Source organism: Xanthomonas bromi, from assembly GCF_900092025.1.
Taxonomy (GTDB): Bacteria; Pseudomonadota; Gammaproteobacteria; order Xanthomonadales; family Xanthomonadaceae; genus Xanthomonas; species Xanthomonas bromi.
In genome coordinates this window covers 1-57,671 of the sequence record NZ_FLTX01000027.1, presented here as the reverse complement: position 1 = coordinate 57,671, position 57,671 = coordinate 1, and the positions used below count along the sequence as shown (strand labels likewise).

Here is a 57,671-nt window from a genome sequence, read left to right as displayed (position 1 = left end):
CGGCGGCACCGAGAAGATGTCCAAGTCCAAGAACAACGGTGTGGATCCGCAGTCGATGGTGGCCAAGTACGGCGCCGACACCGTGCGGCTGTTCTCGATGTTCGCCGCACCGCCTGAGCAATCGCTGGAATGGAACGAGGCCGGCGTGGACGGCATGGCGCGTTTCATGCGCCGGTTGTGGGTGCAGGTGCACAAGCATGTGGGCGAAGGCAGCGCAGTGGTGCTGGATGCCGCCCACCTGAGCGCCGAGCAGAAGGCGATCCGCCGCAAGACCCACGAAACCATCGGCAAGGTCAACGACGACTACGGCCGCCGCCATAGCTTCAACACCGCCATTGCGGCAGTGATGGAACTGTCCAACGCGCTGGCCAAGTTCGACGACGCCAGCGACCAGGGCAGGGCAGTGCGGCAGGAAGCGCTGGAAGCGATGGTGCTGCTGCTGAACCCGATCACCCCGCATGCCAGTCACGCGTTGTGGCAGGTGCTGGGCCGTGGCGAAACGCTGCTCGAAGACGTCGCGTTTCCGCAGGTCGATGCCAGCGCCCTGGTGCGCGATGCCTTGACGCTGGCGGTGCAGATCAACGGCAAGCTGCGCGGTACCATCGAGGTGGCGGCGGACGCGGCGCGCGAGCAGATCGAAGCGCTGGCGCAGGCCGAGCCGAACGCCGCCAAGTTTCTCGAAGGCCTGAGCGTGCGCAAGATCATCATCGTGCCGGGCAAGATCGTGAATATCGTCGCGGGGTAAGCGTTGCTGGTGCGTCGGCGTGTCTTCTCCGGTCCGGGCAGTGCGTCGGATCGGCGCCGGGAGTTGCGAGCGGGTGACTACGGCGTTTCTCCGCAATTGCTTGCGCCAGCGCGCAGCCACGCATCAGCGACGTTGCCGCTGCGGCTGGCGGCACATTGCGGCGGTTCGGTTTGTCGGTTCACCGGCGCGTGGCGAGGCGTGGGTGGAGTTTGCGCAATGGTTCCCGGTCGTTCGTTTCACTGGCGCGTGGCCACGCGTTTGTCATTCCTGGGGCGCCGCAGTTTTTTGCGGCGCCCTCTCAAGCCCCGTTCACGCGGTGTCGGGCAGGCTAGCCGCCTGTTGCCGCCGCCGGGGCGCTCATCCAGACTGTGCCCATGATTCGATTTCCTACTGCCTTCGCTGCGTCCCTCGTGCTCGTCTCGAGCCTCACCGCCTGCGGGTTCCATCTGCGCAATTCGCTGGCGTTGCCGCCCGACACACCGGCAGTGAAGGTGCAGTCTGCCGTGCAGTACAGCGAACTTGCCAAGCTGTTGCGGCGTGGTCTCAAAGCGTCCGGCGCCACGCTGGCCGATGAAGACGCCAAGACCGGCTTCGCGCAGGTGCAGGTATTGTCCGAGCGCTGGGGCGATCTGCCGATCGCCATCGACAGCCAGGGCCGCGCGCAGGAATACAGCCTGCGCTACGCCGCCATCTTTACGGTCACGACCGCCAACGGCGCGGTGCTGGTGCCGCAGCAGGTGATCGAGCTGTCGCGCGATTACGTGTCGCCGCCGGTGGACGCCACCGGTACTGCGACCGAGCGCGAGATCCTGGCCGACGAACTGCGCAAGGACATGTCGGCCTCGATCCTGCGCCGTATCGACAGTGTGGTGCGTGCGCGCATAAAGCGCGGCGAGAGCCTGGAAAGCACGCCGACCGCGCCCTTGCCGCCGGCCACGACGCCGCCGGCGCAGCCCGCTACGACGCCAGACTCCAGCGTGCCGGCTTCGTTGCCGCCGGCGCCGACCTCGGGCAAGTAAGCCGCACCCGCTTTTTCGATCATGGAACTTCGCCCCGAGCAGCTGGCCGGCCAGTCCAACCAGCCGTTGCAGCCGGCCTATCTGATTGCCGGCCCCGAGACCTTGCGTGTGCTTGAGGCCGCCGATGCGGTGCGCGCGCGCGCGCGCGCCGAAGGGATCGGTGAGCGCGAAGTGTTCGATGCCGATGGCCGCGATTTCGACTGGGATCAGCTCGACGCCAGCTTCAATGCGCCCAGCCTGTTCAGCCCGCGCCGCCTGGTCGAAGTCCGCCTGCCCAGCGGCAAGCCCGGCAAGGACGGCGCCGAGGTCATCACCCGCTTTTGCGCCAACCCGCCGCCGGACGTGGTGCTGCTGATCACCGCCAACGACTGGAGCAAGGCGCATCAGGGCAAGTGGGCCGAGGCCGTCGGTCGCATCGGCACCATTGCCGTGGCCTGGGCGATCAAGCCACATGAACTGTCCGACTGGATCGAGCGCCGCCTGCGCGCCCAGGGCCTGCGCGCCGACGCGGCCGCGGTGCAGCGCCTGGCCGAGCGGGTGGAAGGCAACCTGCTGGCCGCCGCGCAGGAGATCGACAAGCTCGTCCTGCTGGCCGACGGCAAGACGCTGGATCTGGAGACGATGGAATCGCTGGTGGCCGACGCCGCGCGCTACGACGTGTTCCGGCTGGCCGAAACCACCTTCTCCGGGCAGCCGGCCGCGGTGATCCGCATGCTCGCCGGCCTGCGCGCCGAAGGCGAGGCGGTCGCCGCGCTGATGCCGATCCTGATCAAGGAACTGCTGCGCACTGCGTCATTGGCAAAGGTGCAGGCCAACGGCGGCAATCTGGCTGCCGAAATGAAGGCGCAGGGGCTGTGGGAATCGCGCCAGGCGCCGTTCAAGCGTGCGCTGCAACGTCACCCCGAACCGCGCCGCTGGGAACGCTTCGTCGCCGAAGCCGGGCTGGTCGATCGCATGGCCAAGGGCCGCGCCGACGGCGATGCCTGGGTTGGTCTGGAACGCCTGCTGGTGGCGGTGGCCGAAGCCCGTGCGGTGAGATTGCTGGCGTGACCGCGCGGGATGCCGGAACCACACAGCAGGGCGCCGGCACCGGAGAGCGGGAGCCGAAGCCCCGAGCCGGCACCACGGCAGACCCAAGCGCACAGCCGGCAGGTCCCATCAGCTCCTCTACGACGTCACCGGCCAGGCCCGCCCAGCCCGTCGCGTCACGCCCGCTTCTTTCCGAATCCCGAATTCCGAATTCCGAATCCCGAATCCATCCCGATTCCCGATTCCCGATTCCCGATTCCAGGCTCCATCTCTACTACGGCGGCACCTTCGACCCGATTCATCTAGGTCATCTGGCCATCGCCTGCGCGGCGTGCGATGAACTCGGTGCGCGCGTGCACCTGGTGCCAGCCGCCGACCCGCCGCATCGTCCGGCGCCCGGTGCCACAGCTGCGCAGCGGGCGCAGATGCTGCAGCTGGCGCTTGCCGACGATCCAGGGCTGCAACTGGATACCCGCGAACTGCAGCGCGCCGCGCATAGCGATGCGCCGTCCTACACCGTCGATACCTTGCGCGAGCTGCGTGCCGAGCTTGGACCCGCCAAGCCGATCGCTTGGTTGCTCGGCGCCGACGCCTTCGTCGGGCTAGACCATTGGCATGCGTGGGAGGCGTTGTTCGGGCTAGCGCACTTCGTGGTGGCCGCGCGACCGGGCACCCCATTGGAACTGGCCGACGCACCGCAGCTGGCCGCGGCCGCGCAGGGCCGCTGGGTTTCCAGCGCGGACGACCTGCTTGCCGCGCCGGCGGGCCGACTGTATCTGCTGCATCAGCCACTGCGCGGCGAATCGGCCAGTGCGGTGCGTTCGCGTATCGCCAGCGATGCTGCGTGGCAGGCACTTGTGCCGCCGCCGGTGGCCGAATTGATCCAGCGCGAAGGCTTGTACCGCAGTGCCCGCCCGGCTAGCTGAACACGCGTCCGCCCGGACCGGCCTATAATTCACGCCAATTCCATCGAGTTGCCGCTTTGACCAGCCAAGCCCAAGTCATCAAGACCTCCCTTCCGAACCCGCCGCCGTCCGTGCCGGCCCTGCTGGCCACCGTGCGCGAGGCTGTCGAAGAACTGAAAGCCAAGGACGTGGTCGAGATCGATGTGCGCGGCAAGTCCAGCGTGTGCGACTACATGGTGGTGGTGTCGGGTACCTCGACCCGCCACGTCAAATCGATCGCCGACGAAGTGGTCAAGTTCGCCAAGCGTCTGGACGTGATGCCGCTGGGCGTGGAAGGCGAGCGGGAAGCCGAGTGGGTGCTGGTCGACCTGGGCGATGTGGTGGTGCATGTGATGCTGCCGCGCGTGCGTGAGTTCTATGCACTGGAGCGCTTGTGGACGGTGGGCGACCAACGCCCTGACGAAGACCTCTCTGCCGACGCCGAGTAGTGCACCGCAATGCCCAGAAAGCCCGCTGTTTCTGTTTCCGAAGCGCCGGCTTCACAGGTGCTTCGACAACTGAGCCGGCAACCGGGTAACGCCGATACGCTGTCGCCTGCGCGCAAGCGCTTCGACCGCCTGTTGCGCGATCTGCAGCAACATCGCGCGCAGCTGCATGCCTGGCGCGATGCCGTCGAGCGCTGGCATGCTCGCTATCACGCCGAGGTGCTGCCGCTGTTCGAGCAGCAGCGCGCGCTGGAGATCGAGCAGATCCACGCGCTGGACCGCGTCTATGCCTCGGTGAAGTTGAGCAAGGCCGATCGTCACCGCTTGTCGGATGAGATCTGCGAGCTGGCTGGTCCGTTGATCGAAGCCGGTCATGTCGAACTCAAGCCCCTCTACGAGCGGCACAGCGAAATCGGCTACGACGAAGAGATCGCCGAATCCGATGAAATGATGAAACACGTCATCGGCGAGTTGTATGGATTGGATTCCGACGAGGTGGCTGGTGTGGATTCGCCCGAAGAACTCTTCGAGCGGGTCAACGCGCGTCTGGAGCAGGCACAGGCACAGACCGAACACGCCCGCGCCCAGGCCGAGCAGCAACATAGCGCCACGCGTCGTCGCTCGGCCAAGAAAGCCGCGACGGTGTCGACCGAACCGCCTCCGCTGCGCGAGCTGTATCGCAAACTTGCCAGCGGCCTGCACCCGGATCGGGCGGCCGACGCGGACGATCACAGCACCCGCACCGCGCTCATGCAGCGCCTCAATGCGGCCTACAAGTCCAACGATCTGCTTGGCCTGCTCGAACTGCAGGCCGAGATCGGTCTGCTGGATGCAAAGGGCGTGGATGCGATCAACCCGGTGCGCCTGCAGGAATACAACCGCGAGCTCGACCGGCAGTGCAAGGAACTCAAAGACCAGCTCGCTCAGCACGCGATGGAGTTCTGCTACACCTACGATCTGGATCTGCCGACCCAGCCCAAGCCTGAGCGGCTGGATGCATTACTGACCCGCTACAAACGCGATGTCGCCCGGGATCTCGACGAGGTGCGGCATGAGCGACGGATGGTGGATGCACTACGCGATGCGCCAGCGGTCAAGCGCTGGCTCAAATTGCAGGCCACCATGGCGGGCATGCCCGGCGCGCCCTGGTTCTGACCCACGCGCATTCGCCAACCGGCGCAAGTAAGCCGATGCTGCCGATCACTTGATCGATGCCGGACGCAACATCTGGTTTGTCCGGCATCGCTGTTTTTCTACACGCCCATAAAGACAGGCGCACAACGGCCATCTCAGCGGCGCCGGCCAGCGACCAGGCCGAAAACGACTGCCGGCCAACGACCGGCAAATCGTGGCCGGACACTCACGACCGGCCACGACCACGCATCTCCAGCGCACCGCTTACAGCGGCCCGCGTTCCCACGGTCCGGTGATGGCCAGGGTAATGCCCGGCGTCTGGATGTTGACGAACAAGGTACGTGCCAACGGGTCCCAACAGGCGCCGCAGAACTCCGTGTCGCGGTAATCGCCCTCGGCAATGGTTTTGCCTGCATCGGCAATCTGCTGCGAGGTCAGCTGCACGTTGTTCTTGGCCAGGTAGAACGATTCGCCGTTGCGGGTCAGCCTGAGCAGACGCGCGCCGAGGCCGTACTCGTCCGGGCTTTCGCCGCCGTCTTCGCACAACACCACACCGCCGCGCGCATTCACCGTCACGTTGTCCGGGTTGTGCGCGGCCAGCTGATTGCCGCTGACGAACAGCGCGCTCAGCCGCTGGGTGAACAGGTCCAGCACCCACACCGCGCCATTGCCGTAACCGCGCCGTCCCTGCGCATCCACGCCGATGCTGGTGTCGACGATGAACATCTTGCCGTAGCTGTACCAGATTGCCTTCGCCGCGGCTCATGCGCAGCGCGCCATCGGCCCAGGCCTGCGCGAATGGGCCACTCAAGGTGTCGTTGGCGCCGATATCGGCAAAGCCTGCCGGCGCGGTGATGCTATCCAGATCGGGCTCGGCGATATCCACCCATTCCAGCTGGAACTGCTGACCAATGCTGGCCACGGTGAGGTCGGCATTGCGACGCCCACGCACGCGCGCGGCCTGCAACCGCCCGCTGTTTTCCAGCGAGCCGTTGCGGCCACGGCGGTCGTTGGGAATGAAGCGGTACAGCCCGGCCTTGTTGCGGTCGTCCTCGGTGAGGTAGACGATGCCGGTGCGCGGGTCGATCGCCACCGCTTCTCGTGGCTGAAACGCCCCAGACCCACCAGCGGGCGACCGGTGGCGCCGTGGCTGTCCGGGTCCACTTCGAACACGTAACCGTGCTTGCGGCCGGTGCTGGAGACCGCGTTGGTCTTGATCTCTTCGCAGCTCAGCCAGGTGCCTCACGGGGTCGGACCGCCTGCGCAGTTGACCAGCGTGCCGCCCAGGCTCGGCTCCAGGCTGCCCCAGCCGCGGCGGCCGTAGCTCAGCGTGGTGGTGCCGCCGCCGGCGGACTGGGTGCCGCTGACGATGCCGGTGTCGTACATCGCCGGCGCGCGGAACGGGCTGCCGGCGCCGCGCTCGTGGTTGCGGATCAACACGTATTCCAGGCCGCGCAGCGGGTCGCTGCCGGGGCGCCAGTCGGGTCGGCGCAGGCCGACCACAGCCATGCCGTCGTGACGGTCGGGGCAGGGCTGGCCATCGTCCATGCGGTCGCCGCTCCAGCCGAACGAGCGATAGCTGAAACCCTGTGGCAGCTGCAGCTGCAGCAGCGGCAGACCGGTGCTCTGGTCGGCAACCGGGGCGAGCGGGCCGTAACGGCTGGGCACCGGCGCCAGCTGCGTGGACGGCGAGGCGGCGGCGTGAGCCTGGCGCGACTGCAACGCACTCAAGCTGCCAAGGGCGCCAGCGGCCATGACGGCAGCACTGCCCTTGAGAACCTGGCGGCGGGCGGGATCGAAAATCGGCATCGAACGACTCCTGCGTGGCTGGGTGGTCGGGCGACGCTAATTGCCGGCTGTAACCACGCGATGACACGCAGCGGCAAATCGACATGGACGGCCCTGGCTGTGACGCGGATATCATGTACCAATGAAATGCCGATTGATCGCCACTGGCGAACGTGCGCCCTCGTGGGTTGCGCAAGGGTTTGCCGAATACCAGAAACGTCTCTCGCACTGGATGCCGCTGGAGCTTGTCGAGATCGAACCAGGCTTGCGCGGCAAAGGCCGCGACGCACAACGTGCGACCGACGACGAAGGGCGCCGCGTGCTCGCCGCGCTTCCGAAAAACGCCTACGTGGTGGCGCTCGATGTGCCGGGGCGCCCGCTCAGTTCCGAACAGCTCGCCCAGCGCATGGAACATTGGCGCGGACAGGGGCGCGACTTGGCGTTTTTGATCGGCGGGCCCGAAGGCCATTCGGCAGAGGTGCTGAAAAGCGCCAGCGAAAGCTGGTCGATCGGCCCGCTGACCTTGCCGCACATGCTGGTGCGCCTGATCGTCGCCGAGCAGCTCTATCGCGCCGCGGCGATGCTGGCCAACCATCCGTATCATCGCGCATAGCAACGCGCGTCCGTCGTCCACATTCAGCGGCAAGCGACGGTCGTCGCTTCACGTCACCAACGACCAGACCGAGCGGCCTATAAAGCGTCACGAGCAGTCGCCAGCTAGGTATGGACGGAGCGGAAGAACCACAGTGTTCGAGTAGCGCATGCCGATTCCGAACACTGGCCGTATCTGTCTAACAGCTGCGTGATCGTTTTATTAGCCGATCCAAGTTGCAAGCGCGGTGCTGCGTGGCCAGCGCTGTGTAACGCGGTGGGCCGTTACCGGCGATCGACAGCGGATGCCTGATGCAAATGCACGCGATGTTGAGTTTGGTTTGCTGACCAGAGCGCATGCATGCGTGGTGGCTCGGTGGGCAGTAGCCGTTCGTCTGAGCGCAGTCGTATCGATGCGACGGCTGCAATTGCAAGCCGCCGCATCGGGTCACGACTCAATTCAACGAGAAACTCACCGGCACCAGACCATAGGCCTGCACGGGCTGACCGTTCTGCATCGCCGGCTGAAAGCGCCAGCTGCGCAGCACCTGGCTCCGTGCAGCCAGGTCGAGCACGCGATGGCCACTGCTGGTTTGCACACTCACTTCGGTCGGGCGCCCATCGGTGCCGACCAGCACGCGGAGCATCACCGTGCCCTGCTGGTTTGCGCGCAACGCCGCTGCCGGGTAGCTCGGTGCCGGCGAGCTCAGAGACTGCAATTGACCCGCTTCGATCGGTCCGCTCGGTGCAGTGGTCGTAGGAGCGCTGTCTGCAACAACGTCGGAGACCGTTGCGGCACCGGCAGACGGTGCGCTGTCGACAACGGGCGTTTCACTGACCACCGGGGTCTGTGCCGGCACCGGCAGCGTCTTGATCGGCGGACGCGTTTTCGGCCTGAACGTTACAGTGACTGGAAGCACAAGCGGTGGTGGCGGCGTCGGGATGCTGACCGGCATCAGCCAGCGCTCTTTTGGCGCGGTCTGCTGTGAAATCGCCCGGTGCGAGAGCGGAATCAGCAACAACCCGCCCGCCAGCAGGTGCAATGCCACGGCCGTGCTCATCGCCAGAACGCGCGAGGTGTCGATGCCAAGGGGACGGGAAGAAACCTGTGTTTGCGTGCGAACCATCATCCACCTCCAGAACGGAACTGCGGAAAGGACCAGCGCGACCCGGACGCAGATCACCATCCGGTAACGTAGGTTTACCGCAGCGGTCGCGACCGCACAAGCGCCAGGCGCGATTGCGCCGCTGCACCGCACCGTCAAGGCGGCGCGCGTCATCCTCATGGCTCCTCATGGCTGGGCGATGCATTGGCACTGGCGAGTGTCCGCAGGCGTCAGCCAGTGGCAATCATCCGCGCAAACAAAACGCCCAGCCGGAGCCGCTGAGCGTGCATGCAAGAAAAGCCCGGCCCTTTGCAGGGCCGGGGAAACGACGCTGACGGGAGAGGCGTCAGTAGTCGTACGACACGGACAGCACCGCGTAGCGCGGCTGGGTGAAGTACCTGCCCATGTTGTAGGTGTTCGACAACGCGAAAGGGCCGTCCTCCCAGGTGGAATCCACCTGCAGCGGCTTGCGCTCGTTGAAGAGATTGAAGGCCTGCAAGGTCACGGCGAGTTTGTTGGCGGCGAATGCCGGGCGATAGGTCAGGCCTAGGTCGACGATCTTGGTCCACGGCAGCCGGCCGGCATCGCCCGGACGCGATGGCTGACCATTACAGGTGTGATAAGCGGAGCCATAGCCCACCGGGTCGCCGGCATCGTTGTCCTCACTGATGCCATTGATGCTCACATAACCCAGGCAGGATTTCGGCGTCCCGGACAGCACGCGGATATTGCCCGCGATCAGCCATTCGGGTGCGATCTGGTAGGAGCCGTAAATCTTGATCTGATGGCGGCGATCGTTGGCCAGATACCCGCCGGAGTACCACATGAGTGCGGCGGCATCCCAATCCTGCGTTTTGGACACATCGGTCTGGCCGATATCGGATTTGATCTGCCCTTCGGTATTGCCGAAGTTACGCGACCAGGTGTAATCGATGCGACCTTCCCACTTGCCGTCGAACGGATGCTGCAGGAACAGGTCCATCGCCAGGTAGCTGCGTTTGGCCTTCTTGTCGAAGCCCCAGTCCGATGGGGACATCGACACCGAGGTCCGGCCCGAACCATCCAGGTTATCCAGGCTGAAAGAATTGGTTTCGCCGGGATTGAAGATGATGCATCCGGGCACGTCGACGGTGCTCGGGTCGACGCCTGATGCCTTCAACTTGGCGCGCATCCGGTCCGAGTCGCAGACGTCGTCGATCGTGGTACCGAGCATGCGATAAGTCGCCTTGGCGCCGGTGACCCAACTCTCCCCCAATGCCTTGTCGAAGCCGAGCATGAACTCGTCCTGGTACATCGACTTCAGGTCGGTCGCGGTGATGCCGGCAGCATCGGGGGCCTGGCCGCATTCAAGACCGGCCGACACGGTATTGCCGGAGCAGGTGAATCCAGCGGATGGATCGACCGCGACGGGTGTCAAGCCGGTTGGATTGCCTTGCGCATCGATGCCGGTATAGGTGAAGTACTCGTTAGTGAATGTGGAAGGCGATGCACCACGGATGGCCACGCTATTGGGCAGCGCCAGGTAGTAGCGACCTGCATTGCCGTACACCTTGAGCGACGAGTCGCCGAACACATCCCAGCTCAGTCCTAGACGCGGCGCCCACTGGTCGCCGCTGGTCACGTAAGCTGCGCCTACATCGTTGAAGTTGGTGAACTTGTCGTTGCGGATACCCAGCGTCAGCAGCAGTTTGTCGTTGACCTGCCACTTGTCTTCGAGGAAGTAGGCTTTCTGCTCGACCGACATGCTGGTCGAGGTATTGAATACAGTCTGGTTGACAAAATAACCATTACCGCCGGCCGGGCCGACACCAAGCGCAGGCCTGATCGGTGAGGTGGGAATCAGGGAGCGACCGTAGGTCCAGGTATAGCCAGGGCCGGTGGTAATGACGCCCTCGTTGCTGGCATTGAAATACATGTTGTCCACACCTGCAGTGAGGGTGTGGCCGCCCAGCACATATTCCAGATCGATGCGCAGGCCGCGCGTCCTGTTTTCGCCATCGCGGGCCTGGCTGGACGTCTGGTTGTTGCGGATCTCGCTACCACCGTTAATGGCCGGATCCTGCAGATTGGTGCTGGTCAGCAGCGGTGCGGTGCTGGGGTTGTTGCGGAAGTCTGTCTGGCGGCTCTTGCCGTAGGTGGCGCTCAACGTCAGATCGTCGGTGATGTAGCTGGTGTACTTGCCGATGTAATAGCGATCGTTGACCTTGACCGTATCGGCAAATGCGCCGTTGGCATCGCTGACCAGGCCTGGGTATCCATTGAAATCGGTATAAGCACCGCCGGAGCGATAATTGTTCTTGACGCCGGTCAGTTCGAGAATATTGCTGTCGTTGATGTTCCAGTCGATCTTGGCGTAGACCTTCGGCTCATCGGTGCGGTAGTTGTTGCGGCCGATCACCGGGTCGTCCCGGCGAGCGGTGGACACGCCTTCGGTGCGTTCCTGCTCTGCGGCAACGAATACGAACAGGCGGTCTTCGACCAACGGGCCGCCGGCATAAACGCTGTAGACCGTGTTCCAGAAGGTGTCGTCCTTTTGGCTGCGGTAAAGCGTGCCAGGCAGGCTTTTATCGCTGTATTCGTAACCTGCCGGCGGTGCGGTGTCGGGATAGAAGACATTCTTGTAGTCGCTGGACAGCGATTTGGGACGCCACAAGGCCTGCGCGCCGAAATGCCATTGGTTGGTGCCGCGCTTGCCGATCTGGCTGAGCACGCCTCCTGCCGAGCGGCCGTAACGGGCGCTGTAGCCGCCGGTATAGGTCTCCTGCTGGTCGATGGCGCCGTAGGGCAGGGTGACGCCGCCGATGTTGGTCAACGGATTGGAGCTGAGATAGCCGTTGAGGTAGTAGGCGTTCTCGGTAACGCCGGCGCCACCGAAGGAAATGGTGTTACCGAAATAGCCGCTGCCCTGCACCGCGCCAGGCGACAACAGCGCGATGGCTTCGCCCGAGCGTGCCAGCGGCAAGCGCTGCAGTTGCTCGGCACTGATCACGGTGCGCGAGGCGGTGGCAGAGACATCCACTGGCGAGACATTCTTGCCGGTGACCGTAATGGTGCCCAGGGTGGCCGTGTCGCCGGATGCATTGCTGCTGCCGAAGGACACATCGGTACCGGCGCCGACGCGCAATGCGATGTTCTCGCGCGTCTCGGCGGCTTGGCCTTCGCGTTGCAGGGTGACAATGTAGGTGCCTACCGGAAGATTGCCGATGGCGTAGCGGCCGTTGGCATCGACTGGGGCAGTGCGTGTAAAACCGGTATCGCTCTGCGCGGTGACCGTTGCTCCCGCACTGGCCGGCGCGCTTCCGTAGATCCCGGCCGTCGTGCTTTGCGCGGCCGCAGTGCCCGTGGCGAGCAGGCCGACGGCGCCGCTCAAGGCAAGCGCAAGTAGGCTGATGCGGCCATAGCGCGCAGGCGAGGAGGGGCAGAACGGGCGGCGCTGCCGCGCGGCGTGGCTGGTCATCTCTGTCGCTCTCCAATGGGCGCCGTCACGAAGATGACGGTTCGTTGACAACCGATGCTAGAGAGTGGCCGCGCCCGCTTAAAGAACGATTTCTCTAAATTTCATGCTTGTTTAAGCACAAACATCAAAATTCGCCTATTCAGACTGAAATGGGGTGAGTGTGTGTACGTGTAAGTAACCAGCCTTTAGTTTTTTGTAGGAATTTAGTGCGTTGTGCTAACGCGCAAAGCAGCGTGCTGGTTTGACTGGTCGCATAAACGACACTGCCCTCCGAAGAGGGCAGTGCAGAGGCGACGCATCGGTCCTGCCGGAGTTTCAGCTCTTCAACGCCCCAGCTCGAACGTCACATCCAGGTTGATCGACAGCGTGCTCTCGCCCGGGGCGACCGGGGTGTCCATCTCGGCCTTGGCCGAGCGCAGCGAGGCGGCCATCATCATCGGGCGGACCACCCCGCCGGTACGGCCCTCGGAGATGCTGACGATGCGGCGCACCTTCAGGCCAAGCGATTTGGCATAGGTGTCGGCGCGCGCCTGGGCCTTCTTCAGTGCCGCAACGCGTGCCTCGTCGTAGACCGGTTCGGGTTGGTCGATCGAGAAGCTGGGCCCGTTGATGTCGTTGGCGCCCTGCGCGACCAGGGCGTCGAGCACCTTGCCCAGGCGGGTGATGTCGCGGACCTTGAGGCTGACCGTGTTGCTGGCCTGGTAGCCATTGATCTTGGGCGCTTCGTTTTCTTTATAGGTGTACTGCGGGCTCAGATTGATTCCGCTGGTCTGCACATCCTTGTCGGCGATGCCGGCGGCCTTCACCGCGGCCATGACCTTGCTCATCCGTTCGGCGTTCTGGCGCATGGCGGCGTTGCCGTCGGCGGCCTGGGTGACCACGCCGGCGGACAACGTGGCGATGTCCGGCACACGCTTGGCTTCGGCCTCGGCCGAGACGTTGAGCAGGGTGCCGTCAGTGGGAAGGGCATAGCTCGGCGCAGGCTGGGCGTGGGCGGTCATGGCGGTTCCGGCAGCGAGGGACAGGGCCAGCAACAACGGCTTGAGGTGGGTACGCATGGAATCTCCTTGTCTGTGTGGCGAGCGTGTTGGCAGTTCGATGAATATGTTGTGAGTCGAACGCGACAGCGCCATCGGCAACAGTGCGTGCGTTCAACAGGCAAGCGGGCGAGTGCAGGCAACGGGTATGCTGGACGGATGCTCTATCTCGCTTCCCGGTCACCACGCCGACAAGACCTCCTGCAACGCCTGGATGTGCCGTTCCAGACGTTACAACTGGATGTGCCCGAGCTGCGCGCAGCCGATGAATCGCCCGACCACTACGTGCAGCGCGTTGCGCTGGACAAGGCGCGTGCCGGGCTGGCACTGGTACAGGCTGCCGACCCGGATGCCATCGTGCTGGGCTCCGATACCGAGGTGGTGCTGGGCGAGCGCGTGTTCGGCAAGCCGGTCGATGTGGACGATGCCATCGCGATGCTGCGCGTATTGTCCGGGCGCACCCACCAGGTGCTCACGGCGGTGGTTCTAGTCTGCGCACAGCGCCCGCCGGCGCAGGCATTGGTGGTGTCCGAGGTGACTTTCGATACGCTCGATGACGCGCAGATCGCCGCCTACGCCGCTTGTGGCGAGCCGATGGGCAAGGCCGGTGCCTATGCGATCCAGGGCCGTGCCGAACGTTTCATCCGTCATCTGTCCGGCAGCTATTCCGGGGTGATGGGATTGCCGCTGTATCACACCTCGCAGTTGCTCACAGCCTTCGGAGCGCATTGATGTCGGAAGAGATCTTGGTCAACGTCACCCCGCGCGAGACCCGTGTGGCGGTGATCGAGAACGGCATGCTGCAGGAGTTGCATATCGAGCGCGGTTGGCGCCGGGGTGTGGTCGGCAATATCTACAAGGGCAAGGTGCAGCGGGTGATGCCCGGCATGCAGGCGGCGTTCGTGGAAGTGGGGTTGGAGCGCGCCGCGTTCCTGCACGCCAACGACGTGATCCGCCTGGCGCCGGCGCCGGCCAGCGTGGTCGATACCGAAGAAACCCCGATCCCGCCGCCGCCGCCGGCCTCGGTGCCGATCGTGGAGCTGCTGCGCGACGGGCAGGACATCGTGGTGCAGGTGGTCAAGGACCCGATCGGCACCAAGGGTGCGCGGTTGACCACCCAGATCAGCATTCCTTCGCGCTATCTGGTGCTGCTGCCGCAGTCCAAGGTCGTTGGCGTCTCGGCGCGGATCGAGGACGAGGCCGAGCGCCTGCGCCTGAAGACCATCGTCAGCGAGGTCTCGGCCCAGCATGGCGGCTTCGGCTACATCATCCGCACCAATGCCGAAGGCCAGCCGGCCGAGGCACTGGCCGAGGACATCGCGTATTTGTCGCGCGTCTGGAACGTGGTCGAGCGCCGCGGCCGCGAAGCGCCGCCGTGCAGCATCATCTACGAAGACCTGAGCCTGCCGCTGCGTGCGGTGCGCGACCTGATCCGCCGCGATGTGGAGAAGGTCAAGGTCGATTCCAACGAGACCTTCTTGCAGTTGCAGGCGTTCGTGGCCAAGTACATGCCGGTGCTGGCCGAGCGGTTGGAGCTGTACACCGGTGACCGGCCGATCTTCGACCTGTATGGGGTCGAAGACGAGATCGGACGTGCGTTGAACAAGCAGGTGCCGCTCAAATCCGGCGGCTACCTGGTGATCGACCAGACCGAGGCGATGACCACCATCGACGTCAACACCGGTTCGTTCGTGGGGCAGCGCAATCTGGAAGAAACCGTCTTCCGCACCAATCTGGAAGCCGCGCAGGCGGTAGCGCGGCAACTGCGGCTACGCAACCTGGGCGGCATCATCATCATCGATTTCATCGACATGGACGACGCCGAGCATCGCCGCCAGGTGCTGCGTACGTTGGAGAAGGCGCTGGCGCGCGATCACGCCAAGACCACCGTGTACGAGTTCTCGCCGTTGGGCCTGGTGGAGATGACGCGCAAGCGTACCGTCGAAAGCCTGGAGCGGCAGCTGTCGGAAACCTGCGGCCATTGCGGCGGGCGCGGTACCATCAAGACCGCCGAAACGGTGACCTACGAGATCTTCCGCGAGATTACCCGCGCGGTGCGCCAGTTCGACGCGGCGCGTCTGCTGGTGATCGCTTCGTCGAAAGTGGTCGCGCGCATCACCGACGAAGAGTCGGCGGCGGTGGCCGAGCTGGAAGAGTTCCTCGGCAAGAGCATCCGCTTCCAGTCAGACGACCAGTATCTGCAGGAGCAGTTCGATGTGGTGCTGCTGTGAGGTCGGGAATGGAGAATGGGGAATCGGGAATGGGCGTGGAGCAACAGCCGCGCCACGGTACTTTGGGTCTCGCTCCAGCATCGCTGGGCGAGCGGACGGCTAGCCGTTCGTATGCCAGCGCTGGTGCTCTTACGATTCCCTATTCCCCACTCCCCATTCCCAGCCGTTAATGCCCACCCCGCTGCGCCGCCGTCTCCGTCTGTTTCGCCGCTATGCGATCACTGCCAGCGCGCTTGCGCTGGTGGCGCTTGCCTTGTTGGTGGGCGCGGTCAGCCAGGCGCTGCCGTTGGCCGAGGAGCATCCGCAGCAGATTGCGCAGTGGCTGAGCCAGCGTGCCGGTCAGCCGATCGCGTTCGATCGGCTGCAGACCGAATGGACCCGGCGCGGGCCGTTGCTGCGGCTGGATGGGTTGCGTATCGGTCCCCAAGGCGAGGTGCGCGTCGGTCAGACCGAGGTGCTGCTGGCGATGTACGCCGGGTTGTTGCCGGGGCATACGCTGACCGAAATACGCCTGCGAGGCCTGGCGCTGACCTTGCAACGCAGCGACGACGGCGTGTGGTCGGTCCAGGGCATGCCCAGCGGCGAGACCTCCGACGATCCGTTGGATGCGCTGCGCCGGCTTGGCGAGATCCAGCTGGCCGACGCGCGCTTGCATGTGGTCGCGCCATCGATCGGCCTGGATACCACGCTGCCGCGCATCGACCTGCGCCTGCGCGTCAGCGGTTCCACCGTGAAGGTGGGCAGCCGTAGCTGGATCGATCTCACGCGCGCGCCGCTGACCGCAGTGCTGGAATTCGACCACGACCGTGGCGATGGCAGCGCCTACGCGCAAGCCGACCCGGCCGACCTGGCCGCGTGGGCGTCGCTGCTGCAGTTCGGCGGCATGCGCGTGGATGGCGGTGGCGGGCGCGTGCAGGCCTGGGCGCAACTGCGCGCCCGCCGGATCGCTGCAGTGACCGTGGATGCCGACCTGCAGCAGCTGCGCCTGTCCGGTGACGCGCTGCCGGACGAGACCGTGCGACGCACGCTCACCTGGGAGCGGCTGCAGGCGCGCGCGCGCTGGCAGACCATCGATGGCGGCTGGCGGGTGGACGCGCCGCTGCTGCGCCTGGGCCAGGCAGCGCAACTGCAGCGCCTGGACGGGTTGAGCATTGCCGGCGGGCGCCACTATGCGGTGGTGGCCAAACATGTCGACGTCTCGGGCCTGATCGCCGCGACCGCGCTGAGCGAGCAGTTGCCGCCCGGCTTGCGGCGTTGGCTGAGCCTGTCCAAACCGCAGCTGCGCGTGGCCGATCTGCAGGTCGCTGGCGAACAAGGCGGCGACCTGCGGGCGCAGGGTCAGATCGAAGAACTGGGGTTTCTGCCGGTGGGCACTGCGCCGGGCATCAGCGGCCTGCGCGGAACCATCGATGGCGATGCGCAAGGCGTGGAGCTGGACACCGCGCCCGACGCCACGCTGCGCTTCGACTGGCCAACCGGCTTCGGCGTGGTGCATGAAATCCAGCTGGCCGGCAAGATCGTCGGCTGGCGCGAAGGCGCTGGCTGGCAGGTCGCTACGTCGGCGCTGCGTGTGCAGGGCAAGGATTACGGCGGCAACATGCGCGGCGGGCTGTGGTTCCAGGGCGATGGCACTCGCCCGCGTATGCAACTGGCTGCGCAGCTGGACGATGCCGCGCTGCCGGTGGCGCGCAAGTTCTGGGTCCGCTCCAAGTTGAGCGCGGCCGCCATCGACTGGCTCGACATGGCCGTGGCCGGCGGCACCGTTACCGGCGGGACTGGCCTGGTCAGCGGCGACCTGGACGACTGGCCGTTCGACGACAACGACGGGCGCTTCGAAGCGTTTGGGCAGATCCGCAATGGCGTGGTCCGCTTCCAGCCGGACTGGCCGGCGATGGAACAGGTCCAGGCGAACCTCAGCTTCATCGGCAACGGCTTCTCGCTGCGGGGGCAGGGCGAGCTTGCGGGTACCCCGGTCGCGCAGCTGGAAGCGGGCATCCCCAGTTTCGCCACGTCCGAACTCTACGTCCGCGCCTCCACACAGGCCGATGCGGCGCAGCTACTCGGCATGCTGCGCAACAGTCCGCTGGAGCGTCGCTACGGGGATACCTTGCGCAATCTCACCGTGTCCGGGCCGGCCGCCGTGACCTTCGATCTGCTGCGTCCCCTGCGCACCCACGGCGTTGGCGGCCATTTGCAGGGCACGGTGGGGTTGCAGGGCGTCAAGGTGACCGACGCGCGCTGGAATCTGGCCTTCGACCAGGTCAGCGGGCAGGCCGAGTACCGCGACACCGGCTTCGCCGCCGAGCATCTGAGCGTGCAGCACGAGGGGCGTAGCGGTGAGCTGTCGTTACGCGCCGGCGGGTTGGTGCAGGACCCCCAGCAGGTCTTCGAAGCACGTCTGGGCGCCACCCTGGATGCGAAGGAATTGTTCGACCGCGCACCGCAGATGGAGTGGCTGCGCCCGTACGTGCATGGCAGCGCACCCTGGCAGGTGGGCGTGGACGTGCCGCTGCCACCAGCGGGTCAGACCGATGCAAATGCGATGCTGACGCTACGGTCTAATCTGGTCGGCACCACGCTGGACCTGCCGGCACCGCTGGACAAGGCAGCCGGCCAACCGCTCGACACCCAGGTCAAGGTGGCGCTGCCGGTGGGCGATGGCGATATCGATGTGGCATTCGGCAAGCTGGTGGCGCTCAAGGCCAGTAGCCATGGCGGGCAGACCGGCGTGCGCGTGGTGATGGGCACCGACACCGTCACCGAACGGCCGCCGGTCAACGGGCTGGTGGTCACCGGCCGCGCCGCGTCGCTGGACGCGATCGACTGGATCAGCCTTGCGCGTGGCGGTAGCAGCGCCACGGACACGCCGCCGCTGCCCGGCCAGCCGGCCATTCCCAAGAAAGACGCGGTGCCGTTGCAGCAGGTGGATGTGCAGGCGGACCGGTTGCTGATGATCGGCGGCGTGTTTCCGCAAACGCGTCTGCGTCTGCGCCCCACCCGCGATGCGGTGGCGGTGACGCTGGACGGTCCCTCGCTGGCTGGGCAGCTCACCGTTCCCACTGCCGACGGGGCAACGGTGCAGGGCACCTTGAAGACCGTGCACTGGCAGCCGGTAGCAGCGCCTGCCGAGCCGGCCGTGCCCGAACCCGGCGATCCGCTGGCTGGCGCGTTGCCGGAACCTGCACGTCGTGCCGTGGCCGAATTCGACCCGGTCTCGATCCCGCCGCTGGCGCTGGATATCGACGACCTGCAGATCGGCAAAATGACCTTCGGCGCGGCGACCCTGCGCAGCAGCCGGCTCACCGATGGCATGCAGGTGGACCAGCTGCAGCTGCGCTCGGACGACCAGAACATCGGCCTCACCGGTGCCTGGCGTGGCAAGGGCGACGCGGCCACGACGCGGCTGTCGGCGCGTGTGGACAGCCGCAACCTGGGCAATCTGCTGCAGAACCTCACCCTGGGCGGCCAGCTACGCGGCGGCGAAGGCGAGTTGGAACTCAATGCCGGCTGGCAGGGCTCGCCGACCGGCTTCGCGCTCGGTTCGCTGGACGGCAACCTCAAGGTCGATGCGCGCAACGGCCAGTTGCTGGAAGTGGATCCGGGCGCCGGCCGCGTGCTTGGCCTGCTCAGCGTGGCGCAGCTGCCGCGTCGATTGATGTTCGACTTCCGCGATTTCTTCTCCAAGGGCCTGGCCTTCAACACGTTGGCCGGCGAAGTGCGCTTCGGTGAAGGCCTCGCGCGCACCGATGCCATCCGCATCGAAGGCCCTGCTGCCGACATCGCCATCCGCGGCCAGACCGACCTGCGCGCGCAGACCTTCGACCAGACCGTGGATGTGAATCCCAAGGCCGGCAACCTGCTGACCGTGGTCGGCGCAGTGGCCGGCGGCCCGGTGGGTGCGGCAGTGGGTGCGGCGGCCAATGCCGTGCTCGGCAAACCGCTGGGTGCGATCGGCGCCAATACCTATCACGTCACCGGACCATGGAAAGACCCGCAGGTGGATGTGGTGGAGCGCGAGGCGCGCGGACGGGCGCCGGGCAAGCCGGCCGCGGCATCCGGCAAGTCCGGCAAGTCCGGCAAGGTAGATCCGCCGGCGCGCTGACGCACTCAGTCGGCGGGCGTGTCGTCGCTGCCGGCACGCGTAAACATCGGTAAACGCAGCCGCGAACGGTGCCCCGGCACTGGCGGCTGCTCGGGTGCGGCCACGCCAAGAAAATAGCCACGCTGCCATTTTTCGCGGGCTGCCGCCGATTGCGCGTCGGGCAGTTCATCGAGAAAGCGCATGCGGCTGTGGGTCCAGTTGGCGTGTTGCTGTGCCAGTTGCGGCGCTTCGGAAAGCGGCTTCCACTGCGGCTGCACCTGCTCGATCAACTGTCGCTGCAGCGGGAACAAGTGACAGAACGGCTCGCCCGCTTCGAAGCGCACCCGCCCGGGCCGGGTGAAACGCCAGTTCATGGTGAAGGTGTGCGGGCTCCAGTCGGTTTCCACCAGGCCGCTCAGCGCGCCGATGCCGTCCTTGGGTCGGTTCAAGGGCCCGGTGACGAACAGGTCGATGCCGGTGTCGGTGCGGAACAGGCACGGCACGTGGAACGTCAGCACCCCATAGCCGAAGTGGCTGATCGCCGCTGCTGCCGTGTCTGCATCAGCGCTGATGGTGATTGCCGCCAGTGCGTCGCCGCCGTCCCAACTGGCCTCGAAACCGGACTGGCACAGCAGCTCCCAGCCATGCGCGTTGGCAATGGCCAGCGGCAGGCAGCGGTAGGCGTAGCGTTGGTCGGTAGCGTCCATCCACGCGCGCTCGTGCGGGGCAGGGCGGATGTCCAGCGTGTGGCCGTCCAGAACGTGGGCGATGAGCTTCATGCGCAGGCGAGTGTTGAAGAACGAGTCGGCGATGATAGCCGCGCCACATGTTCAGCCGAGCGACTTGTCTCCCCGGCGCGCGGGCCCCATCCTGACGGCATGACCGATAACGCTCTCACCCTGGCCGAAACCCGGCTGCTGCTTCCTTCCGGCCTGGATGCCGGCCATCTCGACCGCACCTTCGGCGCCCTGCTGGGCCCGGGTATCGACTTCGGCGATCTGTATTTCCAGCATTCGCGGCGCGAGAGCTGGAGCGTGGAAGACGGCATCGTCAAGGACGGTGCGCATTCCATCGAACAAGGCGTCGGCGTGCGCGCGATCGCCGGCGAGAAAACCGGCTTTGCGTATTCCGACGACATCCAGCGCGAGACCTTGCTGGAAGCGGCGCAGTCGGCACGTGCGATCTCGCGCGACGGCGGCGCGCAATCCACCCGCGCGCTGGTGCGCGGCAACGGCCGCGCCTTGTACCCGGCCACCGATCCGATCGACGACATGGACAGCGCCACCAAGGTGGACCTGCTGCGCCGGATCGACCAGTTCGTGCGCGCCGCCGACCCACGCGTGAAACAAGTGATGGTGAGCTTGGCCGGCGGCGTGGACACGGTGCTGATCGCGCGCAGCGATGGTGTGTTGGCGGCCGACGTGCGCCCGCTGGTGCGCTTGAACGTGCAGGTGATCGTCGAACACGGCGGTCGTCGCGAATCGGGCTATTCCGGTGGCGGCGGGCGTTACGGCTATGCCGAACTGTTCGCCGATGGCCGCCCGGAAGGGTTTGCGCGCGAAGCGCTGCGCCAGGCGCTGGTCAATCTGGATGCCATCCCCGCGCCGGCCGGCGTGATGCCGGTGGTGCTCGGCCCCGGCTGGCCCGGCGTGCTGCTGCACGAAGCGGTCGGCCACGGGTTGGAAGGCGACTTCAATCGCAAGGGCACCAGCGTCTACGCCGGGCGCATGGGCGAACGCGTGGCCTCACCGGGCGTGACCATCGTCGACGACGGCACCCTGGACGGCCGCCGCGGCTCGCTCAACATCGACGACGAGGGCACGCAGACGCAGTGCACCACGCTGATCGAAGATGGCGTGCTGGTCGGCTACATGCAGGACACCCACAACGCGCGCCTGATGGGCGTGGCGCCCACCGGCAACGGCCGCCGCGAATCGTTCGCCCACCTGACCATGCCGCGCATGACCAACACCTACATGCGCGCCGGCCAGCACGACCCGGAAGAGATGATCCGCTCGGTCAAGAAGGGCATCTACGCGGTGAACTTCGGCGGCGGCCAGGTCGACATCACCAGCGGCAAATACGTGTTCTCGGCCACCGAGGCCTACCTGATCGAAGACGGCAAGGTCACCGCGCCGGTCAAGGGCGCCACGCTGATCGGCAACGGCCCGGAGACCATGCAGAAGGTGCGCATGATCGGTAACGATCTGGCGCTGGACGAAGGCGTGGGCGTGTGCGGCAAGGACGGGCAGAGCGTGCCGGTCGGCGTCGGCCAGCCGTCGCTGTTGATCGACGGCATCACCGTTGGCGGAACGCAGGCCTGAGATGCGGGGAATCGGGAATCGGGATTCGAGAATCGTAACGGCAGGAGCGGGGCGCCATGTGGCCGTGCCTTGTACTGCGTCCGTCTTGAAACCGCGAATCGGGATCACAGCATCGGGAAGCGCAGCGGTAGCGACGCGTAGCGTTCTCGGCGCTCAGGTGTCGCCTACCCAGCTTGCTGATGTTGGACGGATGCTCCCGCGGTTGGCTGCGGCGGAGGCGCAGGTTGAGCGGCTCCGCGATTGCGGCCGCCAGGTGCTATTCGTCGTCTTCCAGATCCTGGTCGTCTTCCACTCCCGAATCCCCATTCTCCAATCCCTGCTCGTGAGACAGGTCGCGCAGCACCTGGAACAGCTCGCGGTAGGCGCGCGGGGGCTTGTTCTTTGCGCGTTCGTGGATCGCGTTGCGCACCAGTTGACGCAGTTGCTGGCGGTCGGCGGCCGGGTAGGCTTCCAGCAGTTCGGCCAGCGCGACGTCGCCTTCGGCGAGCAGGCGCTCGCGCCAGCGTTCGACGCGGTGGATCGCGGCCACTTCACGGCGCGCGGTGTCGCTGTTGGCATCCAGCGCATCGCGAATGGCGGCCAGCGTTTCGTCGTCCTCGCGGCGCATGTGCTTGGCCAGAAACGCCAGCTGCCGCTTGTGGGCGATATGCGAGGTGATGCGCTTGCTCTCTTCGATATGCGGGATCAACGACGCGGGCACCGGCAACTTGGCCAACTGCGCAGGAGTCAGTGCCACCAGCTTTTCGCCCAGGTCGAAAATTTCCAGCGCCTCGCGCCGTTGCTGGCTGCGGCTGGCGCCACGAAATTCACCGGTGTCTTCATCGCGTCCGCGCATTGCCACTACATCCCGAAACTTGGTTAGTTAAATTTCCGGCCACGAACGGCCGGACGCCGGCGGAAGACTCCGCACCGAATTCAGACACTGCGGCCATGGACGGCCGAGCTCTCTGCGGAAGGATCCGCATCCAAATTCAGACAGTCCGGCCATGATGGCCGGGCTTTCGCGGATGGATCCGCATCCAAAGGATAAAGCATTGAACGCACTCTCCTCCGAAATCCGTGTCACCGACGACAGCCTGCAGCGCCTGGATGCACTGACCGATATCTCGCAACGCCTGCTCGAGCGCGCCCGTGCGGCCGGCGCCACCCAGGCCGAAGTGAGCTGCAGCGAAGAGCGCGGCCTGGACGTCAACGTGCGCCTGGGCGATGTGGAAACGGTCGAATCCACCCGCGACCGCGGCATTGCGGTGACGGTCTACTTCGGCAAGCGCAAGGGCAGTGCCAGCACCGCCGACCTGCAGGATTCCAGCCTGGAATCCACCGTGGCGCAGGCCTGCGCGATTGCGCGCTATACCGAAGACGATGCGGCCTCCGGCCTGGCTGATCCGGAGCTGATGGCGCGCGAGTTCCCCGAGTTGGATAGCTGGCACCCGTGGGCGCTGGATGCCGATACCGCGGTGGATCTGGCGCTGGCCTGCGAAACCGCCGGCCGCGATGCCGACGCGCGCATCAGCAATTCCGACGGCGCCTCGGCCAGCACCGGGCTGAGCCTGTCGGTGTATGCCAATTCGCATGGCTTCATCGGGCGGGAGCGTGGCACCCACCATTCGATCAGCTGTGCGCTGATCGCCGGGCAGGGCGATGGCATGCAGCGCGACGGCTGGTACAGCAGCGCACTGGCACGCGAAGACCTGGAAGCGCCCGACGCGATCGGCCGCCATGCTGCCGAGCGCACCCTGGCGCGCCTGCAGCCGCGTTCGCTGCCCACCGGCCAGCTGCCGGTGCTGTTCGCGCCGGAAGTGGCGCGCTCGCTGGTCGGCCATCTGCTGGGTGCGGTCTCCGGTGGCGCGTTGTATCGCCGCGCCAGCTTCCTGCTCGACAGTGTCGGCACCAAGCTGTTCCCGGACTGGTTCAACATCGAAGAACTGCCGCATCTGCGCCGCGGGCTGCGCTCGGCCGCATTCGATGGCGAAGGCGTCGCCACGCGGCAGTCCGCGCTGATCACCGACGGCGTGCTGCAGCGCTACGTGCTGGGCAGTTACTCGGCACGCAAGCTGGGCCTGCAGACCACCGCCAATGCAGGGGGCGTGCATAACCTGCAGGTCAGCGCCAACGCCGGCGATCTGGCGTCGATGATTGCCGGCATGTCGCGCGGCCTGCTGGTCACCGAACTGATGGGTAATGGCGTCAACCCCGTCACCGGCGATTATTCGCGCGGCGCCGGCGGTTTCTGGATCGAGAACGGTGCCATCGCCTATCCGGTGGACGGCCTGACCATCGCCGGCAACCTGCGCGACATGTTCGCCGGTATCGAGGCGGTCGGCAGCGACGTCGATCCACGCTCGCACGTCAAGATCGGCTCGGTGCTGATCAACCGCATGACGGTGGCAGGCGAGGAATGAGCGAACCAGCGCCTGAAGGCCCACCCGCGCTGGAAAATGGCACAGGCACCGCCACGAACGACACTCCAGTGTCTACAGAAGAGCGCACGCTCGGGGCGGTGGCGCATGTTTCGATGTGGATCGGCCTGTTCGTCACGGGCACTATCAACTGGGCTTTGCGTTATGGAGGCTGTTGTTGCTGTGGCTGCTGCCAGGAGCGATATGGATGGCGAAGCGGGACACGCTGCCGTTCGCCGCAGAGCACGCCCGGCAGGCCATGCTGCTTGGCGATGGCTTGTCGGCACTGAGCGCGTTGTCGCTGGCGCCGACGTTGGTGATCTTTGGTGCCGGAGTGGTGTTCGGGGCGATCCTGCTGCTGGCCTTGCTGGTGGCAATGGTGTGGTCGCTGCGCGCCGCGATGAAGGCGGCGTGCGGTGAGCGATATCGCTATCCGCTGCCTTATGGCAGTGCCCCTGTCTCGCCGTTCTCGTGAGCGTGATGGCGACCATGGTGTCGCACGGGTTGCAAACTGTCATCGGCGAAAGACCCTGTCTTCCAGCACTGGTGGCTGGCTGAATCGTTGCTACAGTCCGTCGCACCACAACCATGCATGGGGAAACATGATGAGCGAATTCGAATCGCACGCCGGACCGCCACCGCCGCCGCTCGGAACGAGCACGCCGTCGGAAGAGCGCACCCTGGCGCTGGCTGCGCATTTGCTTGGCATCGTGAGTTATTTCATCGGCGCGCTGGTGATCTGGCTGATCAGCAAGGACGCCAGCCCGTCCAAACCGTTTGCTACCGATCAAGCCAAGGAAGCGTTGAATTTCCAGATCACGGCGACGCTGGCCATGATCGCGGCGGCGATCTTGGCGTTGGTTACGTTCGGTGCGTTGGCCTTTTTGCCGAGTCTGGTTTGGATTGCCAGCCTGGTGTTCTGCATCCTGGCCGCGGTGAAGGCCAACAACGGCGAGTATTACCGCTACCCGTTCACGCTGCGCCTGGTCAAGTAATCCGGCCGCCTCACGCAAAGGCCCGGCATCGCTGCCGGGCCTTTGTCGTTTCAGACGATGATGCGATCAGTTCTGCGACGGGGTGTTTTCGGCGAAGTACTCGTGGCTGTCGGCGTTGGTGATCGCCTGGGCCGGGTTGCTTTGGGCAAGGCTCCGTGCGCCGGACTGACCATAGACGCGGTCCTGCGTGCCGGCCACCACGGTGAAGTGGCTGGTCTCGTGCACCAGCGTGCCGGCCTTGGAGTCGGTGCCGGTGTTCGACGCATTCCAGAACGCGTTGCAGACATGGATCTCGTACGGCTGGTTCGGATAGACGTACGCAAAGGCACTCGCCAGGTCCGCCTCGCAGCTGCAATTGATCGTCAGCTGGCCGTTGTTCTGGTCCAGCGCGTTGTCGATGTTGACGAAGTTGGAGCTGACCCGGCTGTAGCGCGAGGCGTTGTAGGCGCCGAACCAAGTGGTGTAGCGCGCCCCGGTGCTGCCGCCGTTGAGGTAGGTGCGCGCGTTCTGCGAGTAGTTGCGCGCGGCAGCGACGGCACTGGCGGCCTGGTTGGTGCGGGTGGTGGTGCAGTTGAGGTAGTTGATGCCGTTGACCACGGCCGTCGGGCCGACCGCGAGCTGGCGTTGCACACCACGGCGTGCACCGTCCAGCCAGACGGTAAGCGGGGTGCTGGTGGCCACGGCCGGCTCGCCGTTGGCCGCCTTCATCAGGCTACCGTCGGAAAACGAGGCGTACTGCAGCGACGAGCGCACCTGGATGGTGTAGGTGCCGCTGGTGGACAGATCGTAGGCGCCAGCCAGATCGACCTCGCCCTTCACGCTCTGGCCTGGCTGCAGAATGGTGAAGTCGGCCGCCCTGGGCAGGCCGCGCTTGACCAGGCGCCCGGTGTAGTCCACCGGCTTGCCCTCGCGGCTCACGTCCAGGATGCCGTTATCCAGCGACTTGAGCGGCAGCTGATAGGTCGGCACGCGTGCGATCTGGCTGCCGTGGTTGGTGACGGTGACGGCGATCTTGCCTTGAAGTCGTCCGGTCTGGTCGGCCACTGGCGCCAGTTCGATGGTCAACGGAACCGGTCCGCGCACGGACTGTGCCTGCGCCGAACCGAGCACGCCGACGACGGTCAGCGTGCCTGCTGCAAACGATGCGAGAAAAACATTCTTCACCAGTGACTCTCCGTGTGATCGGGGGATGTCCGCGGATGCGGGCAACCCCAACCTAGGCAGGAGGAACGAACGCGACAAGTCGTTCAATTATTAATATTTTTGTTCTCAGCGCGTTTCTGAATTGCGCTGAAACATCACCGATGTAGATAATTCAGTATGGAAGCGTGCGGCAAGTCACGTGTTGCGGCGTTGCATGCGCGAGTGACCGACACAAATCCAGGCAGAAAAAGTTGCAATATGCGATGAATATCTCACTTTGACGGCTCGCGTTGCAGGCTTTGACCGTGTGCTGGCGCACGGAATGCGCAAATCGTGTCATGTCCTGCCCGGTTTATGTCACGAACGGCCGGCGTATGGCTTTACGTGGTCAAGAGCACGCCATGGCGGCAAGCGGGGAGTCAACGCTCGATGCGGACATCATCCGCACCCGCTCATGTCGGCGTGCAGTGGCATCGCCAGCTGCCCCTAGTGCGCGCGGTCCACCGCAAAGCGGCCCAAGGTGGCTAATGTCTCGCCAGGTTGCCCGTAGGGCTGCAGGACGTCATGCATGCGCGTGGCCAGTTCGGCGAGCTTCGACTTGGCGCCGTCCATCCCGAGCAGGGCGGGGTAGGTGGATTTGGATTGCGCCGCGTCCTTGCCGGCGGTCTTGCCCAGCTGGGCCGAGCTCGATTCCACATCCAGGATGTCGTCGCGCACCTGAAAGGCCAGGCCCAACGCGTCGGCAAAATCATCCAGACGCTGCTGGTCGGCCGCCGCCGCGCCGCCGGTGAGTGCGCCCATCTGCACCGCCGCACGGATCAACGCACCGGTCTTGAGCGCATGCATGCGCTGGATCTCCTGCAACGACTGCAGTTGCCCGGTCGCATCGATATCCAGCGCCTGGCCGCCGCACATGCCGGCTGCGCCTGCAGCCATTGCCAGGCTCTGCATCCATCCCACACGTAATTCGGCACTGGCAGATGCGGTGGCCAGTAATTCGAACGCGCGCGTTTGCAAGGCATCGCCGGCCAGAATCGCGGTGGCCTCGTCGAAGGCGATATGCACGGTGGGCTGGCCGCGTCGCAACGCGTCGTCGTCCATCGCCGGCAAATCATCGTGCACGAGCGAATAGGCATGCATCAGCTCCACCGCCACCGCAGGCGTGTCGAGCTGATCCTCAGCGGCACCGAACAATGCGCCGCTTGCGTAAACCAGCAACGGACGCATGCGCTTGCCACCGCCCAGCACCGCGTGGCGCATCGCTGCATGCAGGCGTTGCGGTGCACGTGTGACGCTCGGCAAGCCTGCCTCCAGGTTGCGTTCGGTGCGGGCAATCCAGTGGTCGAACAGCGCCGAACTCACCTCAACCGTCCAGCGACGGCGTTTCGAAGGCTTCGGCAAGCTCGGGGCGGGCGGGGTCGGTCAACAGGCGCACGCGCAGCTCGGCCTGTTCCAGCGCCTGCTGACAATCGCGGTACAACCCGATGCCACGCTCGTAGGCCGTGAGCGATTGCTCAAGGCTCAGATCGCCGACTTCCATCTTCTGCACCAGTTGCTCGAGTTCTTCCAGCGACTGTTCGAAGCGGGCTACCGGGGATGTTTCGTTCAAGGACTTCTTGGCCATCGTTAAAGTGTGCGGGGCGCGCGCAGGCGGGTCAATTCGCATCGACAGCTGTGCACCATTGCAGCGATGCGGCGTTGGCCCGCAACCACGCGTGCAGGACGGCCGAGATGATGCGATCGCCGGCGGCAAGCACCTGCGTGCCTTCCCACAGGATCGGCAGGCGCTCACGTTCCCACGGGGGTAGATCCAGCGCCTGCAGCAGGTGTTTGAGTCGATGCGCGTGCGTGCGCTGTGGCAACACGATGCGCTCGCCGCCCTGGCGCGCGCGCACCAGCAGTGGCTGCGCAAAGCGCAGGCCGGGTGAACCCAGCAGCTGCAGTTGCGCACCATCGGGCAATTGCAGCGGCGCTGCGCCATCCCACGGTGCCTGCCAGTCAGACGGCCAGACCGCAGCGGGGCGGTGCAGAAACAGGCACTGGCGCCAACGGCGAACTTCTACCTGCTGCCATGCAAAGCAGGCCTGCCGGTCTGCTGCATGGTTGTCGATTTCCCGTGCCAGTGCGGCCACACCTTGCGCAGGCAGTGGCGGCGCATGCGCTGCGCTCACCCAGGCGCGCAGCAGCCGGGTTCTTTGTTCGACAGGGTGCGCACGCAGCGCGTGCAAATCCAGCGCGCCGTTTGCGGTACGCGCGCCTGGCAACAACGCCATGTCCTGCTGCAGCAATAATGCGCTGGCATCGGCGCTCAGGTGTGCGCTGCGCGCCAGCGCATCGGCCGCCTGCGGCCAGCGTTGCTGTAGCAACGGCAAGACCTGGCTGCGCAGGAAATTGCGGTCGTGGCGTAGATCTGCGTTGCTGGGATCTTCGATCCAACGCAACTCTTGCGCATGCGCATAGGCGAGCAGATCGGCGCGGGCGTGCGCCAGCAACGGGCGCCATAGCGTTCCGTTGCCGAACGGGCGCTGCGGGCGCATCGCCGCCAGTCCTTCCGGGCCGGAGGCGCGCAGCGCACGCAGCATGAACGTCTCGGCCTGATCGTCGCGGTGGTGCGCCAGCGCTAGCCATTCGCCAGCCGCAAGTGCGTGCGCGAACGCAGTGTGGCGCGCTTCGCGTGCTGCCGCTTCCAGGCCAAGGCCGCTATCGCGTGCCACCTGCACCGGCACGATCTGTAACGGGACCTGCAGTGCATCGCAGGTGCGTTGGCAGTGCGCAGCCCAGGCGTCGGCATCGGCATGCAGCCCGTGATGCACATGCAGTGCGCGCAATCCTGCCTGGCGATAGCGCGGCACGGCCGCAAGCAGATGCAGCAGCACGCCGGAATCCATTCCGCCGCTGTAGCCCAGCAGCACCGGGCCGGGCGGAGTGGTGGGGAGCCGTGGCGAGGTGTCGGTCAGCACAGGCGCGATCCTGCAGCGAATCCTGCGCGCCGGGCGAACAGTCGCTGCACCCGCTGGGTAACTGCAGGGCAGTCGCTTGCCTGCTGCATTGCCTGCTGGTGCGCCATCAACGGCCCCGGTGTCTCCTGCGCGCCACAACTCGAACCCCGGTGCGTCGCTGCAGCGACTCGGGCAGCGTGCTGCCGTGCGCGATCACCGCACCAATGCCGCGCAGGCGACCCGACAGCACAACGGACAGCCCGCTGCTGCTGCCACTCCCAGGCGTTATCGCCCAACGCGTTGACGACGCCAGCCGAAGCGGTTGAGCGGCGCTGCGATGACCGCCTCATGCGCCGGCTTGCCCGCCATCGCCGCAGCGCCGCTTGCGCATCAGCGCTTGACCATCGCCTCGAACGTGGTCGGCTTGGGTAATTCCACCGGTACACCGGCGCTGTCGCAGGTGCCGGCCTTGCACAGGCGCTCGCGCAGGCGCGGGGTGGCCTGGACGATGACGTGGTAGATCACGTTCTCTTCCAGCGTGCCGCGAAACGCCGCGCTGCCCGGGCCGATGGCCCAGATGCCGACGTCTTCGCCGCCGTGGCTTTCGGACTTGGTCGGCACCAGTGCTTCCTGCATGTAGCTGGGCGCTTCGGTGTCGACGTGGGTGAGGTCGGGGCGGCCGTGTGCCGGCTCGCTGCTGCTGGGCTCGTGCGGATACTTCTTCGGCCCGGCCGACTGTGCGTTGGTCGCGCCGGTATGGCCGGGGCCATTGGCGTAGCTCAGGGTGGTGTACGGCTGGCCGGCCAGGTCGGTGGCCAGCTGGGTGCGGTCGCCTTCTTCGCCGCCGGTGCCGCGCACCTTGCCCAGGATCGGATTGCCGCGCACCGGATAGCCGACGAAGTTGAGCGTGTGCGAATGGTCGGCGGTGACGATGATCAGCGTGTCCGGTGGTGCTGTCTGCACGGCAGCGCGCACGGCATCGGACAGCGACACGGTTTCGTCGAGTGCGCGGTAGGCATTGCCGGCATGGTTGGCGTGATCGATACGGCCGCCTTCGACCATCAGCACGAAACCCTTGGGGTCGCGCGACAGCGACTGGATCGCGGTGCGGGTCATCTCGGTCAGGCTGGGCTCGCCCTGGGGGCCGCGGTTGCGGTCGTGGTCGAACTGCATGTGATCCGGCTCGAACAGGCCCAGCAATGCCGGTGCGCCGGCCGCGGCCTGCAATTGTTGTTCGTTCCAGACGTAGGCGCCCTGCGGGTGCGCCTGCTGCCACTCGGCGACCAGATTGCGGCCATCCAGGCGCAGGCCCACCTTGTCGTCGTATTCGGGGTCGCGTTCCTGCACGGTCTGGAACTGGCTACGGCCGCCGCCGAGCACCACCTGCGGGCCACGGCCGTAGCGGGCGGTCGACAGCAACTGCTGGGCGATGTCCTGGCAGCCGGCAGTGCGCGCGGCCTCGGGCAGGTCGGTGTCGTTTTCCCAGTTGCGCTCGGGCGAATGCGCGTAGGTGGCGGCCGGGGTGGCGTGGGTGATGCGGGTGGTGGTGACGATGCCGGTGGCCATGCCGGCGCTGTCGGCCAGTTGCAGCCAGCTCAACAAGCCCTTGTTCAAGCTGTCGGCACAGTCGCTGCGGTTGCCGCTGCTGACCCCGATGGCCCCCATGTGCGACTTCACGCCGGTAGTGATCGAGGTCATGGTGCCGGCCGAATCGGGAGTCTGCGAATCGGTGTTGTAGGTCTTGCTGAAGGCGGTGGCGGGGAATTGCTCCCACGACAGCAGGTTCTCTTCGCCCGGGCCGCCTTTGCGTTGGCCATCCAGGATGCGCGCGGCAGCCACCGTGGTCAGGCTCATGCCATCGCCCAGGAACAGGATCACGCTGCGCGCCTTGCCGGCCATCGCGCCGTTGCCCGCCGCACGTGCGGCGCCGGAGCGGTACCACCACTGCGGGGTCTCGCCGGCCGGATGCGTCACCTGCGGCACGTCCACGCGGACCGATGAGGCTGCGGAGGCGCCGCTTCCGGCAGTGGAGGCGCAGGCGGCCACGCACACGGTGGTCAGGGCGGCGAGGGCAGGCAGGCGGTAATGCATCGGTAGTGAACTCGTGGCTGAATCAATGCGCATTATGCCGCGACGGGTGGCGTCACACCGATGACACAGTGCTGTTCCAGTCGTGGCCTCGCGGGCAGCGCGGGCCTGGGCTATGGTGCATGCACTCTTCCCCCGGATGATTCGACGACATGAAACTGGTTGCGGCCTGGTTGCGCATTCCGTTCTGGCAGCGCGTGGTGGCCGGCTTCGTTCTCGGCGCGATTGCCGGTGCAGCGATGGGGCCGGCGGCCGAGGTGTGGTTTGGCCCGCTCGGCGATCTGTACGTCACGCTGATCAAGATGATCGCGATCCCGCTGGTGTTCTTCGCGGTGATCAATGCGATTTCGTCGTTGCACGGGCAGAAGTCGGTGGCTGCGCTGGGCGGGCGCACGTTCTTGTGGTTCGTCATCACCGCGGCATTGGCGGTGGGCGTGGGCCTGGCGGTGGGCACGATCATGCAGCCGGGCGCCGGGCATTTCAGTCTGAGCGTGGATTCGGCCTGGAAGCCGCGCGATGTGCCCAGCCCGATCCAGGTGCTGCTGGACGTGGTGCCGTCCAACCCGTTCTATGCGTTGACCGGTATCGGCACCAAGACCAATGCCGCCGGCGAAACCGTGCTGGCGGCCGAGCGCGGCTCGATCCTGCCGGTGATCTTCTTTGCCGCGTTGCTGGGCTTTGCGATAGTCAAGCTCGGCGAGCGCGTGGCCGAGGCGCGCAAGCTCACCGGGCAACTGAGCGACATCATGATCCAGGTGACGCGCTTCGTGCTGGAGATGACCCCGCTCGGCACCTTCGGCCTGATTGCCGGCCTTGTGGGTAGCTACGGCTTCGCAAAGTTGCTGCCGTTCGGCAGTTTCGTGCTGGCGCTGTATGTGGCCTGCGCCATCCATATCCTGGTGGTCTACAGCAGCCTGTTGCTGGTGCACGGGCTCAACCCGTGGAAGTTCTTCCGCGGTGCGGCGCCTGGCATGCAGGTGGCGTTTGTGAGTTCGTCGAGCTTTGCCGCGATGCCGGTGGCGATGCGTTCGATCACCCACAATCTGGGCGTCAGCAAGGACTACGCCGCGTTCGCGGTACCGCTGGGCGCCAGCATCAAGATGGATGGCTGCGGTGCGATCTATCCGGCGCTGTGTGCGGTGTTCATCGCGCAATACACCGGCGTACCGCTGACGTCCAACCAATACTTCGTGGTGTTGATCGCCTCGGTGCTGGGCAGCTTCGGCACCGCCGGCGTACCGGGTACCGCCGTGATCATGGCCACGGTGGTCCTGAGCGCGGCCAATCTGCCGCTGGAAGTGATCGGCTATCTGTATGCCATCGACCGCATCCTCGACATGATGCGCACCATGACCAACGTCACCGGGCAGATGCTGGTGCCGGTGCTGGTGGCCAAGGAAACCGGCTTGCTGGACAAGCGCATCTACGACGCAGCGTCGACCAATGTCGGGCTGGAAGATCCGCCCGCCGACAGCGCCAAGCCGCTGCGCTGAGCGCCACGCATGACGGTTGGATTTCCCGTAGTGCGTGAGCGCCTGGCGCATTTGCCCGATCTGGACAGCGTGGATGGCGTGTTCGTCCAACGCACGCTTGCCCAGGATCCGTTCGAGGATCGCTATCTGCAGGTGCGGCGCAAGGAGGGGCGGCTGTACACCGATGCGCAGGTCCGCAGCCTGCCGCGCCCCAGCGGCAAGCTCGGTGCCTGCCTGGAATGGCAGGTGCGCGCGCTGTCGAGCAGGTTGCTGGTGCAGCACCTGCAGGCACGCGCCGGCGAGGGTGCCATTCTGGAACTGGGATGCGGCAATGGCTGGCTATCGCAGCTGCTGGCGCAATCGCTGCAGCGCGATGTGTGCGGCATCGACGTCAATCGCACCGAGCTCACGCAGGCCGCGCGCGTCTTCGGTCACGACCAACGGCTGAGTTTTGTCGCTGCCGATATCCAGACCGTCGCACTGCCGCACGATGTCTTCGACGTCATCGTGGTGCCGGCGTGCATCCAGTATTTCCCGGATCCTGCTGCCCTGATACGCCCCCTGCTTGCGCAACTGCGCGACGGCGGCGAGTTGCACGTCCTCGACAGCCCGCTGTATTCAGACCGGCAACGTGCCGACCAAAGCGCTGCACGCAGCCTGCACTATTTCAACGGTCTGGGCGTGCCTACCTTGGCCGAGCACTATCACCAGCACACCTACTCCGTATTTGATGCGTTTGCGGTGCGGTGGTTATTCGATCCGCGTCGCCTGGGTGCGCGCGTGCGACGCATGCTCAAACTGCGTCAGCTGCATTTTCCATGGCTGTGTCTTCGCAAGCAGGACAACCAGGGGCGGTAACTCGGCGGCGTCATCGCCCTTGCAGGGCCTCCATCAACGTCGTTGCTTGCGGCGCCTTGTGCTGCGCGACCGCGCCGACCACGGGAAAGAACACCAGCACGCCGATCAGTGGCCACAGCGTGTGGCGAACGCACAACCACCACCAGCCTTGCGCCTGCACGCCACGCATGCGTCGATACAGCCCGCCTGCCAGCGCCGCGTCCACCACCAGCTTGGCCATCAAGACTGGCGCCGACCACACCACGAAGGTAGGCATACGGCAGCGCGCTCTATTTGCCAATCGTGGAATCCCCTCAACGCACGCGCATGGCACACTTTCGGCTCATTCCCTTGCGAGAGCGTGCAGTGATTGGCCAACAGCGTGATCTGACATTTCGTTTCCTGGCCGAGCCCAGCGACGTCAACTTCGGCGGCAAGGTGCATGGCGGGGTGGTGATGAAATGGATCGATCAGGCCGGCTTTGCTGCGGCCAGCGCTTGGAGCGGGCATTACTGCGTGACGGTGGCCGTGGGCGGTATCCGCTTCGTGGCGCCGGTGCGCATCGGCGATCTGGTGGCGGTGTCGGCCAAGCTGGTCTACACCGGGCGCAGCAGCATGCATTTCGCCATCGACGTGCGTGCGCGCAGCCCGATGGGCGGCGATTCGCGCTTGTGCACCCACTGCATCATCGTGTTCGTGGCGATGGACCCGGCCGGCGTCACTCCGGTGGAAGTGCCGTCCTGGCGGCCGGACACGCCCGAAGATCAGCGCCTGGCCGAATACGCGCTCAAGGTGATGGAGCTGAGCAAGGGGATCGAGGACACCATGGCCCGCTACAAGGCCGATACGTCTGCCTGAGCGCGGCTCACAAGACATGGCGCGCAGTTGTCAGCTAGGAGTTGGATGGCGCGCTCAGGATCGAAAGGTCCGCGAGGTACATGCGCATACCGGGTACCCGCCGCCCCAGCCTGGCGGCTGCATGGTCGTTTGTTGGCTGCTCCCGGCGGTGCAGCGCTGCCGGAGCCATCGGTGCAATACCGTGGACGCCGTGATGCCGTGCACTGGCATGAGCACTTGCGCCAGCTGCGAGAACGTTGACGGCAGCGGCCGCAACGCGGCAGTCATATGACCATTGCGATAGCGATGCACACAAAAAGAAAGCCGCGGGTTTGCCGCAGCTTTCTTCTACGCAATTAAGATGCTCAGAATTACAGCACCCGACGCGCCTGTATGAACTTCTCGCTCCAGTAGCCGCTGGCGAGCGAATCCACGCGCACGTCCTTGCCGCGGCTGGGCGCGTGCAGGAACTTGCCGTCGCCGACCACCAGGCCGACATGATCGATGCGGCCGCGCTTGCCGAAGAACACCAGGTCGCCGGCCTTCAGCGCATTCGGGTCCTTGATCAGTTCGGCCGATTCGTCGCGGGCGATGTCGCGCGAGACGCGCGGCAGGTCGATGCCCAGCGCGGTCTTGAACACATAGCCGACCAGGCCGCTGCAGTCGAAGCCTTCGGTGGACTCGCCGCCCCAGGCGTACGGGGTGCCGAGCAGGGCCATGGCGCGCTTCAGGATCACCTGCACGCGGCTGTCGGCCACGGCGTTCTGGGCTGCATTGACCGCGCTTTGCGAGACGTCGTAATTGGCCAGTAGACGGCTGAGGTCGCCGGCGAACATCGCCGAGCGGTCCATCAGCGGAATGGCGTCGTTGGCGGCCAGGTGCGGAAGCAGGGCGGCCAGCGTAGCGGTGGCCGCGGCATCGGCGCGGCTACGGTTAGCGGCTTTCTCGGCGGCGACGGCGCTGTCTGGCGTGGTCGTCTGCGGAGCGGATGGAGTGCTGTTGGCGGTCTGAGCAAACGCGGGAAGTGCTGCAAGCCAGAGAGCGGTAGCGCATAGCAGGCGGAGCGGTTTCCGGGGCGGAAGCGGTGCGGCGCCAGTTTTGGTCTGTTCGTCGTTCGTCACGCGGGAATCACAAGTTCTGCTGTCGATGCGTGATGATGCCTTGGTGAAAGAATCGTTACGTTCAAAAAAAGTTAAATTTCCGTTTCATTAATTGTGATGATTGTCACATTTTAGTTCAAAACCCGCTTTGAACCTGAATAGTGGTCACGCCAGTACGCGCCATCGAGGAAATCCAAGCGGACCGTGCCGCCGGTGGTCGGGGCGTGGACGAAGCGGCCTTCACCGACATAAATGCCGACATGGGTCACGCTGCCGCCGGAGCCGAAGAACACCAGATCGCCAGTGGCAAGTCGCTCGGGCGGGATGCGCGGACCCTGGATCGCCGCCAGTTCGCGCGACGTGCGCGGCAGCGCCAATGCCAGCACATCCTTGTAGACGTAGGTCACCAGCCCGCTGCAGTCGAAGCCGGTCTCTGGCGTGTTGCCGCCGAACCGGTAAGGCGTGCCTACCAGGCCCAATGCACGCATCAAGATGTCGTTGGCAGCGGCCGGATTTGCCGGTGGAACCTGCGGCCATACCCGCGCTGCCGGCGGTGGCGCGGTCGGCCGTCGGACTGGCGTTTGCGACGAACAACCGCCCAAGAGCAGCAAGCCCAGCAACAGGCTGACCGCGGCGCGTCGGGGGCGGGCGGCGAAAACTGGCGTGATATGCATGGAGCCGGGATAATGGGCGGTTCGAAAGGTCGCCATGATGGCGGCGCACCCGGCGGCCGACAAGCCGTCTTCCAACGTCTGCCACCGGGCAGCCCATTCAGAGCCAGGCATGAAGATCGAAAAAGACAGCGTCGTCCGTTTCCACTACACCGTTTCCGAGATTGGCCAGGAGCCGATCGAGAGCTCCAAGGAACGTGACCCGTTGGCGATCATGATCGGCCACGGCAACATCATTCCGGGCCTGGAAGCGGCCATGATGGACAGGGAAGCCGGCGAGAGCTTCGGCGTGGACGTCAAGGCGACCGATGCCTATGGCGAATACCGCGAAGGCCTGAGCCAGCGCGTGCCCAAAAAGCATTTCGGCGCCACCAAGCTGGTGCCTGGCACCCAGGTCGTGCTGCAGACCAACTTCGGTCCGCGTGCGGTCACCGTGCAGAAGGTCGGCATGAGCGTGGTCGATGTCGACCTCAATCACCCGATGGCCGGTAAGGATCTGCATTTTGACGTGGAAATCGTCGAAGTGCGTGAAGCCAGCGCGGAAGAGCGCGACCATGGCCATGTGCACGGTGATGGCGGTCATCACCACTGAGGTCGGGCAGGCACGCGCATGCGCGGCAGCCGGGTTGGCGGGGCGCGCATGCGCGCCGGTCGTGCACCGCTCTTCGGGCGTTGCCATGTTGCAGACGACCCGCGGGCAGGTCGCCTCGACGCGCTGGTCTGCCGTCGAGCTTGCGTGATTGCTGTTCCTGACGGCCCGCCCCATCGGCAGGCCGTTTGCATTCTGCGGCGCGCGGCGCCGCATCTGGTTGCCTGAGCCGTGATGACATCCCGCGACGTGCTGTTCCCCATTGCTGCGACCGAGCGCATCGTCGTGCTGGACGGACTGCGCGGCGTGGCGCTGCTCGGCATCCTGCTGATGAACATGGAAGGCTTCGTCGGGCCGCTCGATCTGGCCGTGACCGGTGTCGAGCCGCATTGGCAGGGTGCCGATCGGGTCGCCGATGCGCTGGTCTACGTGTTCGTGCAAGGGAAGTTCTACACGCTGTTTTCGTTGTTGTTCGGGATGGGCTTTGCAGTGATGACGCAGCGCGCCGCGCAGGCTGGGCGCGCGTTCTTCGGTTTGTATCTGCGTCGCACGCTCGGCCTGTTGGCGATCGGCCTTGCCCACGCACTGCTGGTGTGGGCCGGCGATATTCTGGTGAGCTATGCGCTGCTGGCGTTGCTGCTGCTGAGCGCGCGCCACGTCCCAACCGTGACGCTGCCGTGGTTCGCTGCATTGGTGTACCTGTGCGCACCCGGCCTGACCTTGCTGTATGGCGTGGCAGGCGAGTTGACGCAGTCCAATCCAACGGCGGCGATGCAGTGGAAGGCTGCCATGGCCGATGGCGCGCAGCAGGCACTGGCGAATGTGCAGGCGCAGCGCGTCGCATTCGGCAGCGGCACCTATCTGCAAGCGACGGTGCAGCGATGGCATGACCTTCAGGAGGCGATGACCGGCCTCAGCATCAACGGCCCGGCGATGCTCGGCATGTTCCTGCTTGGGAGTTGGTTCGTGCGCAGCGGCGCGATCTCTGCGCCCGAGCGCTTCCCGCGCTTGTTTGCGACGCTGCGCTACGGCGCGTTGCCGCTCGGACTGGGCGTGATGCTGGCAAGTTATGCATTGGAACCGTGGATCGATCCGGCGCGGCTGGATCTGCGCCTGTCCGTTGCCTTCGCACTGTCGCTGATCGCCGGGCCGTTGATGAGCCTGGGCTATGCGGCCTGGGTGGTGCGCCTGGCACCGCGTCTGGCATGGTTTGCGCCAGCCGGACGGATGGCATTGAGCAACTACCTGTTGCAATCGCTGGTCTGCACCGGGATCTTCTACGGCTACGGTCTGGGTTATTTCGAGCAGTTGTCGCGTGTGTGGCAATTGCCGTTCGCGCTGGCGCTGTTCGCGCTGCAGGCGCTGCTGAGCCGGTGCTGGTTGCACTGGTTCCGCTTCGGGCCGATGGAATGGCTGTGGCGCAGCGTGACCTATCTGCATGTGCCGCCGATGTGGCGCGGCACGCAGCGCGCAAGGTAGCGCCCGCATGCGCGCCGTCCGCGATGATGTGTTGGTGATTGGTGCGGGCGCGATCGGCCTGGCGACCGCGCTGGCACTTGTCGAAGCGGGTCGGCAAGTGCGTGTGCTCGATGCCGGCGCGCCCGGTGCGGCGACCTCTTACGGCAATTGCGGCACCATCACGCCGAGCCATGCACCGCCGCTGGCCGCGCCCGGCATGATTGCGCAGGCAGTGAAATGGATGTTCACGCCGGATGCGCCGTTGTATATCCCGCCACGTCTGGATCCCGGATTGTGGCGCTGGCTGCTGCGCTTCGCACGGCGCTGCAATGCACGCGATTGGCAATCCAGCGCGCAGGCACGCGCTGCGCTGTTGCACGATGCGCGACAGCGCTTCGACGAGTGGGTGGCGCGCTATGCGCTGGACTGCGAATTTCGTAACGACGGGCTGGATTACGTGTTCGGCGATGCGCGTCGCTTCGCGCAGTATCGCGACGAATGCGCGCTGCTGGCGCAGTGGGGCATCCGGGCAGAAGTGATCGAGGGTGCGGACTATGTGCGCCAGGATCCCGCATTTCGCGCTGGCATTGCCGGCGCCATCCATTTCCCTGGCGATGCGCATCTGCGCCCGGAGCGTTACACCGCTGAGTTGGCGAGAGTGCTGCGCGCACGTGGTGTGGTGATCGATGCGCACTGCCGCGTGCAGGCAATCGTGCCGGATGGAGCCGGTAGCTGCGTGCAGACCGAGCACGGCAAGCGTTATGCGCGCGAGGTGGTTATCGCCACCGGACCGTGGTCGCCGGTGCTGGCGGCGCAACTTGGCCTGCGCTTGCCGGTGCAGGCCGGGAAGGGCTACTCGATCACCTACAGCGCGCCGCCGCTGATACCGCGTCGCCCGGTGGTGTTGAAGGATCGTTGGGTGTTCGTGGTGCCCTGGCGCGACCGCCTGCGGATCGGCAGCACGATGGAATTCTCCGGGCGCGATACGCAACTCAACGCCACGCGCCTGGCCGCATTGGAACGCGCGGCGGCCGAGTACCTGCATGCCCCGTGCGGCCCTGCCGTGATCGAGCGCTGGTACGGATGGCGGCCGATGACCTGGGACGATCTACCGGTGTTGGGTGCAGTGCCTGGGCATCCTCACGTCTGGCTCGCAGCCGGGCATGGCATGCTCGGCATCAGCATGAGCACTGCAAGCGGACAATTGATGGCCGACCTGATCACGGGCCGCGCACCTGCGCTGGACCCGCATCCTTACCGGGCGGAGCGTTTCGCATGAGTGCGCGTTACGACTACGACGTGGTGATTCTGGGCGGCGGCTCTGGCGGCCTTGCTGCAGGATTTCGTGCAGCAAAACATGGCGCGCGTGTCGCGATCATGGAGCCCAATGCTTTAGGCGGTACCTGCGTCAATCTCGGCTGCGTGCCGAAGAAGGCGATGTGGCTGGCGGCCGATCTGGCCGGCAAGACCGAGCTGGCACGTGCGTTGGGATTCGATGTGCCGCGCCCGACGCTGGCCTGGCAGGAGCTGGTCACGCATCGGCAGGGGTATATCGCCAATATCCACGCCAGCTATCGACGCCGCCTCAATGAAGATGGCGTGGTGTTGATTCCGCAGCGCGGTGTGTTGCAGGACCGTCATACCCTCATCGGCAGCGACGGTGTGCCGGTGACCGCCGAGCACATCGTGATCGCCACCGGCGCGCACCCGCTGCGCCCGGACGTGGAGGGCGCCGACTATGGCGAAGTCTCCGACGATTTCTTCAATCTCTGTCATGCGCCTGCGCAGGTCGCGATTATCGGTGGCGGCTATATTGCGGTGGAAATCGCCGGGCTGTTGCAGACCTTGGGCAGTCGCGTGCATCTGTTTGTGCAGGGCGAGCGCTTGCTGGAGCGTTTCGATGCGGAACTGACGTTGCAATTGGCCGACAACCTGCATCATCTGGGTGTGCGGCTGCATTTCGGTTTCACTACCACGGCGCTGGAGCGCGATGCGCATGGTGCGCTGCGCGTGCATGGGCATTCCGTGCATCCGCGCGAGCAGGGCAACGACGTTTTCGACAAGGTGTTCTTTGCGGCGGGCCGTCGCGCCAATACGGCCGGGCTGGGCCTGGACACGGTGGGCGTGGCGCTCGGCGAGAAGGGCGAAGTGGTGGTGGACGACGGGCAGACCACCAACGTGCCGAATATCCATGCGATCGGCGATGTAGGCGGCAAGGTCGGGCTGACGCCGGTGGCAATCGCGGCAGGGCGCAAGTTGATGGACCGGCTATTCGGCAAGCAGCCCGATGCGCGTATGGATTACGAGAACGTGCCGAGCGTAGTGTTTTCGCATCCGCCGCTCGGCCAGGTCGGTCTGTCCGAGGAACAGGCGCGTGCCCGTCATCCAGGTGCAGTGCGGGTGTACTGCAGCAATTTCCGCCCGATGCTGCACGCGCTGGCCGACGCGCCGCAGCGCAGTCTGTTCAAGCTGGTATGCGTGGGCGAAGAGGAACGCGTAGTCGGTGTGCATCTACTGGGCGAGAGCGCCGATGAGATGCTGCAAGGCTTTGCTGTCGCGGTGAAGATGGGCGCGACCAAGCGCGACTTCGACGAGACCGTGGCGATTCATCCCACGTCGTCGGAAGAGATCGTGTTGATGCATTGAGGGTCGGTTGTGCGGTGCGGGAGCGGGGCTGTCGCTCATCAGTGGCTGGTCGCAAGCGTGCGCTATCCGAGTCGATGCTCCGATCAACGAAGAGTGCGATGTTCAGTGACTTCCGTACATTCGTCTGGCGCTACGCACGCCCTTTTACCAAGCGAGAAGAGATCCAGGCGCTTCCACGGAGGGAGAGGTTGGGATGCAGGTTCGGTACAAGCGACGTAGGAATCGACCAACGATCTGATGCTCACCGCCGGTCGCCTTCATCCGGTAGTGCGGGACCGCTGCTCGCGTTACTCATTGGGCTATGCGTGGCTGCGCCCGTGCTCTCACCCCAACCCCGCTTCCGGAGCGGAATTTTCCCTTCACGTGGAAGGATTCGATGCGCACACGCATGCCCATCAGGTGGCATGCTTGCGTGATGCCCAGAGCGAGACACCCGACGCGGCGCCCATCTGCCAGCCCTGCCGCACGTGCCGCCTCTCCGTGTGAGGCACCGTCCGGCGAACGGGCGCGGCTGCGGATTCTCGAGGTGATCCGTGCGATTCCGGTGGGTGAGGTCGCCGGTTACGGGGAAGTGGCTCAGCGCGCCGGCCTGCCGGGCCGTGCGCGGCTGGTGGCGCGCGTGCTCAGCGGCAACGACGACCCGCAGCTGCCCTGGCACCGCGTATTGCGCAGCGATGGCCGGATCGCCTTGCCCGACGGCTCGGCAGGTTATCGCGAGCAATGCCAGCGGCTGCGCGCCGAAGGCGTCCAGGTGGAGCGGGGCCGTGTGCGCCGGGCCAGTGCCGCGCAGCGATTGGACGCGGCTTTGTGGGCGCCTTCATAAGCCTGCCGTTATCATCTGTCGCACTCCGAAGGATGCCGCCATGCCTCAATTGCCACCCGTCACCAAAGCATTACTGATCGCCAACATCGGCTTGTTCCTGCTGCAGTGGGCGGTGGGCGACCTGGGTGCCGGCGTGCTGCCATCGGACAGCGTGCTGTCGTGGCTGATGTTGTGGCCGCTGTCCAATGGCTTCGATGCGTTTTCGCCAGGTGCCAGCTTCATGCCCTGGCAACTGCTGACCTATGCGTTCCTGCATGGCGGCTTCAACCATCTGTTCTTCAACATGCTGGCGCTTTTCATGTTTGGCGCGCCGTTGGAGCAGACCTGGGGCCAGAAGCGCTTTCTGACTTATTATCTGGTGTGCGTGGCCGGTGCGGGCCTGTGTCAGCTGTTGATGGCCTGGTTCACGCAGAGCGGTGCGCCGGTGGTGGGCGCGTCGGGCGGTGTGTTCGGCCTGCTGCTGGCGTACGGCATGTTGTTCCCCAATCAGCGCGTGATGCTGCTGTTCCCGCCGATTCCGATGAAGGCGCGCACGTTCGTGATCGTGTTCGGCGCGATCGAGCTGTTCTTGGGCGCCACCGGCTGGCAGCCGGGCGTCGCGCACTTCGCCCATCTGGGCGGGATGCTGTTCGGCTGGCTGATGATCCGCTATTGGCGTGGTCAGTCGCCGTTCGGCGGCAGCGGTGGAAAGAGCGGCGGTGGCAAGGGACGCAAGCCGCCGTTGCGGGTGGTACGTTGAGTCAGGCGATGCCGTTCCGGTCTTCGTGATCCTTGGCAGCGGCCTTGCCGCGATGGGCGTTGCCGGACTGCCTCATCGCGGCTGTGGCCTCCTACCGGAGTTCTTCGCGCAAACCCTGTCGCGGGTTGCTCAACGCGCAGGTGACAGGGTGCTTTCTGCAGATGCCAGACAAAAAAGAGCGCGGAATCCGCGCTCTTTTTTTATGCCTGACCTTCTTTTATGCCTGACCTTCGCGAAGATCAGCGCCAGAGTTTGATCTGCTCTGCATCCAGGCGCTGCATCGGCTGGCCGGCCTTGCAGCTGAACGCTGCACCGAATTCCGGCAGGTTCGACAGCGGGCCGTTGGTGCGCCACTGGCCCGGTGCGCGGATATCGGCGCTTGCGCGCTGCACCGCTTCGTTGGGCGACAACTGCTGCGCCCACAGCCCGGCCCAGGCGGTGAAGAAGGCCTGCTTGTCGGCCTCGGTGGCTGCCGGTTGCGCCTTGCTGAAGGCCTGCCAGGCCAGTTCGACGCCGGCCAGGTCGGCCAGGTTCTCTTCGGCCGTCTGCGCGCCATTGACCTTGGCATTGGGCACGCCCGGGTACGGGTAAGCCGAGAACTGAGTGGCGACCTTGTCGGTCAGCATCGTCCAGCTAGCTTTTTCGGCCGGCGTCCACCAGCTGCGTAGTGCGCCCTTGGCATCCACCAGCGAGCCCTTGGCATCGATCGCACGGGTGATCTCGTGTGCGACCAGCGCACCGTAGGCGCCGTACTGCGCGGCCTGGGTGCTGCCGGTGGTCAACACCGGCGCCTGCAACACGGCGGCAGTGACGATCAGGCGGTTCTGCGCGATGTCGTAGGCCACCGCCGGCTGCTGCGGCAGCACGTCCCAGCGACGGTCGGCGTTGCCCTTGCCGATGCGCTTCATCTCTTCGCGATGACGCCAGGTCGAGGCGATCAGCATGTTGCCGCCGAAACTGCCGCGGCCCATCGGTTGCACGGTGTAATCCAGGTCGCGGCGTGGCGCGCCGACTTCGATCTTCATCGCAGCCAGTTTGGCCTTGGCTTCGGCAACCACGTCGCCGTTGCCCCAGCCGGTGCGCTCCAGCGCGGCCAGCTGCGCGTCACGCACCTGGTCGGCAATGGCTTCGGCCTGACGGCGGGTGTCGCCGCTCAGGTAACGCGCCACGTATTCGCGGCCGAGCATCGGGCCGGCGGCGACGTTGATCGCATCCAGCACCTGCTGCCAACGCTGCGGCGGTACCGCATCGCCACGCAGCAGACGGCCGCGGAACTGGTATTCGGCGTCGTGGAAGCTCTTGGACAGGTACGGCGCCATGGCATCGCCCACGCGCCAGCGCAGGTAGGCCTTCCACTGGTCCGGCTTGATGCTGACGATCATGCTGTCGAGCTGCTTGAACATGGCCGGGTCGGCCATCGACACCAGGTCGTCCTTGACGCCCTGCGCGTCCAGGAAGTCGGCCAGGCGCAGGTTCTTGTACTGCTTGGTCAGGTCCTTGGTGGCGATCGGGGCGTAGTTGTTGAACGGGTTGTTGATGCCCTGTACCGACTGCGCGCTACGCGCCAGTGCGGTTTCGATCTGCAGCACCGATGCGGCGTCGGCGTCGAGCTTGTCGGCGGCGGTACCGGTGAGCGCCAGGATCTGCTTCACGTAGGCGCGGTAGCGGCCCATCAGCGCCTGGGTGTCGGCGTCGGTGTGGGTGTAGAAGGCCGGGTCGGGCAGGCCCATGCCGCCCTGCATGAAATAGCCGATATGCCGATCGAGCGCCTTCAGGTCGACGTCGGGACCGAAGTTGAAGCCCACCGGGATACCGACCTGATGCAAGGCCGCGATGGAAGCGGGCACATCCTTGGCCTTCTTGATCGCATCGATGCGCGAGAGCAGCGGCGCAATCGGGTTGGAGCCGTCCTTTTCGACGGCGGCTTCGTCCAGGCCGCTGGCCCAGAAATCGCCAAGCAGCTTCTGCACGTCGCCCTGCGGCGCCTTCGTCGACGCATCGAGCAACTCGCGCTGCTGCTGCAGGGCACGCTCGGACAACTGGCCCAGCGCGGTAACGGCGCCGGCCTGCGGAACCGGGTTGGTCTTGAGCCAGCTGGCGTTGGCGTAGTCGTAGAAATTGCTGCAGGCAGCAGAGATGGCCGGAGTCTTGGGCGCTGCGGCCTTCTTCTTGCGCGCGGCGTCGGCGTCGGGGGCGGACAGCAGCGAGATCAGGCTGAAGCCAAGAGCGAGGGCAAGCGGACGGATGGTGGGCATCGAGAAGAAGGGTGGCCAGAGTAAAGTCGCCGGAGTTTAGCAAGGCTGGGTGCCGCGCAGGCGGAAGGGCGCGGCGGTTCGTGCGCGGTGCCGGCCGCGGGCATGAATGCGACAGGCCCGCGCGTGCGGGCCTGTGCCTGGTGTCATCGTGCTGGAAGCGCTTGCAGACGCTGGTTGCGTCGGCTTACCAGATCACCACGCGGTCTTTCTCGGGCCGCACCATCGCATCGCCGGCCTTGCAGGAAAACGCCGTGGCGAACTGCGGCATGTTCGATGGCGCGGCGACCGCGCGTAGGGCGCTGGGGGCATGCGGGTCCGAGGCCAGACGCATCATCTGCATCTGCTCGCGTGTGTGTCCCCGCCAGTTACGGGCGAAGCCGAGGAAGAAGCGTTGTTCCGGCCGATAGCCGTCGATGGCGGCTGCGCGCTCGGGATGCGCCTTCAGCGTAGCCTGCAGTGCGTCGTAGGCGATGTTGATCCCGCCCAGGTCGGCGATGTTTTCGCCCAGGGTCAGGCGACCGTTGACGTGCAGCGTCGGGTGGTCGGCCAGCGGGACATAATCGTCGAATTGCTTGACCAGTTTGGCGGCACGTTGTTCGAACGCAGTGCGATCCTGCGGCAGCCACCAGTTGAGATGATTGCCTGCGCCGTCGAACTGGCTGCCTTGGTCATCGAACCCGTGGGTGGACTCGTGGCCGATCACCGCACCGATCGCACCGTAGTTCAAGGCGTCGTCGGCATGGGCATCGAAGAACGGCGGCTGCAGGATCGCGGCCGGGAAATTGATGGTGTTGGTGGAGGGGTCGTAATAGGCGTTGACCGTTTGCGGCGTCATCGACCAGCGTTTGCGATCGGTCGGTTTGCCGATCTGGGCGAAGTCGTACCGGTAGTTGAACTTGGCCGCTGCCTGCACATTGCGGTAGTAGTCGCCAGGCACGATCTCCAGTCCCGACCAATCGCGCCAGGTGTCGGGGTAGCCGATCTTGGGCAGGAAGGTTTCCCACTTGGCCAGCGCCTTGGCCTTGGTTTGCGGACTCATCCAGTCGACCCGCTCGATCCGTGCTTTGAGGGCCGCCTGGATATTTCCGACCAGTTCGCCCGCGCGTTGCTTGGCTTCCGGAGTAAAGGTCTTGGCCACGTAGAGCTGGCCCAGGCCTTCGCCCATGGCGCGGTTGACCGCGGACAGCACGCGCTTCCAGCGGGGACGTTGCTCGGGTTGTCCCGCCAGCGTCTTGCCATGGAACGCGAAGCTGTTGTCGACGAAGGCCTTGCTGAGCGAATCGGCGGCATCGTCGATCGTATGGAAACGCAGGTAGGCACGCCATTGGTCGATGGGGGCGTGGGCCAGTTCGTGGTCGAACGCGGCAAAGAAGCGCGGCTGCGACAGCGAGAAGCCCTTGCCGGGGTCCACGCCCTGTGCGGCAAAGAACGCCTTCCAGGAAAAGTGCGGCGTCATCTTCTCTGCGTCGGCGATGCTGACGAAGTGGTATTCGTTCTTCGGGTCGCGCGCGTCGGTAGGCGCCAGCGACGCGGCGGCCAGGCGCGTTTCCAATGCCATCACCGCGTTTGCCTGTGCCTTGGCCGCATCTGCGGAAGTGCCGGTGAGTTCGAACGAGCGGGCGATATAGTCCAGGTAGGCCGCGCGGATGGGCGCGTATTCGGCAGCGGTGTAGTAATCCTTGGTCGGCAAGCCCAGGCCACCTTCGTTGGCGAAGGCGATCTGCATGGAGGCGTCGCGGAAATCGGTGCCGCTGCCGAACCCGAACACTTGCCCGTCACCTTCGGCGTAGCGCCGGGTGATGTAATCGGCGACGTCCTTGCCCGAGGCGAGCGCTGCGATCGCGTCCAGTTGCGGGCGAATCGGGCGGTCTCCTGCCGCCTCGATCGCGGACTCGTCCATGCCTGCGGCATAGAGCAGGCCCAGCTTGCGCGCCAGTGGATCGCTTTGCTGGTCAGACTGCTTGGCGGCGGCTTCGGCGATCTCGCGCTGCGTTTCCATGCTGTGTTCGGCCAGTGTGTCGAACACGCCCCAACTGCTGTGATCGGGGGGAATCGGATTGGCCTTGATCCATTTGCCGTTGACGAAGGCGTTGAGGTCCTTGCAGGCGCTGGACGCCGTCTCCAGCTCGCCGATGTCGAAGGCGCGCGCGGCAGATTTGGGCGCAGGCATGGAGGTGGGCGCTGGATGGGCGGCCGTGTCCGCGTGCGCATTGCCGTCGGGTGTCCGTTGGCAGGCCGACACGGCGGCGGTCAGAGCGAGGGCGAGGATGGAAGCCTTGAGCAATGACATAGCGAGTGGCCAGCGTGAAAAGTCCCCAGTGTAAGCGGGCACGGCTGTTGAAATGAGGTGGTTGAGTTTTGTTGAGCTTATCGCGGTGGCGCACATGTAGTCGCCTGCGCCGCAGCAATGCCAGGCCACTTGCAGACGCCGCTCTCGGCGCGGAACCCTGGAACTGCAGGCAACAACGGCCGTCGCTGGCTACCGAACGCTGCGATACCCCGTTGCCGCCGGCGATCGACCGCAAGCGGCGGCGTGGCGACCAAACGCGAACGGGCGGCGATCTTGCGATCGCCGCCCGTGTGCTTTTACTTGCGCTGGACGGACTTACCAGATCACCACGCGATCCTTCTCCGGCCGCACCATCGCATCGCCGGCCTTGCAGGAAAACGCGGTGGCGAAGGAAGGCATGTTCGACGGTGAGGCAATGGCGCGCAGGTTGTCGGGCGCATGGGGGTCGCTCGCCAGGTTGACCAGTTGCTGCTGTTCGCGTGTCTGCCCACGCCAACTGCGCGCGAAGCTCAGGAAAAAGCGTTGATCCGGACTGTAGCCATCGGTCGCGACGGCTCGCTCCGGATGCGCGCGCAGATCTGCTTGCAACGCATCGTAGGCGACGTTGAGGCCGCCCAGATCGGCGATGTTCTCGCCCAAGCTGAGCTTGCCATTGACGTGCACCGCAGGGTGGCTGGGCAGCGGCACGTAGGCATCGAACTGTTTGACCAACCGCTTGGCACGTTGCTCGAAGGCGTCACGATCCTGCGGCGTCCACCAGTCCACGTTGTTGCCGGCGCCATCGAACTGCCTGCCTTCGTCGTCGAAGGCGTGCGTGGCTTCGTGCCCGATCACCGCGCCGATGCCGCCGTAGTTCAAGGCATCGTCTGCAGTGGCATCGAAGAACGGAGGCTGCAGAATTCCTGCCGGGAAATTGATGGAATTGTTGCTGGGGTCGTAATACGCATTGACGGTCTGCGGCGTCATCGCCCAGCGCGCGCGATCGGTGGGTTTGCCGATCTGGGCGATGTCGTAGTGGTAATTGAACTTCGCTGCGGCCTGCAGGTTGCGGTAATACGCGCCAGGCACGATCTCCAGCCCCGACCAGTCGCGCCAGGTGTCGGGATAGCCGATTTTCGGCAGGAACGTGTGCCACTTGGCGATGGCCTTGGCTTTGGTTTCCGGGCTCATCCAGTCGACGTTTTCGATCCGCGTCTTGAGCGCCACACGCACGTTGTCCACCAGGTCGCTCGCACGCTGTTTGGCTTCGGGCGTGAACACCTTGGCCACGTAGAGCTGCCCCAGCCCTTCGCCCATCGCGCCGTTGACCGCGCGCAATACGCGCTTCCAACGTGGCTGCTGCTCGGGTTGCCCCGACAGGATCTTGCCGTAGAACGCGAAGTTGTTGTCGACGAAGGCCTTGCTGAGCTGCTTGGAAGCGCCATCAATGGTGTGGAAGCGCAGATAGGCCTGCCATTGTGCGATCGGCGCGTTTGCCAGCTGCCGATCGAATTCACTGAAGAAGCGCGGCTGCGACAGCGAAAAGCCAACACCGCTCTGGATGCCTTGCGCAGCGAAGAAACTGCTCCATGAAAAGTGTGGGGTGAGCTTGTCCGCTTCTGCGGTGCTGACGAAGTGATACTGGTTTTTCGGGTCGCGCGACTCCACACGTGTGAGTGAGGCGGCAGCCAGCCGCGTTTCGAGGGCGAGCACCTCGCTTGCCTGTGCCCTGGCAGCTTCGGCGGTGCTACCGGTGAGTTCGAAGGATCTGGCGATATAGGCCAGATACGCCGCGCGAATGGGCGCGTATTCGGGCGCGGTGTAGTACTCCTTGGTCGGCAGGCCTAGTCCATCTTCTTGCGCGAACCCGATTTGCCTGTCGGCATGTTTGAAGTCGGCGTGCGCGGCGAAATTGAAGACCTGCGCATCGCCTTCGGCAAAACGGCGGGTGATGTAGTCGGCAACGTCCTTGCTTGAGCTCAGCGCGGCAATGGCGTCGAGCTGTGGCCGGATCGGCTGGTCGCCGGCTGCTTCGATGGCCGCTTCGTCCATGCCGGAGGCGTACAGCACGCCGATCTTGTGGGCGACAGGATTGGTTTGCTTGTCCCGCTGTTTCGCTGCGTCTTCGGCAATCTGGCGTTGGGTGGTCAGACTGTTTTCCACGAGCACATCAGAGAGGCCCCAGGTGCTGAGGTCGGCCGGAATGGGATTGGCTTTTTTCCAAGGGCCATTCACGAAATCGTCCAGGTTCCGGCATGCGCTGGTGGCTGCATTCAGTTCACTGATATCGAACGCAGGTTTCGTCGCCGCTGCGGGCGTCGCTGCAGGTGCCGATGCAGCGGATTTTTCCTGTGTGCTACTCTCAGTCGTTCCACGTTGGCAGCCCGGCAGGGCGGTCATCAGCGCAAGGGCAAGCATGGAAATCTTGATCGGTGACATGGCCGCCAGTCGCATGGATGGACGCCGAGGATAAGCGGAGACATCCAAAGGGACGTAGGCGTTGAGTTTTCTTGAGACTTGCATGCAGGCGGGATTGCACACCATCACGCGTTGCAGCCGATGTCGGCCGTTTTGGAAACACACCGAGCGATGACGGCCGTGCGCAGTAGTGGCGAGGTACACGAATGTGCGCCGCACGCATGTCTTGATGCGCGCCCTTCGACGAGTGCGTGGAGAGGGCGGCAGCGAACGGAGGAGCGCAGCCTACCCCGGTCGTTGCAGCAGGCAGGTGATGCTGGATGGCGGCAACGCCAGGAACACCGATCGCCCAAAAAAAGGGCGGCGATCTTTCGAACGCCGCCCTTTTTTAACGCGAAAGCGCAGTTACCAGATCACAACCTGCTTGTCGCCCTGACGCACCATCGCATCGCCGGCCTTGCATGAGAACGCGGCGGCGAATGCCGGCATGTTCGACGGCGCACCGATGGCGCGGAAGTTGGCCGGCGCATGCGGGTCGGTCTTCAGGCGCACGACCAATTCTTCCGGGGTGAAGTTGCGGCGCCACACCGTGGCCCAGTTGAGGAAGAAGCGCTGGTCGCGGGTGATGCCGTCGGTCTTGGGATCGTCCTTGCCGGCGGTAGCGGTCTTCATCGCGTCGTAGGCGGTGTTGAGGCCGCCCAGGTCGGCGATGTTCTCGCCAAGCGTCAGGTCGCCCTTGACCTTGTCGCCGGCCGGCGTGCGGTAGCTGTCGAACTGCGCCACCAGCTTGCCGGTGCGGGCCTTGAACGCGTCCAGGTCCTTCTGCGTCCACCAACCCGGATCGGGGATGAAGTTGCCATCGGCACCGAAGCGGCTGCCCTGGTCGTCGTAGCCGTGGGTCATCTCATGGCCGATCACCGCGCCGATGCCGCCGTAGTTCATTTCTTCCGGCGCATTCGGGTCGAAGAACGGCGGCTGCAGGATGGCGGCCGGGAACACGATCTCGTTCTGCAGCGGGTTGTAATAGGCGTTGACCGTCTGCGGGCTCATGCCCCATTCGGTCTTGTCCACCGGCTTGCCGATCTTGGACAGGTTCCACTTGTAGTTGAACTCCTGCGCGGCCAGCACGTTGCCCAGGTAGCTGTCGCGGCCGGTGCTCAGGCCGTTCCAGTCGCGCCATTTTTCCGGGTAGCCGATCTTGGGCGTGAAGCTTTCCCACTTGGCGATCGCCTTGGCCTTGGTCTCCGGGCTCATCCAGTCCAGCTTTTCGATGCGGGCCTTGAGCGCGGTGCGCAGATTGGTGACCAGGGTTTCCATCTTGGCCTTGGAATCGGCCGGGAACGCCACCTTGACGTACAGCTGGCCCAGCGTTTCGCCGGCCTGGCTGTTGATGGTGGCCAGCACGCGCTTCCAGCGCGGCTTGATTTCCTTCTGGCCGCGCATGGTCTTGTTGTAGAACGCGAAGTTCTCATCGACGAACGGCTGGCTCAGGAACGGCGAGGCGCCATCGACGGTGTGGAAGCGCAGGTACGCGCGCCAGATCGCCGGGTCGGTGTCGGCAATCATCTTGCTCACTTCCTGATGGAAGGCCGGGATCGCCAGCGAGAACATCTCCGGCGTGGCCACGCCCTGCGACTTGAAGAACTCGGTCCACGACCAGTTCGGGGTCAGCTTGTCGGCCTCGGCCGGGGTGACCGGGTTGTAGGCCAGCTTGGCGTCGCGCGACATTTCGGTGCTGGTCTTTGAGACCTTGGCCAGGCGGGTCTCGAACGCGACCACCTGCTTGGCCTGCGTGGCGGCATCGGCCGCAGCGACGCCGGACAGCTCCAGCAGCTTGGCGATATGCGCCTGGTAGGCCTCCAGCTTGGCCTTGTTGCCGGCGCTGGTGTAGTACTCCGGATCCGGCAGACCCAGCCCGCCCTGCATGGCATAGGCGATGTTCTGGCTGGACTTGTTGAAGTCCGCCTCGGCGCCGAAGCTGAAGAGGTCGTTGTTGCCCTTGGCGGCGCTGCTGCGCAGATAGTCCACCAGCTTGGCCTGGTCGCTGATGGCGTCGATGGCGGCCAGTTCCGGCTTCAGCGGCTCCATGCCCTGGGCATTGATCTTGGCTTCGTCCATGCCGGTGGACCATAGGTCGCCGACGATCTTTTCCACGCCGGTGGCGCCGGTATCGGCGGCGGCCTGTTCGGCCAACTGCTGCTGGATCGCATTGGAGCGCTCGTCGAGCATTTCGAATGCGCCCCAGCTGGTGCGGTCGCCGGGCACCGGGTTGGCGGCCAGGAACTTGGCGTTGGCGTAGGCGTTGAGGTCGGTACAGGCATTGCCGTTGGGGTCCAGATCGGCCGCGGTGAAGCGGTTCACCGCCGGCAGCTTGCTCTGGTCCAGGGTCAGGGTCTTGGGCGCAGCCGGGGTGGTGGCCGCGGCGTCGCCCGCAGGGGCCGCCGGCGCGGTGTCTTCAGACTTCTTGCAACCGCTCAGCGCGGCGGCCACGGCCAGGGTCAGCGTCATTAGATGAGGTGTTCGAATCACAAAGGCTCCAGGAGCAACAGTCGATTGGGAGGCTCCGTCACCACAGAGCCGTGCCGGCACTCTACCGTTCTGTACGATTCGGCGCATGGGTGTCGAAGGTCATGGATGCCGTGTGCCGAGGCCATATCTGCGATGGTGGCGCTCCCGGCGCACCCCATGCAGCATTGAGTACGCTGCGCCCGAACGACCAGGCGGCGGGTGCTGGACATATGAGGTCGGCTGGCGCCGAGGCACGCATTGTGGATCAGCTATCGCAGCGGCTTCTGCTCGCCGGGCCCGGGCCGCGTGGCAACTGTCCTTGACGACCCGTCAGCCCTGGGCGGGTCGGCGAGCCAGGCCCGACGCGTGGCCCGCGGGCAGGAGCAATGCTATACACAAGCATATGTCGACACACAGCCCACTGTTGGATGCCCTGATCATCGGCGCCGGGCACAACGGTCTGGTCTGCGCTGCCTATCTGGCGCGCGCCGGCAAACGGGTGCTGGTGTTGGAGGCGCGAGACGTCGTCGGCGGCGCGGCGGTGACCGAGGAGTTTCATCCCGGCTTCCGCAATTCCGTGGCTGCATACACCGTGTCGTTGCTGCAACCCAAGGTCATCGCCGATCTCGCGCTTGAGCGCCACGGCCTGCGCGTGGTACCGCGACGTCTCAACAATTTTCTGCCGTTGCCGAATGGCGACTATCTGCTTGCTGGAACGGGCCGTACGGCGCAGGAGGTCGCCAAATTTTCCGCGCGCGATGCAGCGGTCCTACCCGCGTACGAAGCGCGACTGGAGCAACTGGCCGATGTAGTGCGTGCACTGGCCTTGCAGCCACCGCCTGACGTCACCGACGGCGGCTGGCTGCAGGCCTTGCCGCAGCTATGGCGGGCGGGCAAGGTCGGTTTGCAGTTGCAGGGTTTATCGCTGACCTTGCGCCAGGAGCTGCTGGATCTGTTTACGATCTCAGCAGCGGAGTATCTGGATCGCTGGTTCGAAAGCGCGCCGATCAAGGCCTTGTTCGGCTTCGATGGCATCGTCGGCAATTACGCCAGCCCGTACACGCCTGGCACCGCGTACGTGTTGTTGCATCACGTGTTCGGGCAAAGCAATGGCGTCAAAGGCGCCTGGGGCCACGCGATCGGCGGCATGGGGGCCATCACCCAGGCAATGGCCGCCAGTGCGCGCGAAGACGGCGCGCAGATTCGCACCGGCTGTGCGGTGGAGCGCGTGTTGGTGGAGCAGGGACGTGCGGTGGGCGTGGTGACGGCCGATGGCGAAACGTTGCGCGCGCGTGCCGTGGTGGCCAACGTCAACCCCAAGTTGCTCTACCAGCGTTTGATGCGAACCGAGGACGTACCGGAGGCCACGCGCGAACGCATCGCCCATTACCGCTGCGGCTCGGGCACCTTTCGCATGAACGTCGCACTGTCGCGCCTTCCCGATTTCACCGCGCTGCCCGGCGCTGGCGACCATCTCACTGCCGGCATCATCCTTGCGCCGAGTCTGGATTACATGGACCGCGCCTGGCAGGACGCACGTGCATCGGGATGGTCGCGCGAACCGGTGGTCGAATTGCTGATCCCCAGCACGCTGGACGACTCGCTGGCGCCGCCCGGCCGGCATGTGGCCAGCCTGTTCTGTCAGCACGTTGCACCGCAGCTGCCTGACGGCCGGCATTGGGACGACCATCGCGAAGAAGTGGCCGACCTGATGATCGCCACCGTGGAGCGCTATGCGCCAGGGTTTACTTCATCGGTCCTGGGCCGGCAGATTCTGAGCCCGCTCGATCTGGAACGTATCTTCGGCCTGGTCGGTGGCGACATCTTCCACGGCGCGCTCAGCCTCAATCAACTCTTCAGTGTACGCCCGATGCTGGGGCAGGGCGCCTACCGCGGCGCAGTCCAGGGTTTATATCTGTGCGGCTCCGGAACCCACCCTGGCGGCGGGGTGACCGGTGCGCCCGGGCACAATGCGGCGCGGGTGATTTTGGGTAGGTGATGTGGTTGGCAATGGCAGCCAAGAAAGATGGTAGCCAACGAAAAGGCCCCGGAAAAACCGGGGCCAGAGACAGTACGCTTGCAGTACGACGGCGAATGAACCACCTTCGCCTTCGCTCGCGATCACACGATCAGAAATCGTATGACGCCGTCAGACGCATATAGCGCGGCTGGTTGTAGCTCCACGCTTCGGTGCCCAGCCCATATGTGTTGGACACGGTCCGGCGAGTGACTTCATTGGTGCTGGAGATGCGATTGACCGAACGGTCATTGAGGACATTGAATACATTCAGAGAAAACGCCAGCTTGTGATCGGCAAAGCCTGGACGATACGTGACGCCTAGATCGAGATTTTTGATCCATGGCGTCTCGCCAGCGCCGCCCGCAGATACAGGTTGGCCATAGCAGTAGTGATAGGCAGATCCATAGCCGACCGGGTCGTAATTCGCCGCTGCGGCGTCCGGGCCCTCGTAATAACCCAGGCACGACTTCGGTGTGCCGGACACGACGCGCAACGTTGCCGATGCCAGCCACTCAGGCGTGAACTGGTAGGCGCCGAATGCCTTCAGCTGATGACGACGATCGTTGGCCAGGTTGCCACCTGCGTAGTACATCAATTGTGCTGCATCCCAATCCTGTGTCTTGGAGATGTCGGCTTGCCCAAGATCCGACTTCACCTGTCCTTCGGTGTTTCCGTAGAGGTGCGACCAGGTGTAGTCGACGCGGCCATACCATTGTTCGTCGAACGGATGCTCGATAAACAGATCCACAGCCACGTAGTTACGCTTGGCCTTGTCAGTGAAGCCCCAATCGGACTGCGACATACGCAGCTGGGTATAGCCAGAGCCATCGGTGTTGGCAAGGTTGTACGTATTGGTTTCGCCAGGGTTGAACATCACGCAACCAGGAATGGTCACGCTGTTTGGGTCGCCGCCTGCTGCTGTGAGCGTATCGGACATGCGTCCTGGATCGCAGACATCGTCGATCGCGGTCTGCAATTTGCGGTAGGTGACTTTGGCGCCAGAATTCCACTTCTCACCGAGCGTCTTTTCGAAGCCGATCAGGAACTCGTCTTGATACTGCGACTTCAGATCGCTTGGGGCGAACGAGTTCGGATCCGGCGCCTCACCATATTCTCCGTTGGAAGAAACAGGACCAGGTCCGAGTGCCGTCAGGCCGGTCGGCTCACCATTGGCGTCGATCCCCGAGTAAGCAAAGTACTCATTGGTATATGTCGAGGCGGATGCTCCGCGGATGGCAACCTGATTTGCAATGCCAAGTAGTACCGGCCGACGTTGGCGAACATCTTGAAGGAAGAGTCGCCAAACACGTCCCAGCTGACCCCTAAGCGCGGAGCCCACTGATCACCACTGTCCACATAAGCCACGTGGTCGCTGTTGTAGTTGGTGAACTTGTCGTTGCGGATACCCAGCGTGAGTAGCCAATTATCGTTGACCTGCCAACGGTCTTCCAGATAGTAGGCCTTCTGCTCAACGGACATGCTGGTCGCCGTAGTGAAGATACGGCGGTTCACAAAATAACCGTCGCCACCAGATGGGCCAACGCCCAGAGCACCATTGATAGGTTCGCTGGGATTGTCCTGGCTGCCATAGATCCAGCGATACCCTGGACCACTGGTAAATACGCCCTCGTCGTAGGCGTTGAAGTACATATTGTCCACGCCGGCGGTCAAGTCGTGATCGCCCAGACGATAGTTCAGCTCCAGACGCAGATTGCGGCTCTTGTTGATCGGATCGCTTGCCTTCACCGTGGTGGTGGCCTGCCCGTTGGTGATGCGGCGGCCGCCGGTGATCGCCGGGTCTTGCAGATTCGCGCTGGCGATGTTGGGCAATGCCGATGCACCGGGATTCCACTGCTGATTGTGCTGGGTGTCGCGTCCCCAGGTGGCATTGAGGGTGAGGTCGTCCGTGATGTAGCTGGTGAACTTCACGATATCGACACTGTCCTTCAACTTGTATGTATCGGTGAAAAGTCCGGACGGCCCCTGATCCGTATACGAGGCGTAGTCGTAGTTGCTGTATACACCCGAGCGTCTATCGGTATTCTCGATGCGCGTGTATTCGAGGATGTTGCTGTCGTTGATATTCCAGTCCAGCTTGCCGTAGAACTTCGGCGAACTGTTTTCATAATGGTTGCGTCCCTGGTCGCTGGCGGCCGTCGCAATATTGGTGGTTGCTCCGTCGACCTTGTCGGTTTCGCCGGCCACGAACAGGAACAGGCGATCCTCAATGAGCGGACCACCCGCGTACGCGCTGTAAACGGTCCTGCTCTGCACGTCGCCCTCGCCGCGACGATAGATGGTGCCGGGCAAATCCTTATCTTCGTACCCATAATTGGTGGGCAAAGCATTGTTTGGGTACCATGCGTCGCCGCGTGAGCTCGCCAGCGATTTCGGTTCCCATACCGCCTGCGCTCCAAAATGCCACTCGTTGGTGCCGCGCTTGCCTACCTGGCTGATGACGCCGCCGGTCGAGCGGCCGTACTTCGCGCTGTAGCCGCCCGTATAGGTTTCCTGTTGGTCGATTGCGCCGTAGGGGAGACTGAGCCCGCCGAGGTTGTTGAACGGATTGGTGACGTTGACGCCGTTGATGTAATAGGCATTTTCCGTCACGCCAGCGCCGCCAAACGAGATGGTGGACCGCGAACCATTGTTGAAGGCGCCGCTTCCGGAAATCGCACCTGGTGCCAGCAATGCAATCGCTTCAGCGCTACGGCCCAATGGCAAGGTCGCCAACTGCTCGGACGTGATCACCGAACGCGAGCTGGTAGAGCTGACATCGATCTTCGACGCATTGGCGGCAGTGACGGTGATCGCACCAAGCGTGGTCGCATCCGCATTGCTGCCTGCGGCGCTAGCGCCAGCAAACGAGACTTCGGTGCCCGAGCCGACGCGCAGCTGCACGTTCTTGCGGGTATCGACGACCTGGTCGCCGCGCTTCAGGATGACGGTGTAGGCACCCACCGGCAGCGAGCCCAGGTTGTAGCGGCCGTTCGCGTCGACGGTGATGGTGCGGCTCAGGCCGGTGTCGCTCTGGACGACGATCGTGCTGCCGGCTTCGGAGGGGGCGCTGCCGTAGATGCTGCCGGTGGTGCTCTGCGCGTAGACCGCGCCGTTGGTTAGGCAAGCACCGAGCACGACAGCGAGCGCGGTGCGTTTGAGGACTTGGCGACGAAATTGAGTGCTCATTCCTGACCTTTCAACTGGGAGTGCGGATAAGGGACGGTCATCGGGGAGTCAGATGGCCTTAACTCGAACGTAATGAATGTCTGCTCCGCAACGCAAGCAATCGGAGCGATCCATTAATGAAATGTATGTAATCAGCATAAAAAGTGAGGAATTCGGCACAACTTCAAGCGCTGCGACACAGGGAAAGAAACAACCTCAACAACAGTGCGCTTTTGGTAGTTACATTCGATGCAGATAACTCAGCGCCACCAAGCGGTTGCGACAACCGGGAGCAGGCCCGCAGCCGGCGAAAAGCACCACGTCCGCGCTCACTACATCGGCGCCAAAGAAAAGCCCCGACAAGCAGG

The 57,671-nt window shown here is 64.9% G+C and carries 41 protein-coding genes, 1 other RNA gene and 3 pseudogenes (1 of these 45 running past the window's edge); 24 read left to right on the top strand and 21 right to left on the bottom strand.

The window, feature by feature from the left end:
- The 6 genes from leuS to XBLMG947_RS09300 form a co-directional block, all read left to right on the top strand.
- On the top strand, positions 1–745 hold the end of the coding sequence (leuS, locus tag XBLMG947_RS09325) for a leucine--tRNA ligase (protein WP_065468010.1). It extends 1,898 nt beyond the left edge of the window; only the last 745 of its 2,643 coding nucleotides appear in the window; its start codon lies off the left edge, out of view; it ends in the stop codon at positions 743–745.
- A gap of 374 nt (positions 746–1,119) precedes the next feature.
- Positions 1,120–1,764, top strand: coding sequence for an LPS-assembly lipoprotein LptE (locus XBLMG947_RS09320; RefSeq protein ID WP_065468009.1), 645 nt, complete (start codon positions 1,120–1,122; stop codon positions 1,762–1,764).
- A 21-nt stretch (positions 1,765–1,785) separates the two neighbouring features.
- Complete coding sequence (gene holA, locus XBLMG947_RS09315; RefSeq protein WP_065468008.1) at positions 1,786–2,814, top strand: DNA polymerase III subunit delta; 1,029 nt, start codon at positions 1,786–1,788, stop codon at positions 2,812–2,814.
- On the top strand, positions 2,811–3,719 hold the full coding sequence (gene nadD, locus XBLMG947_RS09310) for a nicotinate-nucleotide adenylyltransferase (RefSeq protein WP_065468007.1): 909 nt from the start codon (positions 2,811–2,813) through the stop codon (positions 3,717–3,719). The genes holA and nadD overlap by 4 nt, the downstream gene beginning before the upstream one ends.
- A gap of 56 nt (positions 3,720–3,775) precedes the next feature.
- A complete protein-coding gene (gene rsfS / locus XBLMG947_RS09305) occupies positions 3,776–4,186 on the top strand; it encodes a ribosome silencing factor (RefSeq protein ID WP_065468006.1) in 411 nt (136 codons plus the stop codon).
- 57 nt (positions 4,187–4,243) lie between these two features.
- A complete protein-coding gene (locus XBLMG947_RS09300; protein ID WP_245228139.1) occupies positions 4,244–5,338 on the top strand; it encodes a J domain-containing protein in 1,095 nt (364 codons plus the stop codon).
- Positions 5,339–5,581: 243 nt separating this feature from the next.
- Here XBLMG947_RS09300 and XBLMG947_RS23940 read toward each other — a convergent pair whose 3' ends face one another.
- Both XBLMG947_RS23940 and XBLMG947_RS09295 read right to left on the bottom strand, forming a co-directional pair.
- A complete protein-coding gene (locus XBLMG947_RS23940) occupies positions 5,582–6,043 on the bottom strand; it encodes an alkaline phosphatase PhoX (RefSeq protein ID WP_280643363.1) in 462 nt (153 codons plus the stop codon).
- Between the two features lie 79 nt (positions 6,044–6,122).
- Positions 6,123–7,126, bottom strand: a pseudogene (locus XBLMG947_RS09295) (alkaline phosphatase PhoX); the annotation flags it as partial.
- Between the two features lie 121 nt (positions 7,127–7,247).
- On the opposite strand from XBLMG947_RS09295, the gene rlmH reads away from it, so the two are divergent.
- Entirely contained in the window at positions 7,248–7,718 is a 471-nt protein-coding gene (gene rlmH / locus XBLMG947_RS09290; RefSeq protein ID WP_024744641.1) for a 23S rRNA (pseudouridine(1915)-N(3))-methyltransferase RlmH, read from the top strand.
- A 74-nt stretch (positions 7,719–7,792) separates the two neighbouring features.
- On the opposite strand, the gene XBLMG947_RS09285 is transcribed toward rlmH, so the two are convergent.
- The 4 genes from XBLMG947_RS09285 to XBLMG947_RS09270 form a co-directional block, all read right to left on the bottom strand.
- Positions 7,793–7,868: non-coding RNA, sX9 sRNA (locus XBLMG947_RS09285), on the bottom strand.
- A gap of 283 nt (positions 7,869–8,151) precedes the next feature.
- On the bottom strand, positions 8,152–8,826 hold the full coding sequence (locus XBLMG947_RS09280; protein ID WP_065468002.1) for an energy transducer TonB: 675 nt from the start codon (positions 8,824–8,826) through the stop codon (positions 8,152–8,154).
- Positions 8,827–9,148: 322 nt separating this feature from the next.
- The gene (locus tag XBLMG947_RS09275; RefSeq protein WP_065468000.1) at positions 9,149–12,259 is read right to left on the bottom strand and encodes a TonB-dependent receptor; all 3,111 of its coding nucleotides are present in this window, start codon (positions 12,257–12,259) and stop codon (positions 9,149–9,151) included.
- Positions 12,260–12,582: 323 nt separating this feature from the next.
- On the bottom strand, positions 12,583–13,317 hold the full coding sequence (locus tag XBLMG947_RS09270; protein ID WP_065467998.1) for an SIMPL domain-containing protein: 735 nt from the start codon (positions 13,315–13,317) through the stop codon (positions 12,583–12,585).
- 138 nt (positions 13,318–13,455) lie between these two features.
- On the opposite strand from XBLMG947_RS09270, the gene XBLMG947_RS09265 reads away from it, so the two are divergent.
- The 3 genes from XBLMG947_RS09265 to XBLMG947_RS09255 all read left to right on the top strand — a co-directional run bounded on the left by XBLMG947_RS09265 (position 13,456) and on the right by XBLMG947_RS09255 (position 19,629).
- Positions 13,456–14,028 carry a Maf-like protein gene (locus tag XBLMG947_RS09265; protein ID WP_065467996.1) on the top strand — a complete coding sequence of 191 codons (573 nt, stop codon included), beginning with the start codon at positions 13,456–13,458 and terminating at the stop codon, positions 14,026–14,028.
- A complete protein-coding gene (gene rng, locus XBLMG947_RS09260) occupies positions 14,028–15,527 on the top strand; it encodes a ribonuclease G (RefSeq protein ID WP_065467994.1) in 1,500 nt (499 codons plus the stop codon). Before XBLMG947_RS09265 ends, rng begins: the two co-directional genes overlap by 1 nt.
- Before the next feature lie 169 nt (positions 15,528–15,696).
- Positions 15,697–19,629 (top strand): YhdP family protein, encoded by a 3,933-nt coding sequence (locus tag XBLMG947_RS09255; protein ID WP_065467992.1) that lies wholly within the window; start codon positions 15,697–15,699, stop codon positions 19,627–19,629.
- Positions 19,630–19,634: 5 nt separating this feature from the next.
- Here the strand turns inward: XBLMG947_RS09255 and XBLMG947_RS09250 are convergent, their stop codons facing one another.
- Positions 19,635–20,387 carry a DUF6065 family protein gene (locus tag XBLMG947_RS09250; RefSeq protein WP_065467990.1) on the bottom strand — a complete coding sequence of 251 codons (753 nt, stop codon included), beginning with the start codon at positions 20,385–20,387 and terminating at the stop codon, positions 19,635–19,637.
- 99 nt (positions 20,388–20,486) lie between these two features.
- Between XBLMG947_RS09250 and tldD the strand changes: the two genes are divergently transcribed.
- Positions 20,487–21,932 carry a metalloprotease TldD gene (tldD, locus tag XBLMG947_RS09245; RefSeq protein ID WP_065467988.1) on the top strand — a complete coding sequence of 482 codons (1,446 nt, stop codon included), beginning with the start codon at positions 20,487–20,489 and terminating at the stop codon, positions 21,930–21,932.
- 256 nt (positions 21,933–22,188) lie between these two features.
- Here the strand turns inward: tldD and yjgA are convergent, their stop codons facing one another.
- Positions 22,189–22,767 (bottom strand): ribosome biogenesis factor YjgA, encoded by a 579-nt coding sequence (gene yjgA / locus XBLMG947_RS09240; protein WP_065467986.1) that lies wholly within the window; start codon positions 22,765–22,767, stop codon positions 22,189–22,191.
- A gap of 199 nt (positions 22,768–22,966) precedes the next feature.
- Between yjgA and pmbA the strand changes: the two genes are divergently transcribed.
- The 3 genes from pmbA to XBLMG947_RS09225 all read left to right on the top strand — a co-directional run bounded on the left by pmbA (position 22,967) and on the right by XBLMG947_RS09225 (position 25,326).
- Entirely contained in the window at positions 22,967–24,334 is a 1,368-nt protein-coding gene (gene pmbA, locus XBLMG947_RS09235) for a metalloprotease PmbA (protein WP_065468157.1), read from the top strand.
- A gap of 205 nt (positions 24,335–24,539) precedes the next feature.
- Positions 24,540–24,806 (top strand): magnetosome magnetite crystal formation protein family, encoded by a 267-nt coding sequence (locus XBLMG947_RS09230; RefSeq protein ID WP_083992989.1) that lies wholly within the window; start codon positions 24,540–24,542, stop codon positions 24,804–24,806.
- Between the two features lie 55 nt (positions 24,807–24,861).
- Entirely contained in the window at positions 24,862–25,326 is a 465-nt protein-coding gene (locus XBLMG947_RS09225; protein ID WP_065468153.1) for a DUF4870 domain-containing protein, read from the top strand.
- A 66-nt stretch (positions 25,327–25,392) separates the two neighbouring features.
- Here XBLMG947_RS09225 and XBLMG947_RS09220 read toward each other — a convergent pair whose 3' ends face one another.
- The 5 genes from XBLMG947_RS09220 to XBLMG947_RS09200 form a co-directional block, all read right to left on the bottom strand.
- Complete coding sequence (locus XBLMG947_RS09220) at positions 25,393–26,490, bottom strand: M35 family metalloendopeptidase (protein ID WP_065467984.1); 1,098 nt, start codon at positions 26,488–26,490, stop codon at positions 25,393–25,395.
- 465 nt (positions 26,491–26,955) lie between these two features.
- The gene (locus XBLMG947_RS09215; RefSeq protein WP_065467982.1) at positions 26,956–27,831 is read right to left on the bottom strand and encodes a polyprenyl synthetase family protein; all 876 of its coding nucleotides are present in this window, start codon (positions 27,829–27,831) and stop codon (positions 26,956–26,958) included.
- 1 nt (position 27,832) lies between these two features.
- On the bottom strand, positions 27,833–28,093 hold the full coding sequence (locus tag XBLMG947_RS09210) for an exodeoxyribonuclease VII small subunit (RefSeq protein WP_065467981.1): 261 nt from the start codon (positions 28,091–28,093) through the stop codon (positions 27,833–27,835).
- A 31-nt stretch (positions 28,094–28,124) separates the two neighbouring features.
- Positions 28,125–29,429: a tRNA lysidine(34) synthetase TilS gene (tilS, locus tag XBLMG947_RS09205; RefSeq protein ID WP_065467979.1), complete on the bottom strand. Its 1,305-nt coding sequence runs from the start codon at positions 29,427–29,429 to the stop codon at positions 28,125–28,127.
- A gap of 369 nt (positions 29,430–29,798) precedes the next feature.
- Positions 29,799–31,532, bottom strand: a complete 1,734-nt coding sequence (locus XBLMG947_RS09200; RefSeq protein WP_065467977.1) for an alkaline phosphatase — start codon at positions 31,530–31,532, stop codon at positions 29,799–29,801.
- 116 nt (positions 31,533–31,648) lie between these two features.
- Here XBLMG947_RS09200 and XBLMG947_RS09195 point away from each other — a divergent pair, with 116 nt between their 5' ends.
- Together XBLMG947_RS09195 and XBLMG947_RS09190 are read left to right on the top strand one after the other, a co-directional pair.
- Positions 31,649–32,989, top strand: coding sequence for a dicarboxylate/amino acid:cation symporter (locus tag XBLMG947_RS09195; protein ID WP_065467975.1), 1,341 nt, complete (start codon positions 31,649–31,651; stop codon positions 32,987–32,989).
- 9 nt (positions 32,990–32,998) lie between these two features.
- Complete coding sequence (locus XBLMG947_RS09190) at positions 32,999–33,826, top strand: class I SAM-dependent methyltransferase (protein WP_065467973.1); 828 nt, start codon at positions 32,999–33,001, stop codon at positions 33,824–33,826.
- A 10-nt stretch (positions 33,827–33,836) separates the two neighbouring features.
- Here XBLMG947_RS09190 and XBLMG947_RS09185 read toward each other — a convergent pair.
- Positions 33,837–34,073 (bottom strand): annotated as a pseudogene (locus XBLMG947_RS09185) (hypothetical protein); the annotation flags it as partial.
- A gap of 98 nt (positions 34,074–34,171) precedes the next feature.
- Between XBLMG947_RS09185 and XBLMG947_RS09180 the strand changes: the two are divergent.
- Positions 34,172–34,663, top strand: a complete 492-nt coding sequence (locus XBLMG947_RS09180; RefSeq protein WP_065467972.1) for an acyl-CoA thioesterase — start codon at positions 34,172–34,174, stop codon at positions 34,661–34,663.
- A 350-nt stretch (positions 34,664–35,013) separates the two neighbouring features.
- Here the strand turns inward: XBLMG947_RS09180 and XBLMG947_RS09175 are convergent, their stop codons facing one another.
- Together XBLMG947_RS09175 and XBLMG947_RS09170 are read right to left on the bottom strand one after the other, a co-directional pair.
- A complete protein-coding gene (locus tag XBLMG947_RS09175) occupies positions 35,014–35,763 on the bottom strand; it encodes a C40 family peptidase (RefSeq protein ID WP_065467971.1) in 750 nt (249 codons plus the stop codon).
- Positions 35,764–35,873: 110 nt separating this feature from the next.
- Entirely contained in the window at positions 35,874–36,416 is a 543-nt protein-coding gene (locus XBLMG947_RS09170) for a C40 family peptidase (protein WP_065468151.1), read from the bottom strand.
- A gap of 109 nt (positions 36,417–36,525) precedes the next feature.
- Here XBLMG947_RS09170 and XBLMG947_RS09165 point away from each other — a divergent pair, with 109 nt between their 5' ends.
- The 6 genes from XBLMG947_RS09165 (at position 36,526) to XBLMG947_RS09140 (ending at position 42,668) form a co-directional block, all read left to right on the top strand.
- On the top strand, positions 36,526–37,005 hold the full coding sequence (locus XBLMG947_RS09165; protein ID WP_065467969.1) for an FKBP-type peptidyl-prolyl cis-trans isomerase: 480 nt from the start codon (positions 36,526–36,528) through the stop codon (positions 37,003–37,005).
- 231 nt (positions 37,006–37,236) lie between these two features.
- Entirely contained in the window at positions 37,237–38,481 is a 1,245-nt protein-coding gene (locus XBLMG947_RS09160) for a DUF418 domain-containing protein (RefSeq protein WP_065467968.1), read from the top strand.
- 7 nt (positions 38,482–38,488) lie between these two features.
- On the top strand, positions 38,489–39,739 hold the full coding sequence (locus tag XBLMG947_RS09155; protein ID WP_065467967.1) for an NAD(P)/FAD-dependent oxidoreductase: 1,251 nt from the start codon (positions 38,489–38,491) through the stop codon (positions 39,737–39,739).
- The gene (gene gorA, locus XBLMG947_RS09150; RefSeq protein ID WP_065467966.1) at positions 39,736–41,106 is read left to right on the top strand and encodes a glutathione-disulfide reductase; all 1,371 of its coding nucleotides are present in this window, start codon (positions 39,736–39,738) and stop codon (positions 41,104–41,106) included. The genes XBLMG947_RS09155 and gorA overlap by 4 nt, the downstream gene beginning before the upstream one ends.
- Positions 41,107–41,521: 415 nt before the next feature.
- On the top strand, positions 41,522–41,929 hold the full coding sequence (locus XBLMG947_RS09145) for an MGMT family protein (RefSeq protein ID WP_306345528.1): 408 nt from the start codon (positions 41,522–41,524) through the stop codon (positions 41,927–41,929).
- Positions 41,930–41,969: 40 nt separating this feature from the next.
- Entirely contained in the window at positions 41,970–42,668 is a 699-nt protein-coding gene (locus tag XBLMG947_RS09140; protein WP_065467961.1) for a rhomboid family intramembrane serine protease, read from the top strand.
- A gap of 239 nt (positions 42,669–42,907) precedes the next feature.
- Here XBLMG947_RS09140 and XBLMG947_RS09135 read toward each other — a convergent pair whose 3' ends face one another.
- The 4 genes from XBLMG947_RS09135 to XBLMG947_RS09120 all read right to left on the bottom strand — a co-directional run bounded on the left by XBLMG947_RS09135 (position 42,908) and on the right by XBLMG947_RS09120 (position 52,118).
- A complete protein-coding gene (locus XBLMG947_RS09135; RefSeq protein ID WP_065467959.1) occupies positions 42,908–44,923 on the bottom strand; it encodes a M13 family metallopeptidase in 2,016 nt (671 codons plus the stop codon).
- 184 nt (positions 44,924–45,107) lie between these two features.
- Positions 45,108–47,213: a M13 family metallopeptidase gene (locus XBLMG947_RS09130; RefSeq protein WP_065467955.1), complete on the bottom strand. Its 2,106-nt coding sequence runs from the start codon at positions 47,211–47,213 to the stop codon at positions 45,108–45,110.
- A gap of 315 nt (positions 47,214–47,528) precedes the next feature.
- A complete protein-coding gene (locus XBLMG947_RS09125; protein ID WP_065468149.1) occupies positions 47,529–49,631 on the bottom strand; it encodes a M13 family metallopeptidase in 2,103 nt (700 codons plus the stop codon).
- Between the two features lie 384 nt (positions 49,632–50,015).
- A complete protein-coding gene (locus XBLMG947_RS09120; protein ID WP_065467953.1) occupies positions 50,016–52,118 on the bottom strand; it encodes a M13 family metallopeptidase in 2,103 nt (700 codons plus the stop codon).
- Positions 52,119–52,521: 403 nt separating this feature from the next.
- On the opposite strand from XBLMG947_RS09120, the gene XBLMG947_RS09115 reads away from it, so the two are divergent.
- Positions 52,522–54,117 (top strand): phytoene desaturase family protein, encoded by a 1,596-nt coding sequence (locus tag XBLMG947_RS09115; protein WP_065467952.1) that lies wholly within the window; start codon positions 52,522–52,524, stop codon positions 54,115–54,117.
- Between the two features lie 130 nt (positions 54,118–54,247).
- Here XBLMG947_RS09115 and XBLMG947_RS09110 read toward each other — a convergent pair.
- Positions 54,248–57,324, bottom strand: a pseudogene (locus XBLMG947_RS09110) (TonB-dependent receptor).
- Positions 57,325–57,671 lie beyond the last annotated feature (347 nt).

Bases quoted from the DNA above. Each gene is read 5' to 3' on its own strand.
- XBLMG947_RS09320 (WP_065468009.1), top strand. From the start codon at position 1,120: ATGATTCGATTTCCTACTGCCTTCGCTGCGTCCCTCGTGCTCGTCTCG.
- holA (WP_065468008.1), top strand. From the start codon at position 1,786: ATGGAACTTCGCCCCGAGCAGCTGGCCGGCCAGTCCAACCAGCCGTTG.
- XBLMG947_RS23940 (WP_280643363.1), bottom strand. From the start codon at position 6,043: ATGTTCATCGTCGACACCAGCATCGGCGTGGATGCGCAGGGACGGCGC.
- rlmH (WP_024744641.1), top strand. From the start codon at position 7,248: ATGAAATGCCGATTGATCGCCACTGGCGAACGTGCGCCCTCGTGGGTT.
- XBLMG947_RS09280 (WP_065468002.1), bottom strand. From the start codon at position 8,826: ATGATGGTTCGCACGCAAACACAGGTTTCTTCCCGTCCCCTTGGCATC.
- XBLMG947_RS09275 (WP_065468000.1), bottom strand. From the start codon at position 12,259: ATGACCAGCCACGCCGCGCGGCAGCGCCGCCCGTTCTGCCCCTCCTCG.
- XBLMG947_RS09270 (WP_065467998.1), bottom strand. From the start codon at position 13,317: ATGCGTACCCACCTCAAGCCGTTGTTGCTGGCCCTGTCCCTCGCTGCC.
- XBLMG947_RS09265 (WP_065467996.1), top strand. From the start codon at position 13,456: ATGCTCTATCTCGCTTCCCGGTCACCACGCCGACAAGACCTCCTGCAA.
- rng (WP_065467994.1), top strand. From the start codon at position 14,028: ATGTCGGAAGAGATCTTGGTCAACGTCACCCCGCGCGAGACCCGTGTG.
- XBLMG947_RS09255 (WP_065467992.1), top strand. From the start codon at position 15,697: ATGCCCACCCCGCTGCGCCGCCGTCTCCGTCTGTTTCGCCGCTATGCG.
- XBLMG947_RS09250 (WP_065467990.1), bottom strand. From the start codon at position 20,387: ATGAAGCTCATCGCCCACGTTCTGGACGGCCACACGCTGGACATCCGC.
- tldD (WP_065467988.1), top strand. From the start codon at position 20,487: ATGACCGATAACGCTCTCACCCTGGCCGAAACCCGGCTGCTGCTTCCT.
- yjgA (WP_065467986.1), bottom strand. From the start codon at position 22,767: ATGCGCGGACGCGATGAAGACACCGGTGAATTTCGTGGCGCCAGCCGC.
- XBLMG947_RS09230 (WP_083992989.1), top strand. From the start codon at position 24,540: ATGGCGAAGCGGGACACGCTGCCGTTCGCCGCAGAGCACGCCCGGCAG.
- XBLMG947_RS09210 (WP_065467981.1), bottom strand. From the start codon at position 28,093: ATGGCCAAGAAGTCCTTGAACGAAACATCCCCGGTAGCCCGCTTCGAA.
- XBLMG947_RS09200 (WP_065467977.1), bottom strand. From the start codon at position 31,532: ATGCGCATTGATTCAGCCACGAGTTCACTACCGATGCATTACCGCCTG.
- XBLMG947_RS09195 (WP_065467975.1), top strand. From the start codon at position 31,649: ATGAAACTGGTTGCGGCCTGGTTGCGCATTCCGTTCTGGCAGCGCGTG.
- XBLMG947_RS09190 (WP_065467973.1), top strand. From the start codon at position 32,999: ATGACGGTTGGATTTCCCGTAGTGCGTGAGCGCCTGGCGCATTTGCCC.
- XBLMG947_RS09170 (WP_065468151.1), bottom strand. From the start codon at position 36,416: ATGCATATCACGCCAGTTTTCGCCGCCCGCCCCCGACGCGCCGCGGTC.
- XBLMG947_RS09165 (WP_065467969.1), top strand. From the start codon at position 36,526: ATGAAGATCGAAAAAGACAGCGTCGTCCGTTTCCACTACACCGTTTCC.
- XBLMG947_RS09160 (WP_065467968.1), top strand. From the start codon at position 37,237: ATGACATCCCGCGACGTGCTGTTCCCCATTGCTGCGACCGAGCGCATC.
- XBLMG947_RS09155 (WP_065467967.1), top strand. From the start codon at position 38,489: ATGCGCGCCGTCCGCGATGATGTGTTGGTGATTGGTGCGGGCGCGATC.
- gorA (WP_065467966.1), top strand. From the start codon at position 39,736: ATGAGTGCGCGTTACGACTACGACGTGGTGATTCTGGGCGGCGGCTCT.
- XBLMG947_RS09145 (WP_306345528.1), top strand. From the start codon at position 41,522: ATGCCCAGAGCGAGACACCCGACGCGGCGCCCATCTGCCAGCCCTGCC.
- XBLMG947_RS09140 (WP_065467961.1), top strand. From the start codon at position 41,970: ATGCCTCAATTGCCACCCGTCACCAAAGCATTACTGATCGCCAACATC.
- XBLMG947_RS09135 (WP_065467959.1), bottom strand. From the start codon at position 44,923: ATGCCCACCATCCGTCCGCTTGCCCTCGCTCTTGGCTTCAGCCTGATC.
- XBLMG947_RS09130 (WP_065467955.1), bottom strand. From the start codon at position 47,213: ATGTCATTGCTCAAGGCTTCCATCCTCGCCCTCGCTCTGACCGCCGCC.
- XBLMG947_RS09125 (WP_065468149.1), bottom strand. From the start codon at position 49,631: ATGTCACCGATCAAGATTTCCATGCTTGCCCTTGCGCTGATGACCGCC.
- XBLMG947_RS09120 (WP_065467953.1), bottom strand. From the start codon at position 52,118: ATGACGCTGACCCTGGCCGTGGCCGCCGCGCTGAGCGGTTGCAAGAAG.
- XBLMG947_RS09115 (WP_065467952.1), top strand. From the start codon at position 52,522: ATGTCGACACACAGCCCACTGTTGGATGCCCTGATCATCGGCGCCGGG.